The sequence below is a fragment of the Companilactobacillus nodensis DSM 19682 = JCM 14932 = NBRC 107160 genome (genome assembly GCF_000615905.1).
Lineage (GTDB): Bacteria > Bacillota > Bacilli > Lactobacillales > Lactobacillaceae > Companilactobacillus > Companilactobacillus nodensis.
On sequence record NZ_BAMN01000016.1, the window covers coordinates 1 to 47,456 of the forward strand.

Below are 47,456 nucleotides of genomic sequence, written 5' to 3' on the forward strand. Positions count from 1 at the left end.
GTTCAATTAATTTCAACATCATAATTGGTATTGTTGATTACCTACTAATAATACTACGTTTTGCTCCAAATTGTCTAGATAAAAAAATACCAAAGACGATTGTGTCTTTGGTATCAAAGTTGCTATTTACTTGTCACTGCTTAGTTCTGGTGCGTCAGTGGTATAGAGATCTAGCATTGACTTGTTATCATTTTGGGCTAATAAACTAGTTCCGTTCTTACCTCTAGCCTTCTTGAGCTCTTTCAATGCAGTACTCTTCTTATATGAATAGTCCTTTTTATTTACTTTGGTGAATCCAGGTACAGTATGGAATCTTAGTAGATCACCATTTATTACACGATCAGATAGAGAAAGTTCAGTTGTAACCTTATTAGATAACTTAGCTTTCTCAGTCGCAGGTATCTTCTTATCCACTTTACCCGTCTTGGTATTATAGTAGGAACTTCCGACTTTGGTGATATTTGGAGTAACAAAATCACCATTTCTAAATGCTACAACTTGTGGGTGATCCTTAGATAATAGATCACTACCAAATTGAATCATATTCTTGTCGCTTACGCCTAGTAAGTTCAACAGTGTTGGAAGAACATCAATTTCACCACCATAAGTATGGTTGATTCCACCTTTTAGTCCATCCATATGAATCATAAACGGTACACGTTGGTATTGAGCGTTGTCAAAGTCATTGAATCCTTTGATTCCAGTTAACTTAGACATAGCTTTCTTATGGTTATCTGAAATACCATAGTGATCACCATATAATACGACCATACTATTCTTATCGAGTCCCGTTTCCTTCATCCAGTTCATGAACTCACCGATAGACTCATCTAAGTATCTAGCTGTCTGAACGTATCCATCAACCGTCTTATCCCCAGTATCCGTCTTAGATATACTCTGGTTCTTCTTATCCAATGTATATGGATAGTGGTTGGTTACAGTAATTAGTTTTGCATAGAATGGTTGCGGCAATTGTTCAACATACTTAGCCGAATCCTTCAAGAAAATCTTATCCTTCATACCATAACCGACTTCATAGTCCTTCTTGATCTTATAGTAATCTGAACTGAAGAAGTAGTCGTATCCCCATGACTTATATGCATTATCACGGTTCCAGAAACTTGGAACATCCCCATGGAATGAAGCTGTAGTATAACCATGTTGGTCCAAAATAGCTGGTGCTGCCTGGAATGTATTAGTTGTACCATCAGTAACCATAGCTGAACCTTCTGGTAATCCGAACAATGAGTTCTCCAACATCAATTCAGCATCGGCAGTCTTACCCTGTCCAACTTGATTAAAGAAGTTGTCAAAACTTAGAGTATCGTCCTCATGATAAAGTTTATTCAAATTAGGAGTTACTTCTTCCCCATCCCACTTGAAGTCGATCATAAACTGTTGAAGACTCTCCAAATGAATGACAAAGACATTCTTACCCTTAGCTACACCTGTGTATTCAACATTTGGTGTCACATAGTTGTTCTTCATATACTTCTCTATCGAATCCAGGTCTGAACTCTTAGACTGTGCCTTAACAGCATTAGTTTGCGAAGTTTTAACTACATCATAAATATTAAAAACATTAAGTCCTAAGTACTTAACAATGTAGTTATTATCAAATGTTCTTGTTAATAATTGTGAACGATCACTTTCAGCTAGCGTCAAGTTGGCACCGAATAGAAGAACCGCAAGTGAACTTATCAATACTGGAATTCTCCAATTCAGTCGCTTAACATCCATTCTTATCACATGGAATGCAAGCAATAGTACTAATATCAAGACATCTAAGAAGACCAAGAAGTCAGTTGGCTTAACGATTCCAAGAATACTCTTACCTAGGTTATTGGAAACTGAGCCTGAACCCTTGATCAGAACCATTGTTAGAAAATCCGAGAATTCACGATAGTACAAAATATTAGAGAATAACCATACAGTATCCAAGAAATCAACTATCAATAAGAATATGTATGACTTTCTCCCTTTCATATATAACGCGATACCAAATAGCAATAACATTATCGGTATTGGGTTAATTATCATCAAGAATGTCTGAATCGACCCTTTAACACCTAAGTTAAACTTATTTTGATAGGCATATACAGTTTTAATAGTGTATAAAAGTACAGCCAAGACTACGAATCCCAGCCTAGTATTTAAAAAATTAGAAATACTTTTAGCAATACGCTTCATTATTTACGCTCCATAGATTTACTAACAACTTTTACGATGTCTCATTTAATTTTGGGTTTCTTCGAAACCGCAATAATCCCCAAAAACATCCCCAAATAATATGTAATAAATCTCCATAAAAACATACCTAGAATCAAACCTGATGGTGAAGGAATGAATCCAGCAAACAGTGTTTTGAAACTAAATTCCGCTCCACCTGAACCCCCAGGAATCGGAAAAATAGATGTGATCATTACAATCATTATGTGCATCACTAAAACATCAACAACATTTACATGATCACAATTGAGTGCCAACAGTACGAAATAAACTACAAAATAGTATAAGAATAGTTGAACAATCGTTAGTAATGACGCTTTGATAACTTTTTTCTTCTCACGCTTTAATACTAAACTCTCATTGTAGAAACTATCAATACTTTCAATAGTTGACTTTAAAATTCTATCACGTTTCTCCTCTTTTAGAAAAAACAAAATAGGTTTAAGAATAACATGAACCATTTTCTTAGTGAAATCATAATAATACATGACCATTAGCAAAAATGAGATGGTAATCAAATGAATGACCATTCCAAACAAAATTAAAGTAGCAAGTCCCGAGAAATGTTGTGCAACACTCCTAAAACTCACTACCATTGCAACAACGAAATTAACCAATACCATTGCTTGGTAAATAATAAACTTCATCAACAATACTGAACTTGCTCGTCCAGGATCAATCTTAGACTGCATCAAACCAACTAGTTGAGCTGGTTGTCCACCAGAAGAAAAAGGTGTTATAGCATTAAAAAGTGCCTGGATAAGGGGAATACGATACATTTCCCAAACACCAAACTTTCGATCTTCCTTCTTTTTTAACAGCGTATGAAGTACCAACGCCTCTACTGCATAAGACAAAAGAATTGATAAGAGTGCCACGCTAACCAGCCATAATTTAAACTCTTAAAAGTTGTAACCAGTGACCGGAAATCAATTTTTCTAGCTTCCCACCAAAAAATACTGATTCCTAGCCCCAGCATTACAAATAATGCAACTATATTTTTTCTACTCATTATTTATCCCGTTTAGCGATTTTATATTGGTCAGTATAGAATTCATACCAAATCTTACTTAAATTATCCTCTGAATACTGTTCAGTGGCTTCTCGAGACTTCTTCTTAAAAGCCTTAAGAATATCTCTGTGTGCTGCAGCCTTGTTAATAAAATCATTCATATCTGAATAATTTCTAGCTGGCTGATAATATCCATAGATTATAGCACGATAAAGATCCAAATCTCTCAATAATACAGGTGCACCACAAGCAAATGCCTCTAATACAGACATTGGGAACAGTTCATCATACGATGGCAACAAGAATAAATCACAAGCATTATAATAATCAACCAATTCATTGCGATCAACGATACCAGTAAACTTCATATTCTTAGGAGCATTATCGATCATGTCCTTGTAGCGGTCATATCCATCAGTGATCTTACCAAATGAAAATCCACCTGCCCAAATAAATTGGATATCTGGATTACCCTTAGCTAATTTGTAAAAATCATCGATACCCTTGCGTTCTTGAACTTGTCCATCACCGAAAACGATGAACTTGTCTTCAGGTACACCGATCTTTTTACGAAAAGCCTTTTTCTCTTCAGCAGACTTCTCATAAAAGTTCTCAGTCGAAACAAAGTTAGGAATATATTTGATTTTCTTACGATCAAGTCCATGAGCCACTAGTTTATCAATAAAAGTTGGATTCACAACAACTATTTGATCCATTCTCTTATAAAAATTAATTACGTATTTATAGAAGATTGACTTAGCAGGTTCAGGCAACTTTATACTACCTTCAAGTGTTTCTGGCAAAAAATGAACATAGCCTATCTTACGGCCTCTTTTTTTAGAAAAGGTTGAAAGATAGAACTGCGGATCGATCGTATGATAATGACTCAAATCACTGCGTCCATAATCGTTTATTTTGATCTCGAATTTGTCACTTAAACGTTCTTTCAGCAAGTTGATCAATTCTTTGTAGGCACTGCCGACACCTTGTCCGGCAACTTTATCTGCTGATGAAAACATTGTTATCTTAATCATTCGAATACTCCTCCGGATCTATTGACGAATCTGAAAGTTCTTCCCTGACAAAGTATTCTTCTGAGCGATGGTAGAAATCTAAAATAGAATTACCAAAACTATCCGAAGAAATATTGTAAAGGATCTTCTGCCTTGCATCACGATCATCAAATGAGCTCGGGTGATCAAGGTAGGCAATAATTCTAGGTACTAACTGACTGTCTTGAGAGAATGTTACACCAACTGAAGGATCTGTCAAAAGCTGATCTGTGTACGGTGCACTTCTAACTACGATCTTCAATCCTGAAGCAATGGCCTCAATGTATGTTAATCCTTGAGATTCCGTATCACTCGAGGACACAAAAATATTCGCCATATGGTAATATGGTGAGATTTTATCATGATCAACTTCACCGGTAAAAGTGACACTATCACTGATACCTAAGTCTTTAGACATTTGAACTAGTTCATCCATATCTGGTCCATCACCGACAATAACTAATTTAATGTCCGGATTGTACTTTAATAATTCTGGCATTGATCTAAGCATGTGATCAATTTTCTTTTCCAAGGCGATCCGACTCAACATCAAAATAACTGGTGTATCTTCTGAAATGCCAAGTTGTTCACGTATATCTAACGCATTGACTGGCTTAGTGTACTCTGACAAGTCAACTCCAGTTGGAATAATTGAAATTGGTGCCGGTACATCATATCGATCTAGTGTCGATTTAACTTGTTTACTTGGAGCAACAACGCCCGAAGCATTTTTTAAGAACATTCGTGACATTTGCTTAACATGATATGGCTTGAGTAAATGTCCATTCAAGACATAGTGTAAATAATCCTCGTACATTGTGTGATACGTGTGAACAAACGGTATCTTTAATTGCTTTGCAACAAATTTACCCATCATTCCCATTGAGAATTCCGTCTGCGTGTGAACAATATCTAGCTTCAATTCCTTAGCAAGATCAACCGCATGGAACATTCCTCTAATGGCAATTCTTCTATCAGTAAATGATATGAACGGAACACTTCCTACACGGAAAATATTTGGTTCAATTGTTTTTTTAGAAACATTAGGATCAGTCGTTGTAAAAATATAAACCGAATTTCCTTTTCGTTCCAAATCGTTCTTTAATGTCTGGATCGATGTAGCTACTCCACTAACTTGAGGGAAGTATGTATCGGTAAAGATTCCGATATTCATAAAAACATCTCCTCACAATCTTTATAATGATGATTATAACAAAAAAAAGGAGGAATCACTTCCCCCTTTATAGTCTTAATTAATTAATTTACTGAAATTGCGGTTTTTCATTAAGAAATAAAAAATTGCAGCTCCAATCGCAACTACGACAACTTCGCCAAGTGCCACTGATCCAGCGTTGATCCAAAATGGTATCTTCAAGACAAAATGTAATTCCGCACCAACGATAATTCCGTTAACAACGGCACAGATTACTGGAACTGTCCAGATCCATTTCATCTTAGATGGAACCAGTGTAATCAAGTAACAAGCTACGGCTGTTGCTAGTGTACCAACTATCATATCGATAGCTGTAACACTGAAGATATTGGAAATAAAACATCCAATGATCAATGACCAACTGTACTTGTGATTGAAAAATGGCAATAACATCAGGATCTCAGAAACCCTAAACTGAACTGGGCCATACGAAAAGGCTGATAGTCCAGGTGCAGCCGTCACCGCCACATACAAGGCAGCAATAATTGCTAACTGAGTTATATCCCTAGTCTTTAATTTGTTCATAGAAAAAAATCCCCCACTGTTTTTATTTTGGACAGGTTACCAGAAAAACTGTCTTAAATAGATTAACGTATTTTAGATTAGACATCAAATAAAAAAAGAAGCCAAATGGCTTCTTCTAATTTTAATATTAGTTATTTGCTGTAATTCGGTGTTTTGCCAATTCAGCATCGATTTGGTCTAACACTTTTTGGAGATCATCTGGATTCTCAACGAAGTCATACTTGTCTCCATCAATCTTCATCTTAGGACTGTAATCATAGTCATCATACCAGCCATCATAACGGCCAAGTAAGTTATGGTAGTACTCAACCAATGATGGATCTTGTTCTGGTTGTTCGTAATCACGACCACGTTTCTCAATGCGCTTGATCATCGTATCATATGAAATATCGATATGAACTAGCAAATCAGGAGCTTTTTTAGCAGCAGCAAATGGTAATTCTTGCATCATATTGTCTAGCAATTCATCATAAACTTTAACTTCTTGTGGTGTAGCACGTCCCATATCAGCGTTCATATGGAAGAATAATGAATCCTCGTAAATTGAACGGTCCAATACATTATTATCATCCACCATTGCTTGTTTGATAGACTCAAAACGTTTGTTCAAAAAGTAAATTTGTAATAGAAATGCATATTTTTTAGGATCAGCATAAAAAAGTGGTAACACGGGATTGTTATCTACTTGTTCATAGAATGCCTCTGTTCCTAAATGTTTTGACAAAATAGTTGCCAATGAACTCTTACCGGCTCCAATAGTGCCGCTCAATACGATCATCATTATTCTCCTCCAACCAATTCATTAAATAATCTGTAAAAAATCAACATTCACTATAATACCACTTCATGACTAGATATTGTATACAAATATAAGTCTTAACCATATATGGTAGTGATTTCACATGTATACTCCTTGACACGGTGGGATTCATATTCCTCAAAAATTCTAATTTCACAATATAATTGCCATCAATGTTAGAATATTAATGCAAAATGGGAGGAGCAAAAAATGGCAATCAGACATAAGAATTATATTCCAGATAATATCGAGGTTCGTGGTGCAAATGCCAACAATCTCAAAAACTTAAATATAGATATTCCACTAAATTCATTCGTGGCGATCACCGGTGTTTCCGGATCAGGAAAATCATCCCTCGCAATGGACACCATCTATTCTGAAGGTGCTAGAAAATATCTCAACGCTCTATCAACATACACTAGAAGACGTATCACCCAAATGGGACGTTCAAATGTCAAAGAAATCAAAAACCTCCCTTCAACAATTGCTTTACGCCAAAGACCCGTAGTCCCTGGTGTTCGTTCAACAGTCGGAACAATGACAGAAAGCTTGAACATCCTACGACTAATGTTCTCTAGACTTGCTTCTGTCAAATGTCCTAATGGACATCGCTTGGACCCTACTCTAAAAATATCTCAAGTTATGGACTTACCTACATCAGATGACGAGATGGGTGTTTTGACTTGCCCAGTTTGCCATGTTCATTTCATGGCATTCGGTGCAGAAGACTTTGCCTTCAATTCAACTGGGGCTTGCCCAACTTGCCAAGGTACAGGATTTCTTAAGACGATTGAGCTTGATAAGATCATCCCTGACAAGACTCTGACTATCTCCCAAGGAGCTGTCCGTTCATGGCGCCTACCTGGACGTTCACTTCAAATAGAGCTTGCCGAACAATTAGGAGTTAGAATCAACGTTCCGTTTGACACATTGACCGATAAAGAAAAAGATATCGTTATTAACGGTAAAGGTGTCAAACGAGAAGTCATCGTTCCTACATCAACTGGTAAGTCATTCAAACTAAATGCACTGTACGAAAATGCTATCGATTCTGTAAAACACAGTTTGAAGAGCGCCAAAAATGAAAATACATTAAAACGCTTGGGCCGATTCTACTCGACTAAGGAATGTCCTAATTGTTTAGGCAGTCGCTTTGATCCCAAATTATTCAATAATGAGTTAGTCGGCAAAAACATTGCTCAAGTTTGCCAACTAAGCATTAATCAACTACAAGACTTCTGCGCGGAAATTCTAAACTGGTTACCTGAAGATATGCAAAAATTGGGTAAAAATCTAACTAACGAATTATTGGAGTTACTACAACCGATCGATGATCTAGGATTAAACTACCTGACTTTGACACGTGCCGGTAATACTTTATCAACCGGTGAATTGCAACGAATTCAATTAGCTAGAACTATCCGTAACCAAATGACTGGTGTCCTGTACGTCTTGGACGAACCCAGCGTTGGCTTGCATCCAGCTAATGTCACAGGATTAATCAAGATTCTGCGCGAATTGGTTAAACTTGGTAATTCACTAATCGTGGTCGATCACGATACTAGTATCATTGCTGCCGCTGACTATGTCATTGAAATTGGTCCATCATCCGGTGCTAGTGGTGGGAAAGTCATCTCGCAAGGTACGGTCGAAGATATCAAGAATAATCAAGACTCAGTGATTGAACCCTACTTAACTGGTAAGGCTAATATAATTCAGCACAAACATATTGAACCCTTTAATAAGGGAACAATCGATGTAGAAATCAGTGACCGCTTCAACATTCACAATATGAAAGCAAAGTTCAGTAAAGAATCATTGAATGTCGTCTCTGGTATGTCCGGATCAGGTAAAACCACACTCGTCTTCGACAGTTTCATCAATGCTCTTGAAGACAGAATAAATGGTGACCCGATGCCAAGTTTCGTTAAAAAACTCGATACTGATGGTATTAAAAATGTCCTAACTGTCGATTCAACACCAATCGGTAAAAATGTCCGTTCCACCGTCGCTACATATACCAAGATACTCGATAAGGTCCGCAAACTATTTGCTGGAACTGACCAAGCCAAAGCCAAAAAGTACACTTCTAGTTATTTTTCTTACAATAATAAAGAAGGTGCCTGTCCTAACTGTGGCGGTACTGGTGTAATCACTCTGGATATCCAATACCTTCCGGACATGGTTGAAACTTGCCCCGTCTGCAACGGTAATCGTTACAACTCGGATATCTTGGCAATTACTTGGCACGGTAAAAATATTGCTGAAATATTAAACATGTCAATTACCGAAGCTGCTGAATTCTTCAAGGATGAGTCCAATATTGAAGGTACCATTGATACTCTGAATGAAATTGGCTTGAGTTACTTAGAACTCGGCGAAAGCACTCCTACCCTATCTGGTGGTGAGGCTCAACGTCTCAAACTAGTTACTTATATGAAGCGAAGCCAAAAGAATCAATTATTTGTCTTCGATGAGCCTAGTGTCGGTCTTCATCCTAAGGATGTTTCAGTTTTGATAAATGTCTTTAATAAATTAATTAATAATCATGCTACAGTTATTGTTATTGAACATGATTTAGATATTATTGCTAACGCTGACTATATTAATGATCTTGGCCCTGAAGGTGGTATCAACGGTGGTAAAATTATAGCCAGTGGAACTCCAAAAGATATTTGTGCGGCAAGCAATAGTATTACCGGTAAATATCTTCAAGAGCACATGAAACTATTTAACATTTAAAGGAATAACTATGAAAAAATCATCTATCATTGCTGGCCTTGTGGCCATATTCATCGGTCTAACTGCTACTGGTGTAACGGCAAAGGCTACCGTTAAAGCAAGGAACCTCACATCCATCGAAACAAGTGTTAATCATGCCGCGCCAGAATTACCACTCGTCTTCTCACATCGCGGTAGCCCATATAATCAACCTGAACATTCATTTGCTGGTTACAATACTGCTATCAAAGATGGAAGCCAATATATCGAACAAGATGTTTGGTTAAGTAAGGATGGCAAATTGTATGTTTCACACGATGACAACTTGAAACGTACCACTGGTAAAAATCTTAAAATCTCTGATTCAACATCTAAAGAATTATCTAAAGTAAAACTGATTAATGGCGAGAAATTACATCAGCTAAGTGACATCTTCAAACGCTACAAACAAAATGTTCATTATATTATAGAAACAAAAAAGAATGCTGGCGATAATACTGATACTGAAAAGGCCCTAGTCAAAGGTTCTGAATAAATATAAAATGAACAAAAATATCATTAATGCAAGACTCAAGCATCCCAGGTATTAAAGAGTTCCATAGCAAGAAAGCTCAAAAGAACATTCCGATCCTCTGGCTGTTAGATTCTGTCACCGAAAGACAATACAATGAAGAAATCGATAATGCACCTCGGTATATTAAATTCATCTCGATTGATCAAACTCAATGGACAAAGAAACTCATCAAAAAAGCCCATGACAATGGATTCAAAACCAATGCCTGGACTCTCAATACTTATAACGATAACTACAATGCATTAAATGTTTATAAATTTGATAGTGTCTTTACGAATAATACCAAAGAGACCAACAAACTTATTAATAAATGGAAATAGTAAAAGCTAGCCAATCGGCTAGCTTTTTTTAACGCTTAAAATAGGATCAAATAATTTCAAACCAATACAATCTGTCGGACCAAGATCCGTAATTGCCAAATCTGGAATAGCAGTAATTGGTAGAAATGTCATATAGAACATTGGATCGTCAACTTTACTTCCTAAATCACGCGCAGCTTTGAGGATACTCTTTTCTTGCTTAACCACTTCCGCAGGACTTGCTTCAGAAACAATTCCGGCAATTGGTAATGGCAAGAAACTGAGGACTTGATGATCTTTAACAACGATTTGTCCGCCACCACGAACTATCAATTCATTAGCTGCGAATGCCATGTCTTCTGCATCCACGCCCATAACGATTAAATTATTATCATCCGGTGCAGCGGTCGATGCCATTGCACCAGCTTTAAGTCCCCAGCCCGATGTGAACCCTAACGATTTATTACCATTGATACCAAATCTTTCAATTACGGATACCAATGCCACATCTTTGGCTGGATCGATTTGAATCTCATGATTCTTTACTACTAATTCAACATCACGACGTTTTCTAACGAAAGGACCGACACTCTTAATGGTTTCAACATCAGCGGTACCATTTTCGATATCTACATTATAAATAAAATCGGCTGCTTTTAAGTGATCTGCTTTAACAGAAGTCATAATATCTTCTGAATACTTCATTTCTGGAACAGCATTTGCATCAACGACTTTACCTTTGGAAATAACTTCTGAAATTTCAAACTTATTCAAGTCTTCCACAAATAAAATATCTGCATCACGATTGGGCGCGATCATTCCAACCTGGTCGTCAATTCGATATGCTTCAGCAGAATTGATTGTTGCCATTTGAATAGCAGTCAATGGTGGAACACCCGCTTGAATTGCCAAACGAACTACGTGATCCAAATGACCAAGTTCAGCAATATCAGTGGCTGTAACGTCATCCGTACAAAAACTAACATGGCGAGCAACATCGGCAGTGTTTTCAGTGATGGCACGAATATTTTCCTTTAAGAAATGTGTAACTGATGATTCTCTAACAACAACGTTCATACCTTTACGAGCTTTTTCTAACAATTCCTCATGATCGTAGCTTTCGTGATCAACGCGGACACCACTCATCAAGTATTGATTGAGTTTGGTACCACGTGCCATAGGAGAACATCCCCAAACAGGCTTATGAGCCTCTTTGGCGTATAACATAGTCTTCAATGTGTCGTCATCCAATTCTTGGATGTCTTCACGGACTGTTTCCCAAACACCATAGACGTTGGAATGCTTAAGCAATTCTGATTGCATGTCAGAATCAATATTTTCAGCGATCGTCGATTGTGGAATTGTATAGGGTGTCTTGAATGGAGCACCCCAGAACAGTTTCAAATCTGATTGATCGATTTCTTTAAAGATTTCTTTGAGGCCTTTCAGACCAATTACTGAAATATACTCATCTAATCCTGAAATAATACTTGTTGTACCATGTGGAACAACCGCATGAGCGAAGCTCGTCATACTTAACTTACTACATTCAACATGAATATGACCGTCGATCATACCAGGAACCAAGTACTTACCTTCTGCGTCGATCACTTTAGTGTAATCACCAAAGTATTCTGAAACATCTTCATCAACAGCAACAATTTTATTTTTGTAGATGGCAACTTGTGCCGGATAAATTTCTTTGGTTGAAACATTTACTAATTGTCCATTTTTGATAATCGTATCAGCTGGAATTTCAGCCGCTCCAGCTCGAATCAAGTCTTTGAAATCATTCAAATCTAACAAGGTAGTGCCTCCTATTTAGGTAAGATATTAATTGTGTAAAGCAAGATAATAAATACAAAGAATAAGATATACATAATTGGATTAATTTCTTTTCTTCTACCCGCAGCCATCATTGTAAGTGGGTAAGCTAAGAATCCAAAGGCAATACCATAAGAAATATTGTAAGTAAGCGGCATACCGACGATTGTTAAGAAGGCAGGCATAGCAATTTCAAATTTGCTCCAATCGATTTCTTTCATTGATTGTGCCATCAAGATACCAACGATGATCAATACTGGTGCTGTGACATTAGAAGTAACAACAGTCAGTAGTGGTGAGAAGAACATTGCTAGTGCAAATAGAACACCCACAACTAATGAAGTAAGACCTGTACGTCCACCAATGGCAATACCAGCACTTGATTCAACATACGCTGCTGTTGGAGTTGTACCCATTACAGAGCCACCAAGCATAGAAATCGAATCGGCCATCAATGCACCACCGATTCTTGCATCTTGTTGTCCTTCATGAATCCAGCTTGTGATGCCAAACCAATCAAAGTACCGGCAGTATCAAAGAATGCAACTAGTAGGAATATAAGAACAACTGCCCACAATTGAGGTTTTGTAATAATATCTCCCAGATGCATTACTCCGACACCAAATGTAGGTTTCATACTTGGAATCGTTGAAACAATATGTGTTGGTAATGGAATTAACTTCGTTACCAAACCTAGAATAGTTGTTAAAACCATACCGATGAAAATTGAACCTGGAACTTTTTTAGCCATCAATCCACCAGTTACTATTAATCCAAAAATAGTTAACCAAGTAGTTGGTACTGTAAATGATCCCATGGCAACAAGTGTTGACTTACTACCGGTGATAAGACCACCACCCTGGAATCCAACGAAAGCAATAAAAATACCAATACCAGCCGCCATCGCTAGTTTTAAATCATGAGGAATTGCATCAATAACAATTTCACGTAATTTAACTAATGAGAGGATCAAGAACAAGATACTGGAAATAAATACTCCAGCCATTGCTGTTTGCCAAGGAATACCCATGGCTAGTACAACTGAATAAGTAAAGAATGCATTGTCCCCAAGTCCGGGTGCAATTGCGATTGGATAATTTGCTAATAATGCCATTAATACTGAACCTAAGATTGCTGATAAAGCAGTCGCTGTAAAAACAGCTCCCTTGTTCATTCCCGCATCCCCTAATACTTGTGGGTTAACGAACAAGATATACGCCATCGAAACAAATGTTGTTAGTCCGGCCAAAACTTCACGTATCACGGTTGTTCCATTCTCTTGAAGATGGAATAACTTTTCAATAAAACTTCTTTGGTTCATTGAGGTATCCATTTTATTTAATCTCCTTTTGCGTTAAGTACAATTCTCATACTCGTTTACAACAGAAGTATCTCAAATTTATATAATAATATCAAGTAAAACACGATTGAATTTTATAAATATTTTTCTATTGTTCGTATTTAACAAATATTTTTATGTTTCAAACGGTTGATTAATAATTTTATCCTTGTTATTCTTAACATTGTAAAACAATACAGATTAAGGAGCTAATCAACTTGTTACCCAAAACAATTACGAGAGAATTCATAGAAGGATTACCAAAAGCTGAACTTCATTTACATCTGGAAGGAACGCTCGAACCTGAATTGAAATTAAAATTAGCACAAAAGAACGGTATCGATATCGGTCAAACTACTATAGAAGATGTTCGCAAATCATATGATTATGATTCCTTGGCATCTTTTCTGGCCGTTTACTACCCTGGAATGAATGTTTTACAAACAGAAGATGACTTTTATCAATTAGCAATGGAATACTTAAAACGAGCCAAACAAAATGGTGTACGACATGTCGAGATGTTCTTCGATCCTCAAGCACATTTAACACGTGGAATTTCTTTTGAAACATTTATCCACGGATATCATCGTGCTTGCGTCGACGCTAGTGCTTTCAATGTGGATGCACATTTGATCATGTGCTTCTTACGTGACATGTCATCTAAGTCAGCCAACGAAGTACTCAAAATGGCAGAACCATATCGTGACATGATTCTCGGTGTAGGACTCGACTCAGACGAACATCACAACCCACCATTGAAGTTTGCTCGTCCATACAGTGACGCCACATCTCAGGGCTATCACACGACTATGCACGCCGATATTGACCAAGTAGATTCAATTGATCATATCAAACAAGCCTTAGAGGTCATCGAAGTCGAACGCTTGGACCATGGAACTAATATCGTCGAAAACCAAGACTTAGTCGATTGGGTCAATCAAAAGAAATTAGGACTAACAAGTTGTCCACTATCTAACGGTTTTGTAACTAACGATATGAAGGGTAAAGAAATGATCGAACTGATGGAACAAGGCGTTAAAGTTTCCATTAATTCTGATGACCCTGCCTACTTCGGTGGCTACATAGCTGACAACTACGAAGCTCTGGCAAAAAATTACAATTTAACTGCTGAACAATTAGTAACATTTGCGAAGAATTCATTTGAAACTTCTTGGATCAGTGATTTTCAAAAAGAAACATATCTAAAAGAAATCGACGATTTTGTAAATAAGTTTTAATCGAAAAAAAAGCTTTCGGCTATTGATTAATAGTCGGAAGCTTTTTTATTCCGTTCAGTATTTGCCGCCTACGGTTGAAAGTGATTGATTCGCAGTGGGACCGTCTTCAGCCAAAGTACGGTCTGAAGACTCGATTTTGAACTCCGCATAAACCGCAGATTTCAAAAGTCGTCCTGTGCTGTAAGGCGGTCAACTCACCGCCTAACACCACGGTCACTGCCGAATCATCACTTTCAACCTCCGGCTCATATACATGTTCTATAAATATTAGATGGATCTCGTCAGATTAACATACTACAGAAACCTAGCTGGAAGGTAAAAATATTCCATCAGCCGTGAAATGGTGTTGAACGGTGGTCTCTCCGTTCTTACACCAGGGACGAGCTTGGAGATTTTCGAAGAAAAGATTCAAGTCGAGGTTCGAGACCTTGGCTCGAACCGGTCCCCACGGCAGATGAAATATTTGTAACCGGAAGCGGCAAAAGAAATAAAACCCTATTTAATATCCTTACCCTCATAAGCATTCAACAAAACCTGTTTCAATTCAGCAATCAATGGTTCCTTAGGATTAGCAAATGAGAATTGATCTGCGAAGGCTGACTCAGCTAATGAGTCAACTTTCTTATCAAAGTCAGCTTTGTTGATACCATTGTCTTTTAGACTCAACTTAACATCAACACGATGTGCCAAATCAATGATTTTATTAATCAAACCATCACGTAATTCTTCATTGTTCTTTCCATTTAAACCAATTGAACGTGCGATTGTCGCATAATCTTCATCAGCTCTGAAGTTCTCATACTTAGGCCACATAGCAATCTTTGTAGGTTGTTCAAAGTTATATCTGATAACTTGTGGCAAAGCAATGATCGAAGCAAGTCCATGTCTGATGCCAAACTCATTGTTCAAGACATCAGTAATTGAATGACCAACACCAGCAAAGGCATTACCAAATGACATACCGGCTAGAGTTGAAGCATTGTGCATTTCTGCCTGTGCATCAGGATCTCCGTTGTATGCCTTAGCCAAATTATCGAAGACCAACTTGATAGCTTGCAATGCATATGGACGTGTGTAATCAGATGCCATATTTGAAACATAAGACTCGATGGCATTGTTCAAAACATCCATCCCTGATTCAGCAATTACATCCTTTGGCATCGTCTCAACAAATTGTGAATCGACAATAGCAACATCAGGTGTCAATGAATAATCAGCAATTGGATATTTAACACCAGTTTTAGAATCAGTTAATGAGGTGAATGGTGTAACTTCTGAACCTGTTCCAAAAGTCGTTGGAATGGCAACAAATTGTATCTTCTCAGGTTTAGGGAATTTGTAAGCACGTTTTCTAATATCAATGAATCCTTGTTTTGCACCGAATAAATCAACATCTGGATGCTCATAGAATAACCACATATCTTTAGCAGCATCCATTGTCGTTCCACCGCCTAAGGCAATGATCGTATCTGGTTTGAAGAGTTTCATTTGAGTAACCCCACGCTGAACCATGTCAGTTGTAGCAACTGAATCTACATCTGAGAACATTGAATACTCAACATTAGTCTTACTACGTTTTAGCTCATCAACAATTGTATTCACGTACCCCAGTTGAACCATAACTGGATCGCAGACGATGAAAGCTCTACTCATTCCTTGTAAGTCTTCAAGATAACGTACTGAAGTTTTTTCAAAGTAAACACGAGGCTGTTTGATCCATTGCATATTGTTTCTCCGTCTAGCAATCGTCTTAATATTAAGCAAATCAAATGATGAAACGTTATGTGAAACTGAATTCTTACCCCATGAACCGGTACCTAATGTTAATGATGGAATCATTTCATTATACAGATTACCGATACCACCAATGGCAGCAGGTGTATTAACGAGGACACGACTGGCTTTCATCTTAATACCAAATTTTGTTGCCAAATCTTCGTCCATTGTATGAATTGCGACCGTGTGACCAAGTCCACCGAAGTGAAGTAATCTGTCAGCCTTGTCAAAAGCATCTTTATGATCCTTTGCCTTGAACACTGATAGAACTGGTGAAAGTTTTTCAGCTGAAAGTGGTTCACTTGGTCCGATTCCTGTGATTTCAACACCGATGACTTTAGTATCATCAGGAACCTTGATACCCGCTAATTTGGCAATTTCTACAGCTGACTTGCCGGCGATTGGACCTTAACCCCGCCTTCAGGTCTGAACATTGCATCAGCCAAAGCCTTGTGATCGCTCTTTTTAATGAAGTAAACCTTATTCTTTTCTAATTGTTCTTTAACTTCCTTATAAATATCTTGATCAACGATTGCACTGTTTTCAGACGCACATACCATACCGTTATCAAATGTCTTGGAAAGTACGATATCATTGACCGCACGTTTGATATTGGCTGTCTTCTCGATATATGCTGGTCCATTACCGGGTCCAACACCAAGTGCAGGTTTACCAGTTGAATAAGCTGCCTTAACCATGCCAGGGCCACCAGTTGCTAGAACACTGGCAACATCGGGATGATTCATCAGCGCTGAAGTAGCTTCAATACTTGGTTTTTCGATCCATTGAATAACATTCTCTGGAGCTCCAGCTTCAACAGCAGCTTTTAACATAACTTTTGCGGCAGCCACTGATGATTTCTGTGCTTGAGGATGGAAGCCAAAAATAATTGGATTACGTGTCTTCAATGCAATCAATGACTTGAACATTGTCGTTGAAGTTGGATTAGTGACTGGTGTAACACCTGCCAGAACACCAAGTGGTTCAGCAACCTTGATCAAACGGTGTTCTTTATCATCTTCAATGATACCAACCGTCTTATCACGTTTGATTGAGTGCCAGATTTCCTCAGTCGCAAACATATTCTTGATAACTTTATCTTCAGTAACTCCACGACCAGTTTCTTCATGTGCTAACTTAGCCAATTCAAGACTTGCATTCAATCCAGCAATTGCCATGTGATGAACAATGTGATCGACTTGCTCTTGAGTGAAGCTATCCATGACGTTCAAAGCCTTTTGTGCTTTGGCAACCATAGTATCAATAACTGGACCTACTTGATCCTTTTTATTTTCAACTACTACTTCTTTAGAATCCTTTAACATTACAATACCTCCAAGACAGAATAATATTTTGTTAATTAATTCACGTTATATATTTCACGCTCTATCTTAGCATTGTTTGAAAATATAGCAACGGTTTTCAGTTAAAATCTTATAATATTACCAAAATGTATAAATATCTACCAATAATCATTGTTATATCAACAATTAATTGTGAAAATGTTTTCATATATTTTACGATTTGTATAGTATATTTGTAATGTGATTTTTGTGAAATAATATTCAATCACTACTACTGGCACAGTATTTTCTATTGTTACGTAGCTTCACAAGGACACAAAAAATAGAATACCCGAAAGTATTCTATTTTTGATGTCTATCTAAACATTGTTTTAGCAGCTCTAGCCATAACCTTAGGATCCTTTTCATAGTGATGCATTGGCGTCATTTCTGTCAAAGGAATTCCTAATAGTGTATATACAGCTCTTTGAGCTGCTCTGAATGAATATTGCTCTGTAAATACCATATCAAATGGTTGTTCACAGAATTGACTGATAAATGCCAAGTTCTTGCTGTGCTTTGGAACAACATCTGGACGATCTCCGACCGCTCTTTGGTTGAACATTGCGCTAGCATATGGAAGATATACAGGAATCACATTAACGATACTATCCATAATTTCTTGTGTGTGATTCTTGATGTTATCTTTACTTGGATCAACTTCAGCCAAGTGACCCAGTAATTCTTGAAGCATCTCTTTACCAGTCATCTCAATAACTGGTTTTTGTACATAATCCCCATTGCGACGTGGATACATGAAGTAACCCCAGAATGTTGATTCATTTGGTTTTTGTGCCTTAAAGTGAGGTTGATGGTGAATAACTAACGACATCAAAGATGTACTGTCGATCCATGTATTCAAGGCATTACCAGGTTCTTGTTCTGTAATACGTGAGATCTCGTTAAGTAAGAAATGATTATTAGTTGTAACCGTGAAGCTCAACCATTCACTTTGAGTACGATCACCAAAGAATTTATCAGGATTACCTAATTGATAGAATTTATTTGCGGCTTTCTTCCAAAGTGCAGCACTTGGAGCATACTCATCTTTTTCAGTAATTGCAGTATTGATATCACCAATCGATGAACTATCAGTAATTGACCCATTAGTATCAAAGACTAAGTCATTCTCATCAATATCGAGATGACCTTCTTTATTATCATTATCTACTTCTTCATACTTCAAGCCAGTAACGATAATATCATCTTGTAATGGTGTATCTTTGAATTCAATATCTGTAACTTTACGATTATTAATGAATGTTACACCACGATCTTCCAAGTACTTACGCATTGGCAAAATAATACTTTCATATTGGTTATATGGTGATCTTGTTACACCTTCCAATGTATTGATACGTGTGAATTCAAGAATCATCCGATTCATATAACGACGTAATTCAACTGCTGAACTGGCACGTTTGAATGCAAATGTTGTTTGCCACATGTACCAGAAATTAGTTGTGAAGAAATGTGGGCTGCTTGCAAAATACTCCGCAATGCTGACATTATTTAGCCGTTCCTCATCTTTTTCAGGCATCATCATTAACTTAGTCAACAACATTCTGTCCTTATTGTTGAATTGCATGTGTCTGTAATTATCTTTATTGTTCTTAACACGTGGTCCATTATGGTCGATCAAACGACCCACATCGTGTGTTGGATGTGCGTGATCAAAATTAAGAATATCGTCTGTAACTGTTTGACCCGGATTGTCCAATGATGGTACTGAACGTAAAACATCCCAAAGATTCTCAAATGTTTCTTCATTCAACATACGACCACCTTTGGCCAAGAAACCTTTGTTATTGGACAAGGCTTGATTACTATATTCATTTTCATAGTCAGAAACTGCAGCACCATCATTGGCACCGTGTTCTTCCAGTCCCATCATAGTGATTTGGTCACCCTTGAAACCACCGTCACGGATCAAATAAATACCTGCAGCTAAATTACCGATACCAGTACCAATCATATAAGCTTTTCTCGTCATATTATGACCTCCGTTCAAATTGTTACTCCCTACAACCTAAATATAGCTAGTTTGCGAACAAATGTAAAGGCTTTCTAAAATATATAGCTAAAAATTGATAAATATATAATTTATTTTTTGATAATTGATTTAATAAAAAAGACAGGACAATTAAGCCCCGTCTTCTATTTTGTTAATCTAACTACATCACGAACAATCATTAACTCTTCGTCTGTTGGAACAACTAATACATCGACTGATGAATCATCAGTACTGATCTTACGGATTCCCTTGCCATTTTCGTTGGCATCCTTATCAATCTTAACACCCATATAATTGAAGCTATTAGCGATCAATTCACGGATCCAAGGATTTCCTTCACCCATTCCAGCAGTGAACAGAATCACATCTGTACCACCGAGTAAGGCAATATATGAACCGATATACTTAACAATACGATTAATGAAGATTTCAATTGCTAATTCAGAACGCTTGTTGTCATCCTTTGTAGCAATCAAATCACGCATATCAGGTGAAACACCTGAGATACCAAGTAATCCGGATTTGTTATTTAGAATATCGATCATATCTTGAATATCAGTGATCTTAAGTTTTTGCATTAAGAATGCAACCAATGAAGCATCAATATCACCTGAACGTGTACTCATGGTAATACCTGCAAGCGGTGTGAATCCCATTGATGTATCAACAGACTTGCCACCTTTAATAGCATCGATTGAAGCACCACTACCCAAGTGAGCAGAAATGATCTTCAAATCTTCAATTGGTTTGCCCAAGAAGTCAGCAGCAGCCTTTGAAACATAGCGGTGGCTAGTTCCATGTGCACCAAACTTACGAACACCATATTTTTCGTAATATTCATATGGCAAACTGTATAGATAATTTACGGGATCCATTGTTTGATGGAACGATGTATCAAATACAGCAACCTGAGGAACATCTGGAAGAATCTTCTCAAATGCTTCGATACCAGCAGCTTGGCCAGGGTTATGCAATGGAGCAAACTCTGACAAGTCCTTGATCTGTTTGATAACCTCTGGTGTTACAACGGCTGAATCCTTAAAAATATTTCCACCGGCAACAACACGATGACCGATACCAGTGATTTCATCATAACTACCGATGATCTTCATTTCCAACAATTTTTCCAACATCATATTAACAGCTGTAATGTGATCTGGAATATCGCCAACCTTGCTGAATTTTTCACCATTATACTTAACTTCAAACACTGAGTCTGATAGACCGAGACGATCTACCATCCCTTTGGCAATTACATTTTCTTCTGGATATGAATAAAGTTTCCATTTTAATGTAGAACTACCTGAATTAACTGCAATAATCTTCGACATGCTATTCACCTAACCTTTAAAGTTGTTTCTTGCCCAATCTTGTAATTGATCTTTGAATCCCTCAAATAATTTTGGTTGATTCGTATCTGGAATTGTACCCATCAAAACGTTATCTGCTTGCTTAGAATTGCCACCATGCTTTTGTAGTACGACGACCGCTTTTTGTGCTTCTTTGGAAGCAAATAAGTTTGAAGGCAAATCTAATACTGCTTGTAGATAAACGCTAGAAACCATCCATTCAGAAAGCTTCTTGGCTTGTTCTGTCTGGAAGATCTGTGACGGCACAATGAAGATACCAACACCACCATCATTCAAATTATTCATAGTTTGTTCAATCAAGAGATGATGTGCATATGAATGTCCTTCATCTGACTTGGTCTTGAACTTGGCAGCATTCTCGTCAATTGGATAATATCCAACTGGCAAGTCAGCAATTGCCATATCAATGTCTGTAACTTCCCACTCTGAGATACCGTCTTGATGGTAAGCATCAAGATTGATATTCATACTTCACTGAATGATTTTGATAAAGCAACCAAGCCATCATCATTATCGATTGCGGCTGCGTTAATTTTGAAATCACCAGCTTGTTGTAATTGTTGGATAAACTCAATTAAGAAATTACCTGTACCAACTGTCGGATCAATCAAGTTCAATTCATTCTTACCCTCTGAATGCAAGATTTCAAAAGCAATCAGACTAGCAATCAATCCAATCATATCGGGTGTCATCAATTTGTTGACTTCAGAATTATCAACTTTTTGGTCTTTGATGATATTAACTGTAATAGCTTGTTTCAATTGTGCTGGAGTCAATCGTAATTGTCTGAGTTCAGCATAAATCTTTTCTAATCGTGACACTGTTTCTTCATCGGGAGCACCGTTTTCTACAAACACGTGCCCATCTGCAATATTAGTCAAGTTTTCGGACAAAGCATCCAAATAACTAGTACCAAGTGACTTCTTTAGTAAAGTGGTAGCTTGATCTAATTGATCATAGTACTTTTGCATATTCTCTTCTGCCATAATTTACCTCTTTAATAACATACTAAAATATTACCGTCGAAAGCGATTTAATTCAAGGGGTTGTAGCGTTTCCATAAATTTAACGTTATTAATTTTAGTGTTGTTAATAATTTCTTGCCGATATTTCTCATCAAGTTTTTGATAATTTCTAACTTGTCTTTCAAAATAAGCATTACTAAATCCTATCACTAAAACGGCAATAGATAAAATCATAACTGCATTGAGAATAATAGTTCCTGATTTTTTACGATTGATTCGGTTCATTAATTAAGTACATCTCAGACTTTCGACCAGATTTATCGGTTGTACGAATCACATAAACATTGCCTTTTTGCTCAAACTTAATCTTTTTTAAATTTACCAAAACTGGCATATGCCTCCAACTTCGGCTCCTGTCATACGCAGCATATTGTTCTGGTATGATTCAATTGAGTATCGTTTGTTACCAGACACTTCGAAGATTATTTGTTGATCATTACTTTCTAGTACTTTGGAATGCAAAAACAAATCTTGAATCCGTTCGTTTGAAATGTGCCAGCGTAATACTTCACTTCTTGTATTAGATTCTACTTTTTTAACTATCTGAAGTGATTGTTGTAATATTCCTAGAGTCATGACAGTTACCAACAACGCAATTACGGCTTCGGCTAACATAAATCCTTCATGGCGACTTCTGCATATAAAAGGTTTTCCCATTCACTTCCACCACCATTTCATTTTTGGTTTGACTGTATTTATAATGTTTCCCATCAATCATAATTGTGTCAGGCATATTTTCATGCCTGATATGCAATAACATAACTTTATGAGCACTCGCACGCTCTTCCCAATTATTGATGATGTGAAATTGTTCACTGACACAATACGAGAGAGTCAAAATAATCATCACAGAAATTGCCAATGTTATGAGCGATTCCAGTAGAATGAATCCTGATCTACTTCTCAACCAACTCACCCCACATCATCTGAATTGCATAATGATAGATTCGGTGCGTAGCAGTTGATTTCAGTTCAATAGTTCTAGGACTATTAGCCCCATTTTCACTCACGTTAATTGTAATATCGTGACCACGGTTACTCTTGAGTGTTTTTGGTAGCTTGATTTCTTGAGAAAACTTTCCACTACGAGTGTAATCGTTGAAAGTCATAGTATTAGTATCGTATTCGTAAAAGAAAGTCGTCCGTCGTTTATTCAAGTACGAGTAATTCAGCATGTTGTGCCAATTTACTTTGAACTGATTGATAGTTTGTTTTTCTTCAATTTGCTGACGGTAATTCTGCAACCCATAAATTGAAACGGAGATTAGCGTACAAAAGATTGATAGTGATATTACTGCTTCTATTAAAGTGAAAGCTTTACTTTGATGTTGTAGTAGCTTTCTTAACAGATTTAACTTCAAATGAAAGTCCTTTATCTTTGTCATCCACTTTTGTAATTTCATAATTATCACCAATTCTTTTGAACTGTTTGTCACTAATATAGCCTTTTAACTTCAATGCCGTCCAATTTGGAACTGAATTACCATTGCTATTATCAGTATCAGAATCATACATATCAACTTGTGTCTGTAAAGTTGTCTTAAATGCTTCTTCACTCTTAGTGCTTGCATTATTTTTTTGCGCGCCAAGGTTGGGAATCATCACCAACAACAGTAGTGAAATAATAAATAGTACGATCACCATTTCAATTAGTGTAAAAGCTTTTTTAGTTTTCTTAATAATTTTCTTCATGGTTAAGTTAACCCCTTCATCATTCCGTAAACCGGGAGCAACACAATCAAGTAAGTAACGAGTATCACGATTGCAATAACTCCAAACAAGATTGGCTGCACCAAGTTTAGTATTTTTTTTAGTCTTCTCTGTGTTTCTTCGAATTTCAACTCGGACATAAGAATTAAATCCTGTCCAATTTCTTTGGTACTCCCGCCGGATTGAAGGATCATCTTCAATTCATTGGGCAACAATGGTTCATTTTCAATCAATGAATAGATATTCTTACCACAACCCATACCAGTACTAAACTTATACGAGAGTGCACATTGTATCGAACCTTGCTCAAATAACTGACTTGATGAACAAATATCATGGAGATTCATTCCACTACCAACTTGCATCCCCAGTCCTTGCAAAATAATAAACTGAAAAAAGCTTGCGTATGTTTTTCCGATAATGGGAAGCTTGATCAAGACTGTTGCTCGCTGATATTCAGTCATTTTTTTTAATCTATAAATAAAATATGTTATCCCGACAAATGTTAATACAATTAAAGAAATAATCGACATAATAAATATATTTATCAAATCACTATCATTGGCTAAATTCATTTGAGGAATGATATAAACTTTCATCCCCACCAACATCACTACCAAGAACAGCATGATAAAAGCCGGATAAGCTAATAAATCCATCAACTTTTCTTTTTGTCGAGATTTGTTTTGTAGAATCATGCCACTTTGAAACAGCGTCTGTTGTAGTCCGCCATTACTTTGGGCAATCATTAATTGATTATTTATCACTGGTGGCAACTTCAGATGGCGCATTGCATGAGCTATCATTTCACCCATTTGCAAATCCTGATAAATCAAATCAAAAATATCATTCTTATCTTCTAGCATTTTTAAACAATTAATAGCTTGTTTAATCGAAAAACCATTCATAGTTAAACGGCTCAGCACCAATAGATATTCTGCCTGTTTTTGTGGCTTTAACTTTTTATCCGTAAATAAATTCTTGGTAAGTATCTTCATCGATATATCCATCTTGAAAAGTATTTTTTATCATCTGAGTCCAATTATTATCAACCTCATTCGTATCGATAAACTCTTTAATATGTTCTGTATCAATCAAATCAACAAACAACTCCATCCGATTGATAGTTGGAACTAATCTTTGATATGAAATCAAATTAACTGAATTCGTGATTTCCAGATCATTTATCCCAAATTGTTTTAGTCTTTGAATTACAGAATATTTCGACTTACCATGAATCGTGGTCAGCACTGTGTAGCCGCATAATGCAGCTTGCATAGCCTGCTGCGCTGTTTTACTATCACGTATTTCTCCAATGATCAGTACCTCTGGACGATGGCGCAGACTTGTCTTGATCAACTCTTCATATGTCATACCGGAATCTTCGTTAACTTGTAGCTGCAAAAACGAATCCTCAACGATCTCGATTGGATCTTCAATACACATAACAGTTTTATTAGCTGATAAATATCTGCCGAGTGCATACATCAATGATGTTTTACCCGAACCCATGGGACCAGCAAAAATCATCATCCTTTTCGCTTAGCAGTTGGGAGTAACTCATTCAAAATATCCTGGTCCATTTCAGTACTCAATGCCTGTGGATAAATCAATCGAATCACGATTGACTCTCGATTTCTGAAGTCTCCAACAGCTGAGATTCGAATATGGATCCGATGATTCTGAAAGTAAAAACTAAAAGAACCTTTTTGAGATCTCCGTCTTTCAGAAACATCTAATCCGCCATTAAATTTCAAAAAATTAATGATTGCCGATGTTTCATCCAATGTATATTCAGCAAACGTATATCGTCCATTATCATTGCGTGCTTCGATCAGGTATGAATTCTCCTTAGGGAAAAAATAAATATCTGATACCATGCTTTTGCAGGCATTCAACAATAAACCATTAGCCATCGTTTCAGTGGTCATGTCATTCCTCCTTATACTTAAAATTACGTAAAAAAAAAGACCGCAAACTTAAAAGTTTGCGATCTTTATTATTTGTGACTATTCTTCGTCATCATCAGGAGCTGCTGTATAAACTTCTGAAACATCATCATCGTCTTCTAATTGATCGATCATGTGTTCAAATTGTTCTTGTTTATCTTCAGGAACTGGTGTTGTGTTTTGAGGGATCATTGTTAATTCAGCATTAGCAATCTCATAACCCTTTGCGATCAGTCCATCACGAACTGCAGCAAATTCTTTGGCATCAGTATAAATTTCAAATGCTTCATCTGATGTTTGTAAATCATCTGCTCCAAGATCCATGATGTCCAAAAGAACTTCATCTTCGTCTTGTGTATTCTTTGAACGATCAAGTACAAGGTAACCTTTACGGTCGAACATGTATGCAACTGATCCACTAGAACCCATGCTACCTCCGTTACGAGTAAACGCAACACGTACGGCAGAGGCTGTTCTGTTCTTGTTATCTGTTAAAGCTTCAACTAAAACTGCAACTCCACCTGGAGCATAGCCTTCGTATGTAACCTCATCATAATGTTCTTCACTGCCACCTTCGGCCTTATCTAAGGCACGCTTGATATTATCTTTAGGCATGTTAGCTGCACGAGCTTTATCTACTATTAAACGGAGAGCAGCGTTACTGTCCGGATCGGCACCACCCGATTTTGCTGCCATGAATAATTCACGTGATAGTTTTTGGAAAATCTTGCCACGCTTTGAATCTTGGGCATTTTTTCTACCCTGGATGTTATGCCATTTTGAGTGTCCTGACATTTCTGCTTCCTTCTTTCGTCAATAATTGTAAACCAGGTAATATAATATCAAACTATGCCCGTCATTTCAATGTATTACAATCAATTAACTACTTGTTAAGAAACTATATTTTTCTTTTTTTAATATCGATTCCTAATAATCCCAGTACCGCTATAACGATACCCGCAAGACAAGTCAGCATCCCATTACTAGAACCAGTCTGTGGTAATCTTCCAGATTGAGCTGGATATTCCCAACTAGCTTGTGATTTTGACGCCTGCATTGAAGGTAAGGCAACTTGTTGACTACTTGACAGAACCACAATGTTTCCAGCTGATGCCTTTGCTGGTAATACTTTTGCCGTATTGCCACTATCGCCATTGATTATTGATTGAGATTTTTTCTGAACTTCGTTTTCAGATGTACCTTGGTTAATAGGCTTACTTGGCTTTTGAACTGTAACATTGTTTTGGTCTGAAGAATCAGTTGATCCATTAGGTAACTCTGGAATTATGGGTGTTGTTGGTTTGTCCGGTTGACTTGGTTCTTCTGGTTCAGCTGGAACATCTGGATTCTCAGGTTCAGGGTCATCAGGTTCAGTTGGAGTCGAAGGTTCATCAGGATCCACTGGTGGTTCTGGCTTTGAAGGCGTTGTTGGTTTCGATGGATCAGTCGGTGTAGTAGTTGTACCGCCACCGCTATCATTCTTTGATAACACATGCAAAACAACTGTCTTCTTTTGACCATCAGCTGTACTCAATCCAACCTCATAATCACCAGCCTTGCTGTAATCCGCTTTGCTCAAATCAAGGATAACTGCTTCAGGATTACCATTTTCATCTGTAGCGCTAGCTTTGAAATCACTGACTGTTGGCGCTGGATCTCCAATGTACATTGTATAATCACTGCCCGCCAAACTTGACTTGGAAGGTAAAACCTCAAACGTTCCATTAACGACTGTGACGTTATAGTTAGGATTTGCATTGTAGCTAATACTGATTGGATATTCTCCCACATCATCGCCGGCTACACGCTCAACTGTATATTGCAAATCATCATGATTCAACAATGTTGCTGGTCCGGTAAATGTCGCTGTCAGTGCAGGATCAGTTTCCCCGGCATACTTAGAAACACTATCAGCAGTGATTGTTACATTTGCCTTATTAATTGTATAGGTTGCCGTATCATCAATATTACCTGACCAGTTATAAAGATTGCTCTGAGGAAGTTTACTGATGTTATCGATACCTTGCTGACTCAAAGTTACCATATAGGTTCCAGCATCCTTCGAATCATCGCCAGCTACTACTAGATCTCCACTCTGAAGTGTATAAGTAGTGCCATCTGATAGCTCTACAGCATACTTAGAATAATCAGGAGTTTGCGATACACCAGAATAATCACTATCAGATGAACCAATAATATTGTAAGTACCATCTTTTTTCATAACGGCAACTGTAACAGTTGTACTGTCATTTCCGTAACTGTATGTAACTTTGTAAGTTCCTGGAGTAGATGTATCCACAGTATCAATAACTTTATTGGAAGAATCTACAACACTGACTGTCAGATCATTCAAGTTTAGCTTGTCGCCATTTTGCAATTGAGCACTGACAAAGTTATCCTGTGGATTCCAATCAGATCCTGCCATAACCTGAGAATCAACTGCCTTGATATCCGGATTATTAAGCACGACATTGTACTGACCGCTATAACCATTAGTCATGTTCCAATTAAAGGTAAATGAATTGGTTCCAGTCGGAATATTAAATGTTCCAATGCCATTAACATATGAATAAGTTACGCCATTGGTCAGATCGTTAACATTTAAATTTTCCTCAGTGAATCCATCTGCATTCAGATCAAATAGGTCAGAAATAACATTATGTGCTGGATCAGTAAAAATCGTTGCCACTTGGTCAGTTGCTGGAACACCACTGATAGTGAACTCTGGCGCACTGACACTAGTGATTCGATTATACTTAAAAGCTGAATCTTGAACTTTTGTCTGTGAACCATCTAACTTCAGAGTACTGATTTGGTTGCCTAAGAATGCTTCCGAGCCAATATTTGTAGTAGTTGCTGGGAATTCTACTGCTCCTGAAATATTATTAAAAGCAAAGGCGGTATTTCCAATCGTCTGTAGATTCTTACCAAAAGTAACCCCAGTAATGTTGTCACCCGCGAAGGCTTGCTCACCGACTGAAGTCAAGCTATCTGGAAAACTTAACTTACCAGTTACACCAGCATATTCAAAGGCACCACTACCAATAGTTGTTAGACTGGTTGCATTCGATAAATCCAAATCAGTTAGTTTATTATCATACAAAAATGCATTGTTCCCCACGGAAGTTAATCCACTACCAAGCTTAACTGACCCCAATCCAATATCGGACAAAAAGGCTCCATCGCCCACTGATGCAAGTGAGTCTGGCAAGGTAATATCATTCAAAGAAACATTATAGGCAAAGGCATTATCACCAATCGTCTTCAATTGACTATTGGATCCAAAGTTTACTTCAGTAATACCAGTGTCACTGGTAAAGGCTGAATCACCAATTGTTTGAACTGAACTAGGCAAAGTCAAAGTTGTTAATTTGGTATCATCAGCAAAGGCTTCTTTACCGATTGTCGTCAAACTGGGATCAAGATTAACCGTGCTTAAGTTTGAATTATACGCAAAGGCATCATCACCGATGCTAGTAACTGAGCTAGGAATATCAACGGTTGAAACCTTAGAAGAAGTAAACGCATCATTACCGATCGTTGTTAGCGTCGTGTTTTTTGACATGTCCACCGTCGTCAAATTAGGAATGTACGCAAATGCTCCATCACCAATAGTCTGTAGTCCATCATTAATCGTTACACTCGTAATATTGGTATTACCCACAAATGCATTGCTACCAACTGATGTAACGTTATAATTCTTACTATTCAAGTTAACAGTTGAAGGAATGTTGACCTCTGTATAGTCACCATTTATTCCCGTTACACTGGCTGTTAAATTAGTATCATCAGTATCCCACAAAAAGTCATTGGCCGTTGAAGCTACAGAACTAGCTGGGGCTTGTGTAGTTGGTTGGGTTACTGTTGTTGCAGCTGGCGCTGTCACCGGAGCTGTTGGAGCAACTGGCGTTGAATCTGAGGCAGTTGTGGCAGTGACCGGTGTTAGTGCACTAGTCGTACTAACAGGCAAAGTGGCTGTCGTCGTAACTGGTGTAGAGGCAGTTGTAGTGACAGTACTTGGAGCGGAAGCTAGCGGTGCTACTACTGTCGATGATGCTTGAGAAACTGGCGTTGATTGCACAGTAGTTGTAGTAGCGTCTTTTGTAGCCACTGTTGGGGCTGTGCTTGGTGACGAATCTTTACTCGTCGTTGTATCAGTAGAATTAGTATTTGTTTGTGTTGTAGAACTCGTATTAGTAGTTGAAGTAGACGAAGCATTAGTTACTGCTGCACTGGTATCATCAGTTGTATCAGCTTTAACAACAATTTCATGCTTTAGGGATGTTCCAACACCCATAGTCACCAAGGCGCTTGCGGCTATAAGTATTTGTTTGCTACTTCTAGATAATTTAAATTTTTTGTTTTCCATCATGCTACCCCAATCAATTTATTTTTTGATTAACGTATATTAAACACCATATAAATGAAAATATAATTTGAGTTTAAACAAATATATTTACTATTTATGACTAAAATAATAGGGCCTGATATTTAATAAATAAAATATCAGGCCCCAATTGTTACAATTTGTCTTTTTTATGGTGCTGTTCAATCAACCAGAGAACTAGCATGAGTATCAAAATACCCGTCAGTGCACCGATACTATCTAAGATAACATCTGACACCGACGGTGTTCTTCCGCCGGTCAATCCTTGATGGAATTCATCAAATGCTGCCAATCCAGTCGTTGCCAACCAAGGAATCAACATCATCAAAAACTTGTTCCTACTAAAATACTTATACACCGCTAAGCACAAGAATAGTCCCAACAAGAAGTAAATACTAAAGTGGGCACCCTTGCGAATAAAGAACTCAACAAAATGATAGTATCCATCATTTTCAACCGACTGAGTCTTGCCGCCATAATTAAAACTAACTTTGCTCAAACCATTATAAAATGGCTTGTTCGAATGTCCTAAGGTTCTTTCCAAAAATGGTACTGATGTTTGCTGCTTATATGTCATTGATGAGCTGTAGAACAAAATCAACTCAATGGCAATAACTGCACCCCAAAACCATTTGGTTTTATTTTTTAATTTATTATGCATGTTCTCATCCCATATTAACTTTTGAATTTAATTCCCTTGCATCGTCAAAATACCCTGAATGGTAAGAAGAATTAATTGCCCAATAATACATGATCGTTGAGAAAATAATTATCACTACAAAATCCATTGGATACTTAATTAAATTCAATCCACCGAAATCTGTACTACCGATCCATGAAATAACCGACAATCCTATTAAATGAATGATCATCCATAGGCTGGCATACATTTTTTGCTTAAATTCCTTGAACCCTCGTCTGTAATCATAAATAAGATAAATTGGTAAACCAACAATTATGATCACGATAACTTGGACTGTTGTAGGAAACATCGACCAATAAATCGCCAAACTTATCAGGTCAAAAACTACGGGTGCTAAATATTTCATCCCACGTATCTTAGTTGGACGCTTAAAATCAGGTCCCATCTTACGCAAACTACCTGCTACTACTGGTCCCGTCAATAACGATATCAGTGTTGAGGCAGCTACCACCCGTGATAGTAATGCCCAGTTTTTGAACATTAGTATCAATAAGAAACTAACAATAAAATCAACCATCAACGCAACACGAGGAGTATTGTACTTGTTATTTGACTTACTCAAAAACTTGGGTAAATGTTTGTTCTTAGGCATTGAAGATAATGACTTACTTGCCGAAGCTGAGAATGCTATCCCACTTCCTACCGGTGAAATAAAAGCCGTGAAGTAAATCAATGTTGATAGCCAATAGACATTGAGTAAAATAGCCAAATCAGCAAATGGAGAGTTGAAACTAATGTGACTCCAACCAGCATTAACGATCGACTTAGGTAAAGAACCTATAAAAACAATCTGTAAGGAGATATAAATCAAGGCGCTTATCAAAAGCGATAAAATAATCCCTCGACGAATGTTCACCGCCGGCTTAACGATATCATTGCCTAAGTTAATAACTGTCTGAAAAGCAACGTATGAGTATATAATACCAGCACTACCGATAGCAATAAAAATTGAAGCCGTACCGTTAGGCATAAATTGACTGGTTGTCGTTCCCATGTTGGTCCAATCGAAATGAGAAGTTACCAGAACGATCATTGTAATAACGGGAACGAATAATTTGAAGACAGAAATAAAATTATTAAACTTGGCCATGATCGTAACTGACCAATAATTAATCAAAGTAAAAACAAAAATCAATAGTGTCGCCATCATCAGCCTTGTGCTGACAATTCACCATGCGACATGAATCCATGAGTCCACTGTGCCCATTTCCAGGGCCAAGTGCTCATATATTGAGTCGACGCAACAGCTTCAATGGGAAGAATGGCAAGCAAGGATAACCAGTTTGCCCACGAAGCAATATGCCCTAGAAATGAACCATGAGTATACATTGTAAATCTACTCATTGCCCCATCTTCAGGGAACATTGTTCCTATCTCCACATAAACCATCGCAATCATAGCAACTAAAATTGCTCCAAGTATCCAAGCAACAATAGCAGCTGGACCTGCAATCTTGGCTGCTTGACTAGAACCAAACATCCAACCAGAACCAATGATGGCACTAAGACCAAACATCACGGTCGAAAACAGGTTGAGCTTTTTACCTTTCATTAAGAAAATCACCACATCTTTTAAATAATTAGTTATTATCGGTAAACAAAAATAGTCTCTATATCTATAGAGGCTATTTTTTAATAACTATTTCGTACCTTACTCTACTGTGACACTTTTCGCAAGGTTACGTGGCTTATCAACATCGTTTCCACGTGCCAAACTTGCATAGTATGAGAAGAGTTGTGCAGGCACAACACTAACGATTGGAGAAATCATTTCATCAATTTCAGGGATGATAATTTGATCTCCAGGTTTAGCATATTTTTCATTAGCGATAACTAAGACGTGAGCACCACGTGCTTCAACTTCTTGAATGTTACCACGAGTGTGACTTGCGCCAACACCATCATTGATATAAGCAAAGACCGGTGTACCCTTTTCAATCAAGGCAATTGTACCATGCTTCAATTCACCCGCGGCGAACCCTTCAGCATGAATATATGAAATTTCTTTCAACTTCAAAGCAGCTTCAAGTGACAAGGCATAATCAATTCCACGACCTATATAGAAAGCATGATCTTGACCATCTAAGTAATCTGCGCTCAATTGTTTGATGTAGTCTTTTTCATCAACAATTGTTTGAATGCCATTGGCAGCAATAGCTAATTGTTCCTTCAAATCAAGATCCTTAGCTGCTTGAACTCCCTTTAGTTCACCCAATGCCTTAGCAAGAACAGCTTCAACGGCAATTTGTGATGTATATGACTTAGTTGAAGCTACAGCGATTTCTGGTCCAGCTAATAATTCCATTGTGTAATTTGATTCACGTGACAAAGTTGAGTTAGCAACGTTTGTCATTGTCAAACTTGGTAAATTCATTTCGTTGATCTTAACTAGAACTTGACGACTATCAGCTGTCTCACCACTTTGTGATAGGAAGATGAAGAATGGGTGTTGTGATAATTTTGGCATATGGTAACCGAACTCACTACCCAACTCAACATCAACTGGTACATCGGCCAAAGTTTCAAAAATATTCTTACCAACTAGACCAGCGTGATAACTAGTACCAGCCGCAACAATATATAGTCGGTCAGCTTTGTTGATTTCTTTTAACATTTCAGGATCAACATTGATAGAACCATCTTCTCTGATGTAGTTCTTAGAAATACGACGCATAACACTAGGTTGTTCGTCAACTTCCTTCAACATGTAATGAGCATAAGGACCCTTTGAAATATCACTTGCATCAATATTAACTGTGTAAGAACCACGTTCAACTGGTGTACCGTCGATCTTACTGATCGATACCTTGTTCTTCTCAAGGATAACAACTTCACCATCATGAATTTCAACGAATTCATGTGTACGATCAAGCATTGCCATTGCATCAGAGCAAATAACATTGAAGCCATCACCCAATCCGATCAACAATGGGCTCTTGCTCTTGGCAACAAAAATCTTATCTGCTTCTTCTTTATCAACCATTGCAAAAGCATATGAACCTTCGATCAATCCAAGGGCCTTTCTGAAGGCAGCTTCACCATTCATCCCTTCATTAGCGAAGTGAGAGATCAATTGAACTGCTACTTCAGTATCAGTTTGACTCTTGAAATCAACGTCTTTTAAATATTCTTCTTTTAGTTCGTTATAGTTTGTAATTACACCATTGTGCACAAGGTAAAATCTATGATCAGCTGAAAAATGAGGATGAGCATTGTCAATCGTTGCTGGTCCATGAGTTGCCCAACGAGTATGTCCAATACCTGTTAGTCCCTGAACATCAGGGGTAACAGCTTTTTCAAGTTCACTGATTTTGCCGACTTCTTTAATTAAGAAATCTTGTCCCTTTTGATTGTTTACATAAATGCCTGCAGAATCGTATCCACGATACTCAAGCTTCTCTAATCCATTCAATAAAATATCTGTAGTTTCTGAATTACCAACAACTCCAACAATTCCACACATCTTTAAAAACCTCGCATTTATAATTGGTCTAGCCATTAATTTTAAATTGGTCTAGTCTTATTAATTAAGTACCCTTTATGGGAACAAAGCCTAGAATACTAATTTGTACGAGTTTTGTCAATGATTTTATTTTTATTTTATATATATTTCAACTAATTGGTACAGTTGGTTTATACCAATATCGGTATAGATACGTATTTTTGTAAAAAAATAGACCAGAGCGTGGGCTCTGATCTATTGTGTTTGATTTTGTTTTATTTGTGGTTTGTGATTTGTGGTTCTGAAACGAGTTGCACAAAGCAAACCTCTGCGCTCACTACGCTTAGCGATATCACCAATTCGTGGTAATCTCGCTAAGCTAGGTGATGCTCAAGGTCTACCCACTTTGTTCCACTCTCTAATTCATTTCTGTCTTTACAACCTCAACGATTTGATCACAGAATTCACTTACCTTTTCTTCTGTAGCTGCTTCACACATAACACGTAATAATGCTTGTGTTCCACTAGGACGTACTAACACACGGCCGTCTCCATCCATTTCGTCTTCGACAGTTTTGATTGCATCAAGAATTGGTTGATGTTCTTTCCACTTGTCCTTGTCATGTACAGGAACGTTCACAAGCTTCTGTGGGTAGACTTTGACTGGAGCGCCTAATTCTGCCAAGCTCTTGCCAGTTTCCTTCATAACGTGCAATAGATGGATACCTGTGAGCATACCGTCACCAGTATTCATGTATTCATATAAAACAACGTGTCCAGATTGTTCACCACCGATGTTGTAGTTATTCTCACGAATTTCTTCAACAACGTGACGATCACCAACAGCTGTTTGCACACTGTGCATGCCATTAGCTTCAATAGCCTTGTACAATCCCAAGTTACTCATAACAGTTGTTACGATAGTATCTTTCTTTAAACGGCCACCATCATGCAAATACTTACCTAAGATGTACATGATTTTGTCACCATCAACGATATTACCGTCAGCATCAACAGCAATACAACGATCTCCGTCACCATCAAAAGCTAATCCGGCAACAGCATCTGATTCTTTAACTTTTTGAGCTAATTGTTCTGGATGTGTTGAACCAACATTCTTATTGATATTGATACCATCTGGATGTGATGCCATGATTTCAAAATCAACGTTCAAGTCAGCAAATAATGTACTGGCAAGACGACTTGTTGAACCATTAGCTGTATCTAAGACAATCTTTATACCACTTAAATCATCTGATAGTGTTTGTTTCAAAAATTGTAGGTACTTTTGTGCACCTTCTGGATAATCTGATACGCTACCCAAACCTTCAGCTGAAGGTCTTGGTAATGTATCTTCCTTAGCATCTAGTAATTCTTCGATCTCATCTTCAACATCATCAGGCAACTTGTAACCATCAGAACCGAAGAACTTGATACCATTATCTTCAGCAGGATTGTGTGATGCAGAAATCATAATCCCAGCATCAGCTGAAACGGCACGTACTAAGTAAGCTACAGCTGGAGTTGTGATGACATCCAAGTTCAAAACTTCGATACCAACTGATAGCAACCCAGCTATCAAACTGGATTGTAACATTTGACCAGAAATACGTGTATCTCTAGCGACTAAAACACGAGGATGTGCATTTTCGTTATCTGAATGTTGTGTCAATACATAACCACCTGAGCGGCCTAGCTTAAAAGCTAGTTCAGGACTCAACTCCTTATTAGCAATACCTCTTACTCCATCTGTTCCAAAATACTTTGTCATAAATTAATACCCCCAACGTTACTTTCCATCGTTGTTATTATTGTTATTGTTGTTTGAATCACTATTGTTACTTGAGGAACTATCATCATCACTAGACGTGTTGGTGTTAGAACTACCATTGTTATTATTAGAATTAGTATTCGTACTATTACTGTTATTGTTGACCGAAGTACTTGCACCACTACCGCCATTGCTAGAGACATTAATATTTACATCTAACGTCTCCGGGTCAGTTAAAGTCACTTGACTACCTAAAGCATCCGCAAGATTAATCGTCTTCTTGGTATCTTGGGTCACATCGGATATATCAACCGGCACATCAATTGAATCATCGATAGCGTCAAGTTGATCTTGAGTGCCATAGATTCTGATGGTTTTCACATCAGATTCAAAGGAGAAATTCGAGTTTGTTGAATTCCCCTTCTGTGTGAGATTAATACTTACTTCTTTGCTTGGCATACTAATTGGAATCTTAACATGAACTGTTTGTGGATCCAAAGTTACATTAACAGTTTTACCATTTTTATCCAAAGCTTGCACTAAAACTTCTTGATCAAAGGTAGTTTTTATACCCTTAGGCAAGATAGGTTTGACAACAACCTTCTCAATCTTGTTGACTTCTGAAGCTGCCCCAGTAACACTGACTGTTTCAGGTGACAAGGTTATCTTACCAGCCTCATAGCCTGAAGCTAAGGCACTCTTAGTATAGTCAACGTCCACTGCAAAAGTCTTAGTCTTCCGCTTCTGAATATTTACATCTACATACTTAGGTTTGATCGTATACGTCAATTCACTGTTCAAACCTGTTTCCTTGATTTGTACACGATGTTGACCTGTAGATAATTTTTTCAGATTTAAATATAAATTAAAATTTTGAGTATTCTTCGTAGCTGTTACCAGTGCTGAAGGTCCCTCAATCGTAATTTTGACACTATCTGGATAACCAGTAATGTAATAATCATTTGTATTCGCCTGTATTTGAAGCGGAACCGTCAGTGTCGTCTTGGTATTAACAGTCGAAGTATTAGATTGATTAGAGTCTCTAGTCGAGCCGACCCCAGGAGAACTAACGGTTAAGAACAACCAAATAGCTGCGCAAAGCGAAATGAAAGCATAAAAATAATTACTATTTATTATCTTCTTCATCATTGTTTTGCTTCCCTCCATTCTTTCGACGTATTGAGAAAAGACTGAGAATTGAGTGACTGCTTTCGTCATCTGAATCCGCAAGTTGTGCCTTGAGATACTTCAAGTAATCTTCCCTAGAAAGGTCAAGCATCATGTGACCATTTCTAGTGATCATGACACCACCTGTTTCCTCTGACACAACGATCGTAATAGCATCAGTAACTTCACTGATACCAACAGCCGCACGGTGACGTGTTCCCAATTCCTTAGGAATTGTATTGCTCTCTGACAGCGGCAAATACGCGGCCGCAACAGAGATACGATTCTTTCGAATGATTACCGCCCCATCATGCAACGGCGTATTCGGAATAAACGTATTAATCAAAAGTGCGCCGGTAACTTCGGCATCCAAATTGATACCTGTCTCGACGTACTCTTCCAAACCAGTATTCATTTCAAGAGTTATCAGCGCACCGATCCTACGCTTACTCATATATTGAATAGCTTGATCCAAACTCTCGATCAGATGATTCTTGGTCTTACCTTCTTCATTACTTGCCGTACTGAACAGAGGCATTCGACCTAAATGTTCCAAACCACGTCTGATTTCAGGTTGGAAAATAATAACTATGACAACAATTCCCCAATTGATCAACTGATCCATTAAGAATGAAACAGTATGGAGATTCAACGCCCAACTAATTAATTTAATCAGGAATATTATCACGATACCTTTTAGTAGTTGAACAGCCTTAGTCCCTCTTATCATCGAGAGAACTTTGTAAAGGACATACCAGACTACTAAAATATCAACCAAATTGGCTAAATTCTGCCACGTAAATATATTACTTGGTATAAAATTCATATTTTTTACCCCTTTACAGCTCGAACTAATTATATCAAACAATAAAAATTATAAAAGTTCATCAAATATAATTATTTTTATTTAATCAATATCGACGTTAATTACTTCTTCGCTGTAATTAATATTTTGACGTAATTCATTAGCGGTTGATTTACTTATTTTACCTTGTTCCAATAGATCCTGAACAAAGGCACGTTGATAACTCAATGCTTGAATCTCAATCGTAATACGTTCACTGTTGAACTCTGGCGAACGATGCTTGTGACGGCCTTGTAATAAGTCTAGTCGATCTTCGTAATGGCGCTGGAATACATAGACTAGATTATCCGCAACACCACCATGCTCACTCTGATCTAACTCATGCAACTTGGCCAAAGCTCGTTCGGCACCAGCAATCGAGATCTTCATCGCATCCTGATCAAATTGAATAACTTCTTCACGTTTGATAAAGCTACGACGGACAGTTTTTTTAATACCACGATAAGTTTTTTTGAAATAATTAATAAAGAATTCGATCGATTGACTGTATCTGCGACGAACGATTTCTTTTTTATATTTAGCAATTCTCCTTATTGATGCATCATAGGAATCCTCAGATATTTCATCATGATCATATAACTCTTCGATTGCTTCCAACTCACAATTGAAACAAATGTCCCACAATTCAGCATCTTTCTTATTCTTGACACGCTTTTTACTGATTGGAGATGGGTAGTTAGATTGAATTCCGAGGTTGTGAAGGCTATACAAATACTCAGCTATGACAGTTGAATAAACAATATTTTCATCTTCCTCATTCTCATCTTTAAGCTTATCAATTGTTTTCTCAAGAACTAATTTATTAGCCTGATACTGATCCAATTCAATCTGAGTGTCGACAACTTCCGTATCTTCGGCTTCATCATCAATATTGACGTTATCATCAATAAATGAATTACCACGATAAGCGACTGGCGCGCTACTCTTGGTCATAAACGGAATCAGAATGGTTGCACCCAACAAACTAAAGATGATCACGGTACTAGCAATAAATAGCACCAAGGTTCTCGATGGGAAGGCTGCTCCACCACTGATAGTTAATGGTATCGACAAAACACCGACCATTGTAACAGCACCACGAACACCGGAGATACCTGACATTAGACAGTAATCAAGTCTTTCCTTAGAAAGCAAACTGGAGTTATCATCAGCAAATGTTGAATAAACATAGCTCCAAATCGAGCGAATTGCAACTAACATTATCCAAATAACAAATGATAATCCAATTGCACCAAACGTACTGATATTGTCATTGTGAACCAATTTTTCCATGGCAAATGGTATTTCAATTCCCAGTAATACGAAAACAATACCATTGAGGACATAGACTACCAAGTCCCAGGTTCTCGATGTGACCAAACGTATTTCTGGTGAAAAGGCACTGACAGTCCTGCTCGAAGAAATATTCATTATTCCAGCAATAACAACCGCTACAACACCAGACACATCCAAAACATCTTCAGCAACGTAGTAAACAATAAATGGAATAATTATCTGAATAATAGCATGAAGAATTGAATCATCAACACCTTGATTGATCAGATAAAGTCTGACACCGTTGAATATCCAAATCATTACCGCACCAGACAAAGCACCCATGATAGAAATATAAAAGAAGTCCATTGTGGCACTTCTTAGTGAGAACATTCCCGTAACGGTCGCTGCCACACCATACTTAAAACAAATCAAACCAGATGCATCATTGATCAAACTTTCACCACTGATCAGATGCATCAGTTTGTCTGGTATATGGGCCTTCTTAGCAATCGACTGTACGGCGATTGGATCAGTCGGGGATAGCACTGCAACTAGGGTAAATGCTACCGACCATGGTAAAGTTGGAATAAGCTTTTTAACGATTATTCCCCCCACTACGGTAGAAATAATAACTAGTATAACGGCGTTACCTAAAATCGGTCCTTTTAGTTTCCACAATTCACGTTTGGGAAACCGATTCCCATCGTTAAACAGGATTGGCGCGATAAACGCCAGCATGAACCATTCTGTATCAACAGAAATTTGAACATGCATGAATAAAGCTGCCAATATACCCGCCGCAATTTGAATCAAACTGGGTGGAATCGACACGAAGTAGTGGCTAATAATATTTGCCACGATCAATAATGTAAGAATCAAAATAATTGATTCAAGTATCTGCACAGACATCACCTATTTCTTTTAATTTTTGTTTTTTTATTTTTAAGTTGATTATAGCCGCTTCCAATTGTCAGTGACTCCACCTGCTGTGGGACCAGTCCCAGCCATAGTGCGGTCTGGGACTTCAACTTTAAGCTTTGCTCTGCAAATCTTAAAGATCGTCCATTTTGTAAGGCCGGGTAAACCTCCGACCTAACAAAATTTTCACAGCTGGTTCCTTCACTGACAATCTCCACCTAACGTACACTACCATGTCTTTACATTAGCACCAACTACTATATGTACCAGTCGCACAAGTGGAGCTAGGCAGGCACGGTAATCCCGTGTCGATGCAGTTAGTCAGCGATTTATGCTGGCTTACTGCATGGGACGACCTCGAAGACGCGGTTTCCGGCTTCAAGGCGAGGCCATAGACCGCACTTCGGCTATGGACGTTCCCCACAGGATACCGTGCCTGCCTAGCGGAACGACATAACAAAAGACTACTTACCATCCTCACCAATAATCCTTACTTCAGTATGAAGATCAATATCAAATTGATACTTAATAGCTCTTTGAATAAGATGAATCAAGTTCATATAATCAGTCGCAGTGGCACCGCCTAGATTAACAATAAATCCAGCATGCTTCATCGAAACTTGTGCTCCACCAATAATGCGACCTTGTAAACCAGCCTTAATGATCAATGGTCCAGTAAAATGGCCTGTAGGGCGTTTGAAGACACTACCGCAACTTGGATATTCCAAAGGCTGCTTCGAACGTCTAAGCTCATTTAAACGATCCATTTCAGCTTGAATCTTATCTCCATCACCTTGCTTCAAAGCAAACGTAGCACTAATAACAATGCCACCATTTTCTTGAACCAAACTATGGCGATATGAGAAATTCATATCATCATGTGTCAGAGTTACGATCTTGCCATCTGGTAACAATACTTCAGCGGATTCAAAGGCATCTTTGATTTCTCCACCATAAGCTCCAGCATTCATGAAGACCGCACCACCAACACTTCCAGGTATCCCAGCAGCGAACTCAAGACCAGTCAATGAGGACTTTTGAGCGGCAATCGTTGTATCAATAATCGTTGCTCCAGCTTCTGCAGTGACCTTATCACCATTGACTTCAATATTCTTGAAGTTAGGCAAAATAATTACGATGCCACGAATTCCGCCATCTTTGATAATCAAATTACTTGCATTACCAATGATAGTAATGGCAATATCATTCTCACGAGCTGTATTAACGATTTCTACCAACTCTTCACGAGTTTTGGGAAAAGCTAATGTATCAGCGTTACCACCAGTTTTTGTAAAAGTATACTTGCTTAATGGTTCATTAGTTTTAAATTCAATATTAGGTAATTTCTCAATTGGAAAGTTCAAAATTTCATCATCCTTAATATATGTAAGCTATTTACAATTTTATCACATAGTAGGTTCCATAACGAACTGCCAAGTTCTGGAATAATGATATAATCGTTTCGAGGTGATTAAATAATGAAACTTATATCATGGAACGTTAATGGGCTACGTGCCGTTGTAAAAAAAGATTTCCAATCAATAGTAGATCAATTGGATGCGGACGTCATTTCGATTCAAGAAACTAAATTGCATCAAGATCAAATCGACCTAGAATTACCAGGATATCATCAGTATTTTTACGATGCCGAACGTAAAGGCTATTCTGGAACAGCCATTTTCACCAGAGAAGAACCAATCAATGTTACTCGTGGACTTGGTATTGACGAACTAGATACTGAAGGTCGGACCCTAACACTGGAATTTCCAAAATTCTATTTGATCGACAGTTACTCACCAAACTCACAACAAGAACTCAAACGTCTTGACTTCAGAATGCAATATGACGATGCACTACGAGGATACATGCAACGCCTATCTGAAGACAAACCCGTAGTTCTCTGCGGCGATCTAAATGTTGCTCACGAAGAAATTGATATCAAGAACGACAAAACTAATCACAAGAATCCAGGTTTCTCCGACGAAGAACGTAACAAGTTCTCAGAGCTACTCGATAGCGGATTTATCGATACATTCCGCTATATGCATCTCGATGAAGTTAAATATTCATGGTGGAGCTATCGTTTCAATGCTCGTAAGAACAATGCCGGTTGGAGAATCGACTATTTCGTAATCTCAAATAATGGTAAGGACATGATCTCCAAGGCTGATATTTTGAACGATATCTTTGGCTCAGATCACTGCCCTATCGAATTAGATTTAAACCTATAACACAAGGAGCACTCATATGAACTTTGTTTCCATGGATTTTGAAACTGCCAACGGCCACCGCACTAGTGCTTGCTCACTAGCCTTGGTACTCGTACGTAATAGTGAAATCGTCGACAGCTTCTATACCTTGATCAATCCACAAGAATTTTTTAGTCCCAGAAATATCCAAATTCATCACATCAGACCTGATGATGTCAAAGATGCACCAACCTTTGACCAAGTTTGGACACACATTCAGCCATTGTTTGACAGTTCACACTTAGTGGCTGCTCACAATGCCAGTTTTGATAATAGTGTTTTGAAGAACACATTAACAAATTACGGGATTTTCGCACCAAAATACCTAACGATCGACACACTCAAAACCAGTCGTAAATTTTATCCACAATTGCCAAATCACAAGTTGGATACTGTTTCGCGTAATTTGGATATCGACCTTGAACATCATCACAATGCCTTGGCAGATAGTATTGCCTGTGCTGAAATTTTACTCAAGACTGAACAACAATTTGGTACTGAGCAAATAAAAAAGATGGTTAAGCTAACTAGCTAAACCATCTTCGACATAATTATAGTTTTATCTGTTTCTGACTCTGTTGCAAACCCATATTTTTCATAAATATGAATTGCGGCAGGGTTATTTTTATATACTTCCAAAGTTAACTTACTTAATGTGGAATCAGTTGCCCAATCAAGAGCCTCCTCAGTTAAATATGACGCAATACCATTATTCCAAAAATCAGAATCCACTACTACTCCAAATTCAGCAGTACCATCAGCCGTCTTCTCTAAGCGTGTGAATCCAATAATATCATCTTCAAAAACAGCAACAATCAACTCATCCTCAGCCGAATTATAAATTTCATCCAAAGATTTCTCTTCAGATTCAACCGTAACGTTCGTCAAAGAATCATGTTCAATAAAGCTACTCTGGTCACTAGCACGTTTTAAAAACTCCAATAGCTTACTGGCATCACTCGGGATTGCTTCTCGCAAAGTTAATTGTTCACTCATTTAGCAGCTCCATCCAAATATTCTCCAAAGTTTCGTTTCTCATAGCGATCACCATACATTTTGAAGGTGATCTGACGATCATCGTCACCTTCTAAACGTTTGATATTGATCGACATGTGATCATCTGGAACCTCATCCTTGATAAATTGTGGCCATTCAACGATTGTGACACCGTCTCCATTAAAATATTCATCAAATCCCAAATCTTCATCTGGACTGCTCTCAAGTCGATAAGCATCCATATGATACAGCGGCAAACGTCCTTCTTGATATTCACGAATCAAAGTAAAAGTCGGACTCTTAACATTCTTTTTGATACCCAACCCTTGAGCTAGTCCTCTAGTAAAAGTCGTCTTACCAACTCCGAGATCACCATTCATCAGAATGACATCCCCAGTCTGCAAGTACGGTGCAAGTCCCTTACCTAAGGTTTCAGTATCTTGATAAGAATGTGTTTGTAATTGATATTCAGTCATATTATTCCCCATTAAAAATTAAAGTGCTAAGGCAGCTGTAAGAATTGATGTCTTGTAAACATCCTCTTCATTGCATCCACGTGACAAATCAGAAATTGGCTTGTTCAAACCTTGTAAGATAGGTCCAATAGCTTCGAATCCACCGAATCTTTGAGCAATCTTGTAACCGATGTTACCTGATTGTAGATCTGGGAATACGAAGACATTAGCATGTCCAGCAACCTTTGAACCTGGAGCCTTTTGAGCACCAACACTAGGTACAAAAGCAGCATCAAATTGCATCTCACCATCAACTGGAAGATCAGCATCTAGTCCATGAGCAAATTCTGTAGCCAAACGAACTTTATCTACTTCTTCACTCTTGGCACTACCCTTAGTTGAAAAACTAAGCATAGCAACTTTTGGATCAATATCAAAGAGTTTTGCACTCTTAGCAGTTTGAACAGCTATTTCAGCTAATCCTTGAGCATCAGGGTTAATGTTGATAGCACAGTCAGCGAACATGTATCTTTCGTCACCCTTTTGCAAAATAAATGAACCACTGATTCTTGAATTGCCTGGAGCTGTCTTAACGATTTGAAGTGCTGGACGAACGGTATCACCTGTTGAATGTACTGAACCGGATACCATACCGCTAGCCTTATCCATATAAACAAGCATTGTACCGAAGTAATTATTGTCTTTCAACATCTTCACTGCTTGTTCTTTAGTATTCTTACCCTTACGACGTTCTACGAAAGCATCAACCATCTCATCAAATTCTGGATAAGTTTCGGGATCAATAACTTGGAGTGCATCAATATTTAAAGAATTATCACTGGCAACTTTTGCGATGTCATTTTTGTTTCCTAACAAAATTGGTTTGAGGATATTTTCCTTTTGCAAACGAACTGCAGCACCCAAGATACGAGGTTCAGTACCTTCAGGTAGTACGATTGTTAAATCTTTCCCGTCAATTTTGTTCTTAAGACTTTCAAATAAATCCATTATTAGTTCTCCTCCATTTCATCGACAACTTCAGGTAATTGCCAATTGATTACCCTTTCATTATAAGATAAAAGCGCTTTATTTGTGCGAGAAAATGGTTTTGAACCAAAAAAACCTCGATAAGCGGACAATGGACTGGGGTGTGGCGAGGAAATAATTGTGTTTTTGCTTTGATCAATCAGTGGTATTTTACTCTTAGCAGCACCGCCCCACAAAATAAAGACGACTTTGCCACGATCAGACAATGCCTTGATGGCAAAGTCAGTCAGTTGTTCCCAACCCTTATCCTTATGTGAGTACGCCTGACCTCTTCTAACGGTCAAAACAGAATTAAGTAATAATACACCTTGATCGGCCCAAGACTTCAAATAACCGTGATTTACAGGCGTACAGCCAATGTCATCCTGCAATTCTTTATAGATATTAACTAGTGAAGGTGGAATTCTCACACCTGGTGCCACGGCAAAACTACAACCGATAGCCTGATTAGGTTCATGATATGGATCTTGTCCCAAGATGACTACTTTTGTATCAGAAAAAGATGTCCAGATGAAAGCTTGAAAAATATGATACATATTGGGATAAATCGTCTGTGTATTATACTCTTCCTTCAAGAAATTATGTAGATTTTGGTAATAAGGTTTATCAAACTCTCCATTCAAAACATCTTGCCAATCATTTTTTATTAACGTTCTCAAATTTACACCTACTGTCCTTGTATATGTTTTCTTAAAATATGGTAACATTCAATTATAGAATAACGCATTCGGAGGAACTTATGATTAAATTAATTGCATCAGATATGGACGGAACTTTGTTAAACGAAAAAATGGAAGTATCCGAACGTAATATTCAAGCTATAAAAGACGCTAAAGCCAACGGCATTGAATTTTTAATTGCATCAGGTCGTGGTTTAAGTGAGGCCAATCCCTTCTTAAAAGATCGCGTACACCCTGGTTATATCACACTTAATGGGGCTGAAGTCTTCGATAGTAACGAAAAGATGGTCTCCAGTAATCCCATTTCAACTGAATCAAAGTTCAAAATCGTTGAACTATTTCACAAATATGATATATATTTTGAAGTTGTAACTGACAAAGGAATATTCTCAGATAACAAAGAATTACGTATTTCTAGTTTGGCCGAACTATTGATGAGCCTTAATCCTGGAACTAGCTACGAAAAAGCATATGCGGATACTTTGGAAAAGATCAAGTTAACTCCAATGACTTTTTTGGATAGTTACGATAAAATCTTCAATGACGAATCATATCAAATTATGAAGCTACTTGCTTTTGATTCTGATAACAAACGTGATGTTAAGCTCGAACCTCTAAAAGACGAGATTCACAATTTGTTGAAAGATGTTGTCGTTACCTCATCTTCACCTAACAACATCGAAGTAAATAGTTCAGATGCTCAAAAGGGCATTGCATTGTTGAAGTATGCTAAAACTAAAGGTATCAAGCAATCTGAGATAATGGCTATCGGTGATAATCTCAACGATGCTTCAATGATCCAAGAAGCCGGAGTCGGAGTTGCTATGGCCAATGCTATTCCAGAAATCAAAGATATGGCTGATGAATTCACCGACAACAATGCCAATGACGGTGTTGCCCAAATTATCGAAAAAGTTATCGCACAAAACGAGATGGAGGGTCAAGTGGAATGAAACTTTATATACGCAAAGCAGACTTAATGGTGGGAAATATTCTTGTGGTAACAAATCAGAATAAAGAAACTATTTTTATTGCTTCGCGTGATAAAGACAATCCTTTTTTGATCCAATTATATAACCGTCTTAACACCAAGATTGGTGAGATCAAACTCAAGAATAACTTTTTAAAAATTTATTCTATCGAAACTAATGGCAAAGAAGTTGCGACCATAAACGCTCTACCAATGATCGACATGAAGTACGTTTATCTCTCCAAAATAAACTGGAATATCATCGGTAACCTGGTTGTTTCCAATTACCACGTTACACAAGCTGGTGAGGAAATCATGAAGGTTCAACCCACTATTATGAGTCAGGGTCATCCCGGCCTGGAGATCGACATTGATGAAATGGACAACGGACCTGTTGGAACAATGGTTGCCATCTTCCTTGATCGTTATATCAAAGTTCCTAGTCTCAAACCCGAAACCGATGTTGATATTGGTTTCAAATCCAAGCTATCATTCTTTAATTTCAAAAATAAGTGTTAAAAAAATAGTGTTTCTGACC

At 37.7% G+C, this 47,456-nt stretch carries 39 protein-coding genes and 4 pseudogenes; 8 read left to right on the top strand and 35 right to left on the bottom strand.

Annotated features, from left to right (window positions below):
- Nucleotides 1-126: 126 nt before the first annotated feature.
- The 6 genes and pseudogenes from JCM14932_RS10295 to JCM14932_RS10320 form a co-directional block, all read right to left on the bottom strand.
- Nucleotides 127-2,190, bottom strand: coding sequence for an LTA synthase family protein (locus JCM14932_RS10295; RefSeq protein WP_025024776.1), 2,064 nt, complete (start codon nt 2,188-2,190; stop codon nt 127-129).
- A 41-nt stretch (nt 2,191-2,231) separates the two neighbouring features.
- Nucleotides 2,232-3,241, bottom strand: a pseudogene (locus JCM14932_RS15305) (lysylphosphatidylglycerol synthase transmembrane domain-containing protein).
- Nucleotides 3,241-4,275: a glycosyltransferase family 4 protein gene (locus JCM14932_RS10305; RefSeq protein WP_025024777.1), complete on the bottom strand. Its 1,035-nt coding sequence runs from the start codon at nt 4,273-4,275 to the stop codon at nt 3,241-3,243. Before JCM14932_RS10305 ends, JCM14932_RS15305 begins: the two are co-directional and overlap by 1 nt.
- Nucleotides 4,268-5,467 carry a glycosyltransferase family 4 protein gene (locus JCM14932_RS10310; protein WP_025024778.1) on the bottom strand — a complete coding sequence of 400 codons (1,200 nt, stop codon included), beginning with the start codon at nt 5,465-5,467 and terminating at the stop codon, nt 4,268-4,270. The genes JCM14932_RS10305 and JCM14932_RS10310 overlap by 8 nt, the downstream gene beginning before the upstream one ends.
- 75 nt (nt 5,468-5,542) lie before the next feature.
- Nucleotides 5,543-6,031 carry a QueT transporter family protein gene (locus JCM14932_RS10315; RefSeq protein WP_025024779.1) on the bottom strand — a complete coding sequence of 163 codons (489 nt, stop codon included), beginning with the start codon at nt 6,029-6,031 and terminating at the stop codon, nt 5,543-5,545.
- A gap of 127 nt (nt 6,032-6,158) precedes the next feature.
- Entirely contained in the window at nt 6,159-6,809 is a 651-nt protein-coding gene (locus JCM14932_RS10320) for a deoxynucleoside kinase (protein WP_025024780.1), read from the bottom strand.
- A 231-nt stretch (nt 6,810-7,040) separates the two neighbouring features.
- On the opposite strand from JCM14932_RS10320, the gene JCM14932_RS10325 reads away from it, so the two are divergent.
- Genes JCM14932_RS10325 through JCM14932_RS17235 form a run of 3 tightly spaced genes read left to right on the top strand, consistent with a single transcriptional unit; the run spans nt 7,041 to nt 10,445 of the window.
- Nucleotides 7,041-9,572, top strand: coding sequence for an excinuclease ABC subunit UvrA (locus JCM14932_RS10325; RefSeq protein ID WP_034543171.1), 2,532 nt, complete (start codon nt 7,041-7,043; stop codon nt 9,570-9,572).
- Between the two features lie 10 nt (nt 9,573-9,582).
- Nucleotides 9,583-10,086 (top strand): glycerophosphodiester phosphodiesterase, encoded by a 504-nt coding sequence (locus tag JCM14932_RS17230; protein WP_025024782.1) that lies wholly within the window; start codon nt 9,583-9,585, stop codon nt 10,084-10,086.
- Between the two features lie 26 nt (nt 10,087-10,112).
- A complete protein-coding gene (locus JCM14932_RS17235; RefSeq protein ID WP_025024783.1) occupies nt 10,113-10,445 on the top strand; it encodes a glycerophosphodiester phosphodiesterase family protein in 333 nt (110 codons plus the stop codon).
- 18 nt (nt 10,446-10,463) lie between these two features.
- Here JCM14932_RS17235 and JCM14932_RS10340 read toward each other — a convergent pair whose 3' ends face one another.
- Together JCM14932_RS10340 and JCM14932_RS15315 are read right to left on the bottom strand one after the other, a co-directional pair.
- A complete protein-coding gene (locus JCM14932_RS10340) occupies nt 10,464-12,230 on the bottom strand; it encodes an adenine deaminase C-terminal domain-containing protein (protein ID WP_025024784.1) in 1,767 nt (588 codons plus the stop codon).
- An 11-nt stretch (nt 12,231-12,241) separates the two neighbouring features.
- Nucleotides 12,242-13,581, bottom strand: a pseudogene (locus JCM14932_RS15315) (NCS2 family permease).
- Between the two features lie 224 nt (nt 13,582-13,805).
- On the opposite strand from JCM14932_RS15315, the gene add reads away from it, so the two are divergent.
- Complete coding sequence (gene add, locus JCM14932_RS10350) at nt 13,806-14,825, top strand: adenosine deaminase (RefSeq protein ID WP_025024785.1); 1,020 nt, start codon at nt 13,806-13,808, stop codon at nt 14,823-14,825.
- A 495-nt stretch (nt 14,826-15,320) separates the two neighbouring features.
- On the opposite strand, the pseudogene adhE reads toward add, so the two are convergent.
- The 23 genes and pseudogenes from adhE to murB all read right to left on the bottom strand — a co-directional run bounded on the left by adhE (nt 15,321) and on the right by murB (nt 41,903).
- Nucleotides 15,321-17,926, bottom strand: a pseudogene (gene adhE, locus JCM14932_RS15320) (bifunctional acetaldehyde-CoA/alcohol dehydrogenase).
- Between the two features lie 334 nt (nt 17,927-18,260).
- Nucleotides 18,261-19,937: an oleate hydratase gene (locus JCM14932_RS10360; protein WP_025024786.1), complete on the bottom strand. Its 1,677-nt coding sequence runs from the start codon at nt 19,935-19,937 to the stop codon at nt 18,261-18,263.
- Nucleotides 19,938-20,101: 164 nt separating this feature from the next.
- Nucleotides 20,102-21,289 (bottom strand): acetate/propionate family kinase, encoded by a 1,188-nt coding sequence (locus JCM14932_RS10365; protein WP_025024787.1) that lies wholly within the window; start codon nt 21,287-21,289, stop codon nt 20,102-20,104.
- A 9-nt stretch (nt 21,290-21,298) separates the two neighbouring features.
- Entirely contained in the window at nt 21,299-21,796 is a 498-nt protein-coding gene (locus JCM14932_RS17240; protein WP_235700587.1) for a class I SAM-dependent methyltransferase, read from the bottom strand.
- Nucleotides 21,793-22,314, bottom strand: coding sequence for a class I SAM-dependent methyltransferase (locus tag JCM14932_RS17245; RefSeq protein ID WP_235700588.1), 522 nt, complete (start codon nt 22,312-22,314; stop codon nt 21,793-21,795). The genes JCM14932_RS17240 and JCM14932_RS17245 overlap by 4 nt, the downstream gene beginning before the upstream one ends.
- Before the next feature lie 30 nt (nt 22,315-22,344).
- A complete protein-coding gene (locus JCM14932_RS10375; RefSeq protein ID WP_025024788.1) occupies nt 22,345-22,578 on the bottom strand; it encodes a hypothetical protein in 234 nt (77 codons plus the stop codon).
- A gap of 93 nt (nt 22,579-22,671) precedes the next feature.
- Nucleotides 22,672-22,968, bottom strand: coding sequence for a hypothetical protein (locus JCM14932_RS10385; protein ID WP_025024789.1), 297 nt, complete (start codon nt 22,966-22,968; stop codon nt 22,672-22,674).
- 7 nt (nt 22,969-22,975) lie between these two features.
- Complete coding sequence (locus JCM14932_RS10390) at nt 22,976-23,260, bottom strand: type II secretion system protein (RefSeq protein ID WP_025024790.1); 285 nt, start codon at nt 23,258-23,260, stop codon at nt 22,976-22,978.
- Nucleotides 23,250-23,714, bottom strand: a complete 465-nt coding sequence (locus tag JCM14932_RS10395; protein WP_025024791.1) for a hypothetical protein — start codon at nt 23,712-23,714, stop codon at nt 23,250-23,252. Before JCM14932_RS10395 ends, JCM14932_RS10390 begins: the two co-directional genes overlap by 11 nt.
- Nucleotides 23,671-24,045, bottom strand: coding sequence for a competence type IV pilus major pilin ComGC (comGC, locus tag JCM14932_RS15330; RefSeq protein WP_025024792.1), 375 nt, complete (start codon nt 24,043-24,045; stop codon nt 23,671-23,673). Before comGC ends, JCM14932_RS10395 begins: the two co-directional genes overlap by 44 nt.
- 2 nt (nt 24,046-24,047) lie before the next feature.
- Complete coding sequence (locus tag JCM14932_RS10405) at nt 24,048-25,061, bottom strand: type II secretion system F family protein (RefSeq protein WP_025024793.1); 1,014 nt, start codon at nt 25,059-25,061, stop codon at nt 24,048-24,050.
- A complete protein-coding gene (locus JCM14932_RS17470; RefSeq protein ID WP_025024794.1) occupies nt 25,027-25,596 on the bottom strand; it encodes an ATPase, T2SS/T4P/T4SS family in 570 nt (189 codons plus the stop codon). Before JCM14932_RS17470 ends, JCM14932_RS10405 begins: the two co-directional genes overlap by 35 nt.
- The gene (locus JCM14932_RS17475; protein WP_025024795.1) at nt 25,593-25,994 is read right to left on the bottom strand and encodes an ATPase, T2SS/T4P/T4SS family; all 402 of its coding nucleotides are present in this window, start codon (nt 25,992-25,994) and stop codon (nt 25,593-25,595) included. The genes JCM14932_RS17470 and JCM14932_RS17475 overlap by 4 nt, the downstream gene beginning before the upstream one ends.
- Before the next feature lie 78 nt (nt 25,995-26,072).
- The gene (locus JCM14932_RS10420) at nt 26,073-26,807 is read right to left on the bottom strand and encodes a YebC/PmpR family DNA-binding transcriptional regulator (RefSeq protein ID WP_025024796.1); all 735 of its coding nucleotides are present in this window, start codon (nt 26,805-26,807) and stop codon (nt 26,073-26,075) included.
- Nucleotides 26,808-26,910: 103 nt separating this feature from the next.
- Nucleotides 26,911-30,384 (bottom strand): leucine-rich repeat protein, encoded by a 3,474-nt coding sequence (locus JCM14932_RS10425; protein WP_081776155.1) that lies wholly within the window; start codon nt 30,382-30,384, stop codon nt 26,911-26,913.
- Between the two features lie 148 nt (nt 30,385-30,532).
- A complete protein-coding gene (locus tag JCM14932_RS10430) occupies nt 30,533-31,060 on the bottom strand; it encodes a VanZ family protein (RefSeq protein WP_025024798.1) in 528 nt (175 codons plus the stop codon).
- Nucleotides 31,061-31,064: 4 nt separating this feature from the next.
- Nucleotides 31,065-32,617 (bottom strand): annotated as a pseudogene (locus JCM14932_RS10435) (APC family permease).
- A 135-nt stretch (nt 32,618-32,752) separates the two neighbouring features.
- A complete protein-coding gene (glmS, locus tag JCM14932_RS10445; RefSeq protein WP_025024801.1) occupies nt 32,753-34,564 on the bottom strand; it encodes a glutamine--fructose-6-phosphate transaminase (isomerizing) in 1,812 nt (603 codons plus the stop codon).
- A 397-nt stretch (nt 34,565-34,961) separates the two neighbouring features.
- Nucleotides 34,962-36,314, bottom strand: coding sequence for a phosphoglucosamine mutase (glmM, locus tag JCM14932_RS10450; protein ID WP_025024802.1), 1,353 nt, complete (start codon nt 36,312-36,314; stop codon nt 34,962-34,964).
- An 18-nt stretch (nt 36,315-36,332) separates the two neighbouring features.
- On the bottom strand, nt 36,333-37,463 hold the full coding sequence (locus JCM14932_RS10455) for a CdaR family protein (RefSeq protein WP_235700589.1): 1,131 nt from the start codon (nt 37,461-37,463) through the stop codon (nt 36,333-36,335).
- Nucleotides 37,441-38,307 (bottom strand): diadenylate cyclase CdaA, encoded by an 867-nt coding sequence (gene cdaA / locus JCM14932_RS10460; RefSeq protein WP_025024804.1) that lies wholly within the window; start codon nt 38,305-38,307, stop codon nt 37,441-37,443. Before cdaA ends, JCM14932_RS10455 begins: the two co-directional genes overlap by 23 nt.
- Before the next feature lie 81 nt (nt 38,308-38,388).
- Complete coding sequence (locus tag JCM14932_RS10465; protein ID WP_025024805.1) at nt 38,389-40,506, bottom strand: cation:proton antiporter; 2,118 nt, start codon at nt 40,504-40,506, stop codon at nt 38,389-38,391.
- 479 nt (nt 40,507-40,985) lie between these two features.
- Nucleotides 40,986-41,903: a UDP-N-acetylmuramate dehydrogenase gene (gene murB / locus JCM14932_RS10475; RefSeq protein ID WP_420834775.1), complete on the bottom strand. Its 918-nt coding sequence runs from the start codon at nt 41,901-41,903 to the stop codon at nt 40,986-40,988.
- Between the two features lie 96 nt (nt 41,904-41,999).
- On the opposite strand from murB, the gene JCM14932_RS10480 reads away from it, so the two are divergent.
- Together JCM14932_RS10480 and JCM14932_RS10485 are read left to right on the top strand one after the other, a co-directional pair.
- Nucleotides 42,000-42,752 carry an exodeoxyribonuclease III gene (locus JCM14932_RS10480; protein WP_025024808.1) on the top strand — a complete coding sequence of 251 codons (753 nt, stop codon included), beginning with the start codon at nt 42,000-42,002 and terminating at the stop codon, nt 42,750-42,752.
- A gap of 16 nt (nt 42,753-42,768) precedes the next feature.
- A complete protein-coding gene (locus JCM14932_RS10485; protein ID WP_025024809.1) occupies nt 42,769-43,305 on the top strand; it encodes a 3'-5' exonuclease in 537 nt (178 codons plus the stop codon).
- Here JCM14932_RS10485 and JCM14932_RS10490 read toward each other — a convergent pair.
- The 4 genes from JCM14932_RS10490 to JCM14932_RS10505 are packed head-to-tail and all read right to left on the bottom strand — an operon-like array spanning nt 43,302 to nt 45,927.
- Nucleotides 43,302-43,766: a GNAT family N-acetyltransferase gene (locus tag JCM14932_RS10490; protein WP_025024810.1), complete on the bottom strand. Its 465-nt coding sequence runs from the start codon at nt 43,764-43,766 to the stop codon at nt 43,302-43,304. The two genes, JCM14932_RS10485 and JCM14932_RS10490, sit on opposite strands and share 4 nt — an antisense overlap.
- Nucleotides 43,763-44,242: a tRNA (adenosine(37)-N6)-threonylcarbamoyltransferase complex ATPase subunit type 1 TsaE gene (gene tsaE, locus JCM14932_RS10495; RefSeq protein ID WP_025024811.1), complete on the bottom strand. Its 480-nt coding sequence runs from the start codon at nt 44,240-44,242 to the stop codon at nt 43,763-43,765. The genes JCM14932_RS10490 and tsaE overlap by 4 nt, the downstream gene beginning before the upstream one ends.
- 18 nt (nt 44,243-44,260) lie before the next feature.
- Nucleotides 44,261-45,229 carry a phosphate acetyltransferase gene (gene pta / locus JCM14932_RS10500; protein WP_025024812.1) on the bottom strand — a complete coding sequence of 323 codons (969 nt, stop codon included), beginning with the start codon at nt 45,227-45,229 and terminating at the stop codon, nt 44,261-44,263.
- A 2-nt stretch (nt 45,230-45,231) separates the two neighbouring features.
- Complete coding sequence (locus JCM14932_RS10505) at nt 45,232-45,927, bottom strand: uracil-DNA glycosylase (RefSeq protein WP_025024813.1); 696 nt, start codon at nt 45,925-45,927, stop codon at nt 45,232-45,234.
- 80 nt (nt 45,928-46,007) lie between these two features.
- On the opposite strand from JCM14932_RS10505, the gene JCM14932_RS10510 reads away from it, so the two are divergent.
- Both JCM14932_RS10510 and JCM14932_RS10515 read left to right on the top strand, forming a co-directional pair.
- Nucleotides 46,008-46,901 carry a Cof-type HAD-IIB family hydrolase gene (locus tag JCM14932_RS10510; RefSeq protein ID WP_025024814.1) on the top strand — a complete coding sequence of 298 codons (894 nt, stop codon included), beginning with the start codon at nt 46,008-46,010 and terminating at the stop codon, nt 46,899-46,901.
- Complete coding sequence (locus tag JCM14932_RS10515; protein WP_025024815.1) at nt 46,898-47,437, top strand: LURP-one-related/scramblase family protein; 540 nt, start codon at nt 46,898-46,900, stop codon at nt 47,435-47,437. The genes JCM14932_RS10510 and JCM14932_RS10515 overlap by 4 nt, the downstream gene beginning before the upstream one ends.
- Nucleotides 47,438-47,456: the final 19 nt, after the last annotated feature.

Excerpts from the sequence above, each read along its gene's own strand:
- glmM (WP_025024802.1), bottom strand. The coding sequence starts at position 36,314 with ATGACAAAGTATTTTGGAACAGATGGAGTAAGAGGTATTGCTAATAAG.
- JCM14932_RS10365 (WP_025024787.1), bottom strand. The coding sequence starts at position 21,289 with ATGTCGAAGATTATTGCAGTTAATTCAGGTAGTTCTACATTAAAATGG.
- JCM14932_RS10510 (WP_025024814.1), top strand. The coding sequence starts at position 46,008 with ATGATTAAATTAATTGCATCAGATATGGACGGAACTTTGTTAAACGAA.
- JCM14932_RS10455 (WP_235700589.1), bottom strand. The coding sequence starts at position 37,463 with ATGATGAAGAAGATAATAAATAGTAATTATTTTTATGCTTTCATTTCG.
- JCM14932_RS10425 (WP_081776155.1), bottom strand. The coding sequence starts at position 30,384 with ATGATGGAAAACAAAAAATTTAAATTATCTAGAAGTAGCAAACAAATA.
- comGC (WP_025024792.1), bottom strand. The coding sequence starts at position 24,045 with ATGAAGAAAATTATTAAGAAAACTAAAAAAGCTTTTACACTAATTGAA.
- JCM14932_RS10420 (WP_025024796.1), bottom strand. The coding sequence starts at position 26,807 with ATGTCAGGACACTCAAAATGGCATAACATCCAGGGTAGAAAAAATGCC.
- pta (WP_025024812.1), bottom strand. The coding sequence starts at position 45,229 with ATGGATTTATTTGAAAGTCTTAAGAACAAAATTGACGGGAAAGATTTA.
- glmS (WP_025024801.1), bottom strand. The coding sequence starts at position 34,564 with ATGTGTGGAATTGTTGGAGTTGTTGGTAATTCAGAAACTACAGATATT.
- JCM14932_RS17245 (WP_235700588.1), bottom strand. The coding sequence starts at position 22,314 with ATGGCAGAAGAGAATATGCAAAAGTACTATGATCAATTAGATCAAGCT.
- JCM14932_RS10480 (WP_025024808.1), top strand. The coding sequence starts at position 42,000 with ATGAAACTTATATCATGGAACGTTAATGGGCTACGTGCCGTTGTAAAA.
- JCM14932_RS10310 (WP_025024778.1), bottom strand. The coding sequence starts at position 5,467 with ATGAATATCGGAATCTTTACCGATACATACTTCCCTCAAGTTAGTGGA.
- JCM14932_RS17470 (WP_025024794.1), bottom strand. The coding sequence starts at position 25,596 with ATGATGATTTTTGCTGGTCCCATGGGTTCGGGTAAAACATCATTGATG.
- JCM14932_RS10485 (WP_025024809.1), top strand. The coding sequence starts at position 42,769 with ATGAACTTTGTTTCCATGGATTTTGAAACTGCCAACGGCCACCGCACT.
- JCM14932_RS10315 (WP_025024779.1), bottom strand. The coding sequence starts at position 6,031 with ATGAACAAATTAAAGACTAGGGATATAACTCAGTTAGCAATTATTGCT.
- JCM14932_RS10325 (WP_034543171.1), top strand. The coding sequence starts at position 7,041 with ATGGCAATCAGACATAAGAATTATATTCCAGATAATATCGAGGTTCGT.
- cdaA (WP_025024804.1), bottom strand. The coding sequence starts at position 38,307 with ATGAATTTTATACCAAGTAATATATTTACGTGGCAGAATTTAGCCAAT.
- JCM14932_RS10490 (WP_025024810.1), bottom strand. The coding sequence starts at position 43,766 with ATGAGTGAACAATTAACTTTGCGAGAAGCAATCCCGAGTGATGCCAGT.
- JCM14932_RS10385 (WP_025024789.1), bottom strand. The coding sequence starts at position 22,968 with ATGTTAGCCGAAGCCGTAATTGCGTTGTTGGTAACTGTCATGACTCTA.
- JCM14932_RS10305 (WP_025024777.1), bottom strand. The coding sequence starts at position 4,275 with ATGATTAAGATAACAATGTTTTCATCAGCAGATAAAGTTGCCGGACAA.
- JCM14932_RS17230 (WP_025024782.1), top strand. The coding sequence starts at position 9,583 with ATGAAAAAATCATCTATCATTGCTGGCCTTGTGGCCATATTCATCGGT.
- JCM14932_RS10360 (WP_025024786.1), bottom strand. The coding sequence starts at position 19,937 with ATGACGAGAAAAGCTTATATGATTGGTACTGGTATCGGTAATTTAGCT.
- JCM14932_RS10320 (WP_025024780.1), bottom strand. The coding sequence starts at position 6,809 with ATGATCGTATTGAGCGGCACTATTGGAGCCGGTAAGAGTTCATTGGCA.
- JCM14932_RS10515 (WP_025024815.1), top strand. The coding sequence starts at position 46,898 with ATGAAACTTTATATACGCAAAGCAGACTTAATGGTGGGAAATATTCTT.
- JCM14932_RS17240 (WP_235700587.1), bottom strand. The coding sequence starts at position 21,796 with ATGAATATCAATCTTGATGCTTACCATCAAGACGGTATCTCAGAGTGG.
- JCM14932_RS17235 (WP_025024783.1), top strand. The coding sequence starts at position 10,113 with ATGCAAGACTCAAGCATCCCAGGTATTAAAGAGTTCCATAGCAAGAAA.
- tsaE (WP_025024811.1), bottom strand. The coding sequence starts at position 44,242 with ATGACTGAATATCAATTACAAACACATTCTTATCAAGATACTGAAACC.
- JCM14932_RS10405 (WP_025024793.1), bottom strand. The coding sequence starts at position 25,061 with ATGAAGATACTTACCAAGAATTTATTTACGGATAAAAAGTTAAAGCCA.
- JCM14932_RS10295 (WP_025024776.1), bottom strand. The coding sequence starts at position 2,190 with ATGAAGCGTATTGCTAAAAGTATTTCTAATTTTTTAAATACTAGGCTG.
- JCM14932_RS17475 (WP_025024795.1), bottom strand. The coding sequence starts at position 25,994 with ATGACCACTGAAACGATGGCTAATGGTTTATTGTTGAATGCCTGCAAA.
- JCM14932_RS10375 (WP_025024788.1), bottom strand. The coding sequence starts at position 22,578 with ATGAACCGAATCAATCGTAAAAAATCAGGAACTATTATTCTCAATGCA.
- JCM14932_RS10430 (WP_025024798.1), bottom strand. The coding sequence starts at position 31,060 with ATGCATAATAAATTAAAAAATAAAACCAAATGGTTTTGGGGTGCAGTT.